General features: G+C 52.8%; 51 protein-coding genes and 2 tRNA genes (1 of these 53 running past the window's edge). 21 read left to right on the top strand and 32 right to left on the bottom strand.

What is annotated here, in order from left to right; all coding sequences use genetic code 11:
- Positions 1-303: the 5' portion of a hybrid sensor histidine kinase/response regulator gene (locus V6U78_RS07695; RefSeq protein WP_405339093.1), read on the bottom strand. It extends 2,160 nt beyond the left edge of the window; only the first 303 of its 2,463 coding nucleotides appear in the window; the start codon lies at positions 301-303; its stop codon lies off the left edge, out of view.
- On the bottom strand, positions 300-1,469 hold the full coding sequence (locus tag V6U78_RS07690) for an FIST signal transduction protein (protein ID WP_405339091.1): 1,170 nt from the start codon (positions 1,467-1,469) through the stop codon (positions 300-302). Before V6U78_RS07690 ends, V6U78_RS07695 begins: the two co-directional genes overlap by 4 nt.
- A gap of 281 nt (positions 1,470-1,750) precedes the next feature.
- On the opposite strand from V6U78_RS07690, the gene V6U78_RS07685 reads away from it, so the two are divergent.
- Entirely contained in the window at positions 1,751-3,814 is a 2,064-nt protein-coding gene (locus V6U78_RS07685; RefSeq protein ID WP_405339089.1) for a putative bifunctional diguanylate cyclase/phosphodiesterase, read from the top strand.
- Here V6U78_RS07685 and V6U78_RS07680 read toward each other — a convergent pair.
- The 3 genes from V6U78_RS07680 to pilB are packed head-to-tail and all read right to left on the bottom strand — an operon-like array spanning position 3,811 to position 7,587.
- Positions 3,811-4,650 carry a prepilin peptidase gene (locus V6U78_RS07680; RefSeq protein WP_405339087.1) on the bottom strand — a complete coding sequence of 280 codons (840 nt, stop codon included), beginning with the start codon at positions 4,648-4,650 and terminating at the stop codon, positions 3,811-3,813. The genes V6U78_RS07685 and V6U78_RS07680 overlap by 4 nt on opposite strands.
- Positions 4,650-5,870, bottom strand: coding sequence for a type II secretion system F family protein (locus tag V6U78_RS07675; protein WP_405339085.1), 1,221 nt, complete (start codon positions 5,868-5,870; stop codon positions 4,650-4,652). Before V6U78_RS07675 ends, V6U78_RS07680 begins: the two co-directional genes overlap by 1 nt.
- 4 nt (positions 5,871-5,874) lie before the next feature.
- The gene (pilB, locus tag V6U78_RS07670; protein WP_405339083.1) at positions 5,875-7,587 is read right to left on the bottom strand and encodes a type IV-A pilus assembly ATPase PilB; all 1,713 of its coding nucleotides are present in this window, start codon (positions 7,585-7,587) and stop codon (positions 5,875-5,877) included.
- 242 nt (positions 7,588-7,829) lie between these two features.
- On the opposite strand from pilB, the gene V6U78_RS07665 reads away from it, so the two are divergent.
- Positions 7,830-8,264, top strand: coding sequence for a pilin (locus V6U78_RS07665; protein WP_405339081.1), 435 nt, complete (start codon positions 7,830-7,832; stop codon positions 8,262-8,264).
- A 191-nt stretch (positions 8,265-8,455) separates the two neighbouring features.
- Complete coding sequence (locus V6U78_RS07660) at positions 8,456-9,139, top strand: DUF5610 domain-containing protein (RefSeq protein WP_405339079.1); 684 nt, start codon at positions 8,456-8,458, stop codon at positions 9,137-9,139.
- Between the two features lie 192 nt (positions 9,140-9,331).
- On the opposite strand, the gene V6U78_RS07655 is transcribed toward V6U78_RS07660, so the two are convergent.
- From V6U78_RS07655 to V6U78_RS07625, 7 genes are all read right to left on the bottom strand, one after another.
- Positions 9,332-10,411, bottom strand: a complete 1,080-nt coding sequence (locus tag V6U78_RS07655) for a 3-deoxy-7-phosphoheptulonate synthase (protein WP_405339077.1) — start codon at positions 10,409-10,411, stop codon at positions 9,332-9,334.
- A gap of 136 nt (positions 10,412-10,547) precedes the next feature.
- Positions 10,548-10,880 (bottom strand): TusE/DsrC/DsvC family sulfur relay protein, encoded by a 333-nt coding sequence (locus V6U78_RS07650; protein ID WP_405339075.1) that lies wholly within the window; start codon positions 10,878-10,880, stop codon positions 10,548-10,550.
- Positions 10,858-11,115, bottom strand: a complete 258-nt coding sequence (locus tag V6U78_RS07645) for a DsrH/TusB family sulfur relay protein (protein WP_405339073.1) — start codon at positions 11,113-11,115, stop codon at positions 10,858-10,860. The genes V6U78_RS07650 and V6U78_RS07645 overlap by 23 nt, the downstream gene beginning before the upstream one ends.
- Before the next feature lie 47 nt (positions 11,116-11,162).
- Complete coding sequence (locus V6U78_RS07640) at positions 11,163-11,540, bottom strand: DsrE family protein (RefSeq protein ID WP_405339071.1); 378 nt, start codon at positions 11,538-11,540, stop codon at positions 11,163-11,165.
- 19 nt (positions 11,541-11,559) lie between these two features.
- Positions 11,560-11,955, bottom strand: coding sequence for a sulfurtransferase complex subunit TusD (gene tusD, locus V6U78_RS07635; protein ID WP_405339069.1), 396 nt, complete (start codon positions 11,953-11,955; stop codon positions 11,560-11,562).
- Between the two features lie 11 nt (positions 11,956-11,966).
- Positions 11,967-12,626: a Bax inhibitor-1/YccA family protein gene (locus V6U78_RS07630; RefSeq protein ID WP_405339067.1), complete on the bottom strand. Its 660-nt coding sequence runs from the start codon at positions 12,624-12,626 to the stop codon at positions 11,967-11,969.
- 252 nt (positions 12,627-12,878) lie between these two features.
- Positions 12,879-13,196: a YkgJ family cysteine cluster protein gene (locus V6U78_RS07625; RefSeq protein ID WP_405339065.1), complete on the bottom strand. Its 318-nt coding sequence runs from the start codon at positions 13,194-13,196 to the stop codon at positions 12,879-12,881.
- A 130-nt stretch (positions 13,197-13,326) separates the two neighbouring features.
- On the opposite strand from V6U78_RS07625, the gene trhP reads away from it, so the two are divergent.
- The 4 genes from trhP to V6U78_RS07605 all read left to right on the top strand — a co-directional run bounded on the left by trhP (position 13,327) and on the right by V6U78_RS07605 (position 16,870).
- Positions 13,327-14,703: a prephenate-dependent tRNA uridine(34) hydroxylase TrhP gene (gene trhP / locus V6U78_RS07620; RefSeq protein WP_405339063.1), complete on the top strand. Its 1,377-nt coding sequence runs from the start codon at positions 13,327-13,329 to the stop codon at positions 14,701-14,703.
- Positions 14,704-14,750: 47 nt separating this feature from the next.
- The gene (menA, locus tag V6U78_RS07615) at positions 14,751-15,671 is read left to right on the top strand and encodes a 1,4-dihydroxy-2-naphthoate octaprenyltransferase (RefSeq protein ID WP_405339061.1); all 921 of its coding nucleotides are present in this window, start codon (positions 14,751-14,753) and stop codon (positions 15,669-15,671) included.
- Positions 15,672-16,469, top strand: a complete 798-nt coding sequence (locus V6U78_RS07610; RefSeq protein WP_405339059.1) for a TatD family hydrolase — start codon at positions 15,672-15,674, stop codon at positions 16,467-16,469.
- Between the two features lie 68 nt (positions 16,470-16,537).
- Complete coding sequence (locus V6U78_RS07605; RefSeq protein ID WP_405339057.1) at positions 16,538-16,870, top strand: hypothetical protein; 333 nt, start codon at positions 16,538-16,540, stop codon at positions 16,868-16,870.
- Here V6U78_RS07605 and V6U78_RS07600 read toward each other — a convergent pair.
- Genes V6U78_RS07600 through V6U78_RS07590 form a run of 3 tightly spaced genes read right to left on the bottom strand, consistent with a single transcriptional unit; the run spans position 16,867 to position 21,867 of the window.
- Entirely contained in the window at positions 16,867-19,533 is a 2,667-nt protein-coding gene (locus V6U78_RS07600) for a hypothetical protein (protein WP_405339055.1), read from the bottom strand. The two genes, V6U78_RS07605 and V6U78_RS07600, sit on opposite strands and share 4 nt — an antisense overlap.
- A gap of 14 nt (positions 19,534-19,547) precedes the next feature.
- On the bottom strand, positions 19,548-20,462 hold the full coding sequence (locus V6U78_RS07595) for a FecR family protein (RefSeq protein ID WP_405339053.1): 915 nt from the start codon (positions 20,460-20,462) through the stop codon (positions 19,548-19,550).
- Positions 20,446-21,867 (bottom strand): tetratricopeptide repeat protein, encoded by a 1,422-nt coding sequence (locus tag V6U78_RS07590; protein WP_405339051.1) that lies wholly within the window; start codon positions 21,865-21,867, stop codon positions 20,446-20,448. Before V6U78_RS07590 ends, V6U78_RS07595 begins: the two co-directional genes overlap by 17 nt.
- Positions 21,868-22,016: 149 nt before the next feature.
- Between V6U78_RS07590 and V6U78_RS07585 the strand changes: the two genes are divergently transcribed.
- Positions 22,017-24,077 carry a S8 family serine peptidase gene (locus tag V6U78_RS07585; RefSeq protein ID WP_405339049.1) on the top strand — a complete coding sequence of 687 codons (2,061 nt, stop codon included), beginning with the start codon at positions 22,017-22,019 and terminating at the stop codon, positions 24,075-24,077.
- An 88-nt stretch (positions 24,078-24,165) separates the two neighbouring features.
- On the opposite strand, the gene ygfZ is transcribed toward V6U78_RS07585, so the two are convergent.
- The 3 genes from ygfZ to V6U78_RS07570 all read right to left on the bottom strand — a co-directional run bounded on the left by ygfZ (position 24,166) and on the right by V6U78_RS07570 (position 28,746).
- Positions 24,166-25,044, bottom strand: a complete 879-nt coding sequence (gene ygfZ, locus V6U78_RS07580; protein WP_405339047.1) for a CAF17-like 4Fe-4S cluster assembly/insertion protein YgfZ — start codon at positions 25,042-25,044, stop codon at positions 24,166-24,168.
- A gap of 294 nt (positions 25,045-25,338) precedes the next feature.
- Complete coding sequence (gene acnB / locus V6U78_RS07575; RefSeq protein ID WP_405339045.1) at positions 25,339-27,939, bottom strand: bifunctional aconitate hydratase 2/2-methylisocitrate dehydratase; 2,601 nt, start codon at positions 27,937-27,939, stop codon at positions 25,339-25,341.
- Positions 27,940-28,254: 315 nt separating this feature from the next.
- Positions 28,255-28,746 carry a DUF1289 domain-containing protein gene (locus V6U78_RS07570; protein WP_405339043.1) on the bottom strand — a complete coding sequence of 164 codons (492 nt, stop codon included), beginning with the start codon at positions 28,744-28,746 and terminating at the stop codon, positions 28,255-28,257.
- A gap of 116 nt (positions 28,747-28,862) precedes the next feature.
- Here V6U78_RS07570 and miaE point away from each other — a divergent pair, with 116 nt between their 5' ends.
- The 4 genes from miaE to V6U78_RS07550 all read left to right on the top strand — a co-directional run bounded on the left by miaE (position 28,863) and on the right by V6U78_RS07550 (position 33,635).
- Entirely contained in the window at positions 28,863-29,489 is a 627-nt protein-coding gene (miaE, locus tag V6U78_RS07565) for a tRNA-(ms[2]io[6]A)-hydroxylase (protein ID WP_405339041.1), read from the top strand.
- Between the two features lie 156 nt (positions 29,490-29,645).
- Positions 29,646-31,343, top strand: coding sequence for a conjugal transfer protein TraF (gene traF, locus V6U78_RS07560; RefSeq protein WP_405339039.1), 1,698 nt, complete (start codon positions 29,646-29,648; stop codon positions 31,341-31,343).
- Positions 31,344-31,497: 154 nt separating this feature from the next.
- A complete protein-coding gene (locus V6U78_RS07555; protein ID WP_405339037.1) occupies positions 31,498-32,667 on the top strand; it encodes a nucleotide sugar dehydrogenase in 1,170 nt (389 codons plus the stop codon).
- Positions 32,664-33,635: an NAD-dependent epimerase gene (locus tag V6U78_RS07550; protein WP_405339035.1), complete on the top strand. Its 972-nt coding sequence runs from the start codon at positions 32,664-32,666 to the stop codon at positions 33,633-33,635. Before V6U78_RS07555 ends, V6U78_RS07550 begins: the two co-directional genes overlap by 4 nt.
- Positions 33,636-33,686: 51 nt before the next feature.
- Here V6U78_RS07550 and putP read toward each other — a convergent pair whose 3' ends face one another.
- A complete protein-coding gene (gene putP / locus V6U78_RS07545; protein ID WP_405339033.1) occupies positions 33,687-35,174 on the bottom strand; it encodes a sodium/proline symporter PutP in 1,488 nt (495 codons plus the stop codon).
- An 89-nt stretch (positions 35,175-35,263) separates the two neighbouring features.
- Positions 35,264-38,512 (bottom strand): bifunctional proline dehydrogenase/L-glutamate gamma-semialdehyde dehydrogenase PutA, encoded by a 3,249-nt coding sequence (gene putA / locus V6U78_RS07540; RefSeq protein ID WP_405339031.1) that lies wholly within the window; start codon positions 38,510-38,512, stop codon positions 35,264-35,266.
- A gap of 125 nt (positions 38,513-38,637) precedes the next feature.
- Between putA and V6U78_RS07535 the strand changes: the two genes are divergently transcribed.
- Together V6U78_RS07535 and V6U78_RS07530 are read left to right on the top strand one after the other, a co-directional pair.
- The gene (locus V6U78_RS07535; RefSeq protein WP_405339029.1) at positions 38,638-39,480 is read left to right on the top strand and encodes a helix-turn-helix domain-containing protein; all 843 of its coding nucleotides are present in this window, start codon (positions 38,638-38,640) and stop codon (positions 39,478-39,480) included.
- A gap of 107 nt (positions 39,481-39,587) precedes the next feature.
- A tRNA-Pro gene (locus V6U78_RS07530) sits at positions 39,588-39,664 on the top strand.
- A gap of 136 nt (positions 39,665-39,800) precedes the next feature.
- Here the strand turns inward: V6U78_RS07530 and V6U78_RS07525 are convergent.
- The 9 genes from V6U78_RS07525 to purM all read right to left on the bottom strand — a co-directional run bounded on the left by V6U78_RS07525 (position 39,801) and on the right by purM (position 49,003).
- Positions 39,801-40,094 carry an integration host factor subunit alpha gene (locus V6U78_RS07525; protein WP_405339027.1) on the bottom strand — a complete coding sequence of 98 codons (294 nt, stop codon included), beginning with the start codon at positions 40,092-40,094 and terminating at the stop codon, positions 39,801-39,803.
- A 133-nt stretch (positions 40,095-40,227) separates the two neighbouring features.
- Positions 40,228-42,612, bottom strand: a complete 2,385-nt coding sequence (pheT, locus tag V6U78_RS07520) for a phenylalanine--tRNA ligase subunit beta (protein WP_405339025.1) — start codon at positions 42,610-42,612, stop codon at positions 40,228-40,230.
- A gap of 29 nt (positions 42,613-42,641) precedes the next feature.
- Complete coding sequence (pheS, locus tag V6U78_RS07515) at positions 42,642-43,655, bottom strand: phenylalanine--tRNA ligase subunit alpha (protein ID WP_405339023.1); 1,014 nt, start codon at positions 43,653-43,655, stop codon at positions 42,642-42,644.
- A gap of 139 nt (positions 43,656-43,794) precedes the next feature.
- A complete protein-coding gene (gene rplT, locus V6U78_RS07510; protein WP_405339021.1) occupies positions 43,795-44,151 on the bottom strand; it encodes a 50S ribosomal protein L20 in 357 nt (118 codons plus the stop codon).
- Between the two features lie 38 nt (positions 44,152-44,189).
- Positions 44,190-44,384: a 50S ribosomal protein L35 gene (gene rpmI, locus V6U78_RS07505; RefSeq protein ID WP_405339019.1), complete on the bottom strand. Its 195-nt coding sequence runs from the start codon at positions 44,382-44,384 to the stop codon at positions 44,190-44,192.
- Positions 44,385-44,513: 129 nt separating this feature from the next.
- On the bottom strand, positions 44,514-45,041 hold the full coding sequence (gene infC, locus V6U78_RS07500) for a translation initiation factor IF-3 (RefSeq protein ID WP_405339017.1): 528 nt from the start codon (positions 45,039-45,041) through the stop codon (positions 44,514-44,516).
- Positions 45,042-45,165: 124 nt separating this feature from the next.
- Complete coding sequence (thrS, locus tag V6U78_RS07495; protein ID WP_405339015.1) at positions 45,166-47,064, bottom strand: threonine--tRNA ligase; 1,899 nt, start codon at positions 47,062-47,064, stop codon at positions 45,166-45,168.
- A 197-nt stretch (positions 47,065-47,261) separates the two neighbouring features.
- Entirely contained in the window at positions 47,262-47,948 is a 687-nt protein-coding gene (gene purN, locus V6U78_RS07490) for a phosphoribosylglycinamide formyltransferase (protein ID WP_405339013.1), read from the bottom strand.
- A complete protein-coding gene (purM, locus tag V6U78_RS07485) occupies positions 47,945-49,003 on the bottom strand; it encodes a phosphoribosylformylglycinamidine cyclo-ligase (RefSeq protein WP_405339011.1) in 1,059 nt (352 codons plus the stop codon). Before purM ends, purN begins: the two co-directional genes overlap by 4 nt.
- Before the next feature lie 167 nt (positions 49,004-49,170).
- Between purM and V6U78_RS07480 the strand changes: the two genes are divergently transcribed.
- The 4 genes from V6U78_RS07480 (at position 49,171) to V6U78_RS07465 (ending at position 53,481) form a co-directional block, all read left to right on the top strand.
- Positions 49,171-50,343, top strand: a complete 1,173-nt coding sequence (locus V6U78_RS07480; protein WP_405339009.1) for a DUF2066 domain-containing protein — start codon at positions 49,171-49,173, stop codon at positions 50,341-50,343.
- A gap of 51 nt (positions 50,344-50,394) precedes the next feature.
- Positions 50,395-51,111 carry a DnaA regulatory inactivator Hda gene (hda, locus tag V6U78_RS07475; RefSeq protein ID WP_405339007.1) on the top strand — a complete coding sequence of 239 codons (717 nt, stop codon included), beginning with the start codon at positions 50,395-50,397 and terminating at the stop codon, positions 51,109-51,111.
- 119 nt (positions 51,112-51,230) lie between these two features.
- Entirely contained in the window at positions 51,231-52,154 is a 924-nt protein-coding gene (locus V6U78_RS07470) for a GGDEF domain-containing protein (protein ID WP_405339005.1), read from the top strand.
- A 172-nt stretch (positions 52,155-52,326) separates the two neighbouring features.
- Complete coding sequence (locus V6U78_RS07465) at positions 52,327-53,481, top strand: carboxylate-amine ligase (RefSeq protein ID WP_405339003.1); 1,155 nt, start codon at positions 52,327-52,329, stop codon at positions 53,479-53,481.
- A 3-nt stretch (positions 53,482-53,484) separates the two neighbouring features.
- Here V6U78_RS07465 and V6U78_RS07460 read toward each other — a convergent pair whose 3' ends face one another.
- The 3 genes from V6U78_RS07460 to V6U78_RS07450 are packed head-to-tail and all read right to left on the bottom strand — an operon-like array spanning position 53,485 to position 54,889.
- Entirely contained in the window at positions 53,485-53,889 is a 405-nt protein-coding gene (locus V6U78_RS07460) for a DUF2069 domain-containing protein (protein WP_405339001.1), read from the bottom strand.
- A 12-nt stretch (positions 53,890-53,901) separates the two neighbouring features.
- On the bottom strand, positions 53,902-54,513 hold the full coding sequence (wrbA, locus tag V6U78_RS07455) for an NAD(P)H:quinone oxidoreductase (protein WP_405338999.1): 612 nt from the start codon (positions 54,511-54,513) through the stop codon (positions 53,902-53,904).
- Between the two features lie 4 nt (positions 54,514-54,517).
- A complete protein-coding gene (locus V6U78_RS07450; protein WP_405338997.1) occupies positions 54,518-54,889 on the bottom strand; it encodes an arsenate reductase family protein in 372 nt (123 codons plus the stop codon).
- An 84-nt stretch (positions 54,890-54,973) separates the two neighbouring features.
- Between V6U78_RS07450 and V6U78_RS07445 the strand changes: the two genes are divergently transcribed.
- From V6U78_RS07445 to V6U78_RS07435, 3 genes are all read left to right on the top strand, one after another.
- Entirely contained in the window at positions 54,974-56,269 is a 1,296-nt protein-coding gene (locus V6U78_RS07445; RefSeq protein WP_405338995.1) for a YihY family inner membrane protein, read from the top strand.
- Positions 56,266-56,469 (top strand): DUF3185 family protein, encoded by a 204-nt coding sequence (locus V6U78_RS07440; RefSeq protein WP_405338993.1) that lies wholly within the window; start codon positions 56,266-56,268, stop codon positions 56,467-56,469. Before V6U78_RS07445 ends, V6U78_RS07440 begins: the two co-directional genes overlap by 4 nt.
- A gap of 48 nt (positions 56,470-56,517) precedes the next feature.
- Positions 56,518-56,593 (top strand) — tRNA-Ala (locus tag V6U78_RS07435).
- Positions 56,594-56,693 lie beyond the last annotated feature (100 nt).

Genomic DNA, 56,693 nt, shown 5'->3' with positions numbered 1-56,693 from the left:
CTGTGAGGCCTGTCGCGGCAGGGTAAAGCCATCCTGAAGTTGCAGATGCAGCTCTGCCGCTGCTTGGTCCTCAAGCTGGCTCAGATTCTTTAAGCTGCGATCCTTCGGTAGTGCCAGTTCATGGGTCCACAGCAGCTGGTTGGTGTCGGCCTGCTGCTGGTAGCTCAGCACGCGGCAGCGCTGTGCATTCAGAACGCGCAATAGGGTTGAGCCGCTTTCTTTCAGTACCTGTTTCAGGTCTAGGCTATTGCCGATAGAGAGGGCGATTTCATACAAGAGCTCAGTCGGATGTGCGTTCTTCACTCAGTCGTTCCTGTCACGCCTTTGTCTTGGCCGAGTAGCCCGACAACGATGGTTTTATTATAAAAAGCGAGATAATCCTGTCCCGCATTGGCGATCTCACCCAGAGACAACACACCGAACTGCGGACGAGCTGTGCCAGTTTGTGCCAGCTCTTGATTGATCTGCTCTCCCATAAACAAGACCCGGGAAATACAGTCTATCACTAGCGTGATCTCGGCATCATGCGTATTTTGTTGCTGCCAAAGGCGCTCAGCATCCAAGGTGGCTTGCCCTGCAGCCTCAATCAAGCTGGCTGGGCTGCCAGTCAGTAGGCGCACCAGCGCCCCTTCGGGTACCTCACCGACACACACCAGCGTGGATTGGTTTTTGACCAGCAGGGGATCACGCACCAGCAGCTCTGCTCCAAGGCGATTGATGCCGAGCGGATAGGATTTCGCAAGATCAAAAAAGCTGTCTGCACTGATCTTTTGGCCGCTATGGGCTTCAATTTCAGTTTGATAGCGTTGAAAAGCAGGCTGCCAATTTAACTGATGCACTTCGTTTTTATGAGCGCGGGTGACTTCCATTGGCAGGCTAATCGGCTGCCAGCCATGGGCAACGCCTAAACTGGCTCGTAGTGGCAGGCGTGCTAATAAAGCCACATCCATCATTAAGCCCTCTGGCGTGATGATACAAGGCTTTTGTTCAAAACTCAGTGAACCGGCACCGCCGCCGATATGGGGATGCGCTAACCCAAACTGATCAAAGACAGATTCAATCAAGGTGGCAATGCGGGTGGCCAAACCATCCACCAGCAGCAGATGCGTGGCCGCCTGTTCCTCGTGATCCGAGGCTTCCCAAGCATCGGCGAGGGCTTCAAGCGGTGCATCAAAATCTTGCTCTGGATCGCTCAACCCAGGGATAACGGCCCAATCAAGAGGTGTGCTTAGCGCCAGTAATACAAAGCCTTGCTCGTAGGCCTGATGCTGGTAGATGATCTGTGGAAAAAGGCCGCCGACCAGTGTCAGGCGTGAGCGGGTCAGCAGCGGATTGAGCTGTTCATCGCTCCAGCCATTGGCATCAGCAGCAAAGACTAGGGCGCTATGAATCTCGTTTTGCGCCTCTAATGCCGTTAAGGCCTGTTTGAGCTGGTCAAAATCCGCAGATGGGCAAAAAGAAAGCTGCATGGTGAGATCCTCTTGAATTGAAGGCATAGCGCTCAGTATATAAAAAAAGAGATGCGGCCACTGAGTTTTGTGGAGCAGGAGATCAGTTAGAAGACCTCTGCTTAACTCTTGCGCTTGGTGATGCGGTGTTGAAATTGGCCTGACCTGCGCTCATGACGTTGATCAGAGGCTCCTTGGTTTATTAAAGCGCCTTTTTGTGTCTTTTTGTATTGAAAAGTGATGCCGTTGGTGGTTTATTGGCAGTCAAAGCGCATAAAAAATGCAATCAACGAGGAGCCTCTGTGAATCCACCTAAGCTATTGCTGGTTGAAGATGCCCCAGAAATCAGGCTGCTGGTCGGGCGCGGCTTAATGCAGGCTGGCTACCAGGTTATCGAGGCCTGCAATGGATTGGAAGCGCTGAAACTCTGGCCGATACATCGACCTGATCTGGTCTTGATGGATGTTTGTATGCCAGAGATGGATGGCTTTACAGCCAGTGCGCGCTTGCGTGAGCTGGATCCAGAGGGTGATTGCCCGATTATGATGTTGACCGGCAGCGATGATCTGGCCTCGATTGAACGCGCCTTTGAGCTGGGCGCCACAGACTTTATCACCAAGCCGATTAATCTCTGTTTGCTCAAACAGCGGGTACGCTATGCCTTGCGAGGCGCTGAAAGAGAGCGGGAGCTGCGTCATGCGCGTTCCTTGCAAGAAAGCGCCCGTCAACTGGCTGGCTTGTGCTACTGGGAATATGATCCCTATGCGCAGCAGGTCAATTGGCTTAATGCGCCAACTTTTTTAGAAGCCTATATTGCCAAGCCGCCGGTGCATTTAGCGGGAGTTATTGAGTGGGTGGTGCCAGAGGAGCGCGCGCGTTTTGAGGCGATCATTGTGGATAGTCTCAAAACAGGCCAGGCTTTTGATCTTGAAGTGCGTTGTGAATCCCAAGGTCGGCCTTGCGTGCTGAAAATGATGGGGCAAAAACACAAGCTAACGCGGCGTTTAATTGGTGCCATTCAAGATTTGACACCCTTGCGCTCGCTTGAATCTCAGGCTGATTATTTAAGCCACCATGATGTATTAACGGGTTTGCCCAATCGCAAGCTTTTTCTGGTTGGTTTAGAGGCCAGTCTTGAGCAGCGCGCGGCCCAGCAACAGCTGTGGGTGCTAGTGATTCAAATTCAGCGTCTGCACCAGATCAGTGATGTGTTGGGTGTCGCCGCGACAGATCAACTGCTGATGCTTTTTGCTCAGCAGCTACAAAAATGCGCCGGTCCATTTGGGCAGGTTGCCCGTTTGGAAGGTTCTTCTTTCGCCTTGTGTTGCACAACGGCTCACCTGAGCGAAGAAGCGGCTAAGCAGCAGCTCAAAGAACAGCTTAAGCCATTGCTGCGTCAGTGGTCGCTGGCTGAGCAGGATTTAATTTTGTCGCTCAAGGTGGGGGCTAGCTGTGCGCCGGATCAGGGCAGTCAAGCTTATGATCTGTTGCGTTTTGCGCAGCGTGCCCTGCGCGCGCAAGAGGCATCCAGCCAGATGACGTTGGCGATCTACCAGCCAGGTGAGATCGATCAGCTGGCGCAGCGTCTGAGCTTAGAAAGCGAGCTGCGTCGTGCCGTTGAGCAAGAGGCCTTTACGCTGGCCTATCAGCCTCAGCTCAATCTAGAGCAGGGGCGAGTGGTGGGGGTTGAATCCTTGTTGCGCTGGCAGCATCCCGAGAAGGGGTGGATCTCGCCTACGGTGTTTATTCCGCTGTTAGAAGAGCTGGGCCTGATCCATCATCTAGGTGAATGGGTGATGCAGCATGCCTGCTGGCAGCTGAGCCAGTGGCAGCAGCAGGGGGTGTGCAGTGCAGATCAGCCACTGAGAATGGGGATCAACCTGTCGCCGATGCAGTTTGCCCAGCCAGATCTCGCTGAGCAGCTGGTGCGTGCGGTGAGCCAGCACCAGATCCAGCCGCGACAGATCAAGCTGGAAATTACTGAAAGTGTCGCGATGCAAGATCCCCAAGCCAGTATTGCCTTGTTGCATCAGCTGCGCGAACTGGGTTTTCAGATTGCGATTGATGACTTTGGTATTGGCTTTTCTTCACTGGAATACCTGCTGCGTTTTCCGCTTGATAGTCTTAAGATCGACCGCGCCTTTGTCAAGGATATTACCCGTGGTCGGCGCGATCGCGCGATTATCAAATCCCTGACCTCCCTCTGCCAAGGCCTGAATATTGCCACCATTGCTGAAGGGGTCGAGAATCAGCGTCAACGGGATTATGTTGACGCGCTCGGTGTGACGGAAATTCAAGGCTATCTGCTCAGCCAGCCGCTATCCGCCGATGATTTTGTCGCCTGGTGGTCGGCCTTTCAGGCTTAAAACGCCCAGCCAGTCAGACGCAACCAATCACCCAGCTGGAGTGCTTCCATCAGTGGCCAGCCGCCGAGCTTCACAGCAAGGGCGGCAAGAATCAGATGTGGTCCAAAAGCCAAGGGTTGATTCTGCCATTGCTTTTTGAGCTTGATCAGCAAGGCCAAGAGCAAGCCTGAAAGCGCTGAGAGCATAATGATTGGCAGTAGCGCTGGTGCTCCCAGCCAAGCCCCCAAGGCAGCGAGGAGCTTAAAATCGCCAAAGCCCATGCCCTCACGCCCGGTCAGCAGTTTGAACAGCCAATACAGGCTCCAGAGGCTAAGATAACCCAGGATGGCACCTAAAAACGCTTGATCAAACTCTAGGTTGCTGCCCGTGAGCCAGTGAAGGATCAATCCTGCCCAGAGTAACGGCAGCGTCAGCACATCCGGCAATAAATACTCTTGCCAGTCAATCATCAGTAGCGTCAGCAGCACCCAGCTCCACGCCACCCAGGCGAAACTGGTCCAGCCCCAACCCAGCTGTGCGACCAGCAGCACCGCCAGCAGGCCCGCGCTGAGTTCAATCAGTGGGTAGCGCAGTGGAATATCAGCGGCACAAAAGCCACAGTGGCCTTTGAGTGTGAGCCAGCTGATCAGCGGCAGATTATGCCACCAGCGCAGGGGGGTCTGACAGCTGGGGCAGTGTGATGCTGGCCAGGCAATATTCATTTCAGGCAGGTCGGTCTCACCCCAGGCGCGGCGCATTTGTAGCGGCAGGCGATAGATCACCACATTTAAAAAACTGCCAATGATGAGCCCGAACAGGAAAAGCCCCATGAGTGGGGCCAAGCTAGAGATCAACATTAGAAGATACTTCCCATCTCGAAAATGGGCAGATAAATCGCGATGACCAAACCACCGACCAGCAGGCCCAGCACCACGATCACCAGAGGCTCAAGGAGACTGGTTAAGCTTTCAACCAGGGTGTTGACCTCTTCTTCATAAAAATCAGCGACCTTGGTCAGCATGGTATCCAAGGCGCCAGACTCCTCACCGATGGCGACCATCTGGTTCACCATCGTGGGAAAGAGGCCGCCATTTTTCAGCGCAAAGTTCAACTGTTGCCCCGTCGCGACATCATCCGCCACTTTGAGCAAGTGACGTTGATAGACGCTGTTATTGGTCGAGGCTGAGGCGGCTTCTAGCGCATCCACTAATGGCACCCCAGCAGCAAAGGCGGTGGCCAGCGTGCGTGAAAAACGCGCCACGGCCGACTGATGAAGCAGCGTGCCAAAAATCGGTGCTTTGAGCGTCATCTGGCTAAAGCGATACTCGAACTTGGGCGAGCGTTTGCGGAAAAATAAAATCAGATAAAAAGCCAAGCCAAGGCCACCAAAGACCAGATACCACCAAGCCTGCATAAAGCGCGACAGGTTGATCACCAGCTGGGTAAAAGCGGGCAGTTCAGCGCCAAAGCTGGCAAACATATTCTCAAACTGGGGCACCACCTTGATTAAGAGCAGGGCGGCCACACCGAGGCCGAGCACCATGACAAAACCTGGATAATAGAGGGCTTTTTTTATCTTGTTCTTTAGGCTTTCCATGCGTTCTTTATAGCTGGCGACCCGCTCAAGCATGGTCTCTAACGAACCAGATTGCTCGCCTGCATCCACCAGGCTACAAAAGAGAGGATCAAAAATCTTGGGGTGGCGGCGCAGAGCTTGGGCCACCGGCGTGCCCGCAGCGACCTGATCACGCAGATCGACCAGCAGGGCGCGCATACTGCTTTTGGTTTGGCCTTCAATCGAGATGCTCATCGCCTGCACGATAGGGACGCCGGCCTTCATCATCGTGGCCAGCTGGCGCGCAAAAAGAGTGATATCGCGCGCGGTAATGCCCTGACCAAGCTTGATTTGTGCCAGAGCTGATTTTTTATGGACTTTTTTGGGTTGGATACCCTGTTCGCGCAGCTTGGCCCGTACGAGATTGATATCCTCGGACTCCATCTCGCCCTTGACTTTACGATTGCGGCTATCCGTGCCTTGCCAGACATAGATTGCGGTTTTATTGCCCTTCTTGGCCATGCCTTTACTCCATCGTCACGCGTGCAAGTTCATCGACACTGGTCAGGCCCTGCAAGACCTTCACTCGTGCCGATTGACGCAAATCATGAAAACCCTGGCGTCGTGCCAGACGGTCAAAATCCAGTACCGAGCCGCCGGTTAGGATCAGCTCAGCCAGCTCAGGTGTCATTTTGACTGTCTCATATATCCCCACTCGGCCCTTGTAGCCTAGATTGCATTGCGGGCAACCCTTGGGTTGATAGAGGGTGTGGGTCTCGAGTTCTTCGCTGGTAAAACCTAAATCCAGTAAGGCTTGATGTGGCTTGGTTTCAGGTGTACGGCAGTGACGACACAAGCGTCGCGCCAAGCGCTGGGCAATAATCAGCTGCAAAGAAGAAGCGAGGTTATAGGTGGGGATGCCCATATTCATCAAGCGGCTCAGGGTGGCAGCAGCCGAGTTGGTGTGCAAGGTAGAAAGCACCAAATGGCCTGTCTGCGCAGCTTTAATCGCCACCTCTGCGGTTTCAAGATCACGGATCTCACCGACCATGACCACATCGGGATCCTGACGCAAGAAGGCGCGCAAGGCCGTGGCAAAATCCAGCCCCACCTTGGTGTTTACATGCACCTGATTAACGCCTTCCATATTGATCTCAACCGGATCTTCGGCGGTAGCAATATTGCGTTCAGGCGTATTCAGACGATGCAGCCCCGAATAGAGGGTCACGGTTTTCCCACTGCCCGTTGGCCCTGTCACCAAAATCATGCCTTGGGGCTTCTCAAGCGCCTCTTCAAACAAGGCGCGCTGTTCTGGCTCAAAGCCCAGCTGTTCGATGCCCATCTTGGCGCTTTCGGCATCCAAGATCCGCAGTACGATCTTCTCGCCCCAGAGGGTGGGGAGCGTGTTCACACGAAAATCCACCGTCCGGGTCGCCGACAAGCGCATTTTGATCGCGCCATCTTGTGGAATACGTCGCTCAGAAATATTCATCCGTGCCATGACTTTGAGACGCGCGGCCAGACGGCTGCGCAGTGACAGGGGCGGACGGGTGATTTCTTGTAAGATGCCATCCATACGAAAGCGTACGCGATAGCTCTGCTCATAGGGCTCAAAGTGAATATCCGAAGCCTGACGGCGGATGGCATCCAGCAGCACCTTGTTGACGAACTTGACGATGGGGGCATCATCCGCGCCGCCGACCTGATGCTCTAAAGCGCCGGTCAGCGTGCCCTCTGTGGCTTCCATCTGCTCGAGTTCAGTCAGATCCAGATTGCCAAGGCCACCCATATCGATTTCAAGGCTGGATTCAAGTAGCTGCACGATTTGGTTTTCAGCAGCAATAATCGGGTTGACCGTCATCCCGGTTTGAAACTGGATTTCATCCACCGCCGCCATATTGCTTGGGGTGCACAGGGCCAGCGTCAGCTGATTGCCACGCCGATAAACCGGCACCACCTGATGTTTACGCAGCAGCTGCTCATCAACCACCTTTTTGGGGAGCAGAGCTGGGTCGAGCAGGCTCAGGTTGAGATAGGGCAGGCCAAATTCTTCTGCGATCAGGCTGGCCAGCACTTCACTATCGACCAAGCCATGTGCAGTCAGATACTGGCTAAAAGAAATCTGCTCATCCTTGGCCTTGTGTTGCGCACTCAGGGCATTGGCTTCATCCATCAAGCCTTCGCGAATCAAGCGCTTCGCCAAAGGGCTGAGCGTCTGTGGGTTGGAGACATCGACCATAGATCAACCGCCTTGTATAGCTAAAAGTAAAAATGGAGGGGCGGAATGCAAGTGAAAGGTTGCAAAACGTAACAGAATATTACATAGTTGGCGCATCAGCTCAACCAAATGGCTATTGAGCCTGAAATCAATCTTGCCTGATCTGAGCTAGATCAACAAGATGTTGCTTTAAAGCTGACATAATGCGCTGATTGCAAATGATTGCAATCTGTGTGAAAAAGAAACATTTAAGGAGAAGTGTAATGAAAGCCAACCAACAAGGTTTTACCCTAATCGAACTGCTGGTGGTGATTGCCATTATTGGTATCTTGGCAGCTGTAGCGGTACCTCAGTATCAGAAATATATTAAGCGTGCCGAAGCTGCGGGAGCCTATGCTTCAATGAGTTCACTTCGCACTGCCATTGATGCTGAGCTATTTGACAAGCCCGCTAGTACGCAAGCAAACCTAATAAGCGCAATTCCGGCGTTAGTTGCTGCAGATCCAGAGCAGCATGAGGTTCAGATTGCCGGTGGTGGTGACGCTGAAACAATTGTACTTACAAAACCAATAGCTCAGTTTGCTGCCAATGCGACATTGACTTTGACTAGAACAAATGCGACGGGTGTTTGGGCGTGTGCCAGTACTAACGTTGTTGAAGCTGATCGGCCGCAGCTTCCTGCAGCGTGTCGTCCCTAATACATAGGGACCAGATCTATTTAACCTACTTAAAGTAAGCCGCCCCATTAAGGGCGGTTTTTGCTTTTATGCGCCTAGGATCACCCATCGGCAAACGAAAGACTGGCGTGTGATCCTTGACCTATGCCTCTTGAATTTTCTGCACCTTGGCCGATAGTCCCTTTAGGGTTCCTTCACCAACGAGGTGTATTATGTCTTCTTTCTCTGTTCCTTCGTCTCCTTCCTCTCCTTCTTCGAGCAAGCCTACAGCAGGTCAGGCACGGGCTGAGCAGGCGCGTGCGCAATCAGCGGCGGCGGCATCGGGCGAGGCCAAAAAGTCCAACCCAGCGATGGCTGATCAGAAAACGGATTGGGCCAAGATGCAGGCTGAGTCGCGTTTAGAGGTCAACCAAGGATTGGTGCAGGCGATGTTTGGTAAGCTGGATCAACGCGATGCCAAGGCGATGCAGATCTTCTATCAAGAAGTCGTGACTGAGCTTGAAGCTGTGTTGCGTGAGCAGCTGGATGATCCTGAGTTTAGCTTTGAAAAGCTGGCCGCCAAAACTTCAGGTGTGGAGGGGCAGGAAGACTACTGGTCACCTGAGAAGACCGCTGAGCGCATCGTGACGGGGGCGACGGGCTTTTTTAGTACCTTTCAAAAGCAAAACCCGCATCTGAGCGAAGAAGAGCAGGTCGATAAGTTTTTGAGCATCATTACCCCTGCGGTGGATAAAGGCATCGGCCAGGCGATTGAGATTCTCGAAGGTTTTTCTGTGTTTGATGGCAGTATTAAAGAGAATGCGCTTTCAACGCAAGAGCAGGTGCATCAGCAGTTAGCGGCATGGCGCGAGCGGATGCTGCCAGCCAAGCAAGATGAGGCGTCTGCCTCCGAGTAGGAGCAGGGTCGATATCGATTGCGCGAGACTTTTGCAGCGCTGTTTTTGCGGCAGTGTTTTGGCCGCAGTGTTTTGGCTGCAGTGCTTTGCACACTAGGCTGTGATCGTATGACATCTGTGCCACTTAAGAATCAGGCCCCTCGCGAGGGGCCTTTTTGTTGCTTCTTTTTTGTTTCTTGATCGCTGCAGGTTTTAGCCTTGGCGGCGCTGCGCCAGTACGGGGCGCAGTTTTTCGGCCATATCGAGCAGCGCTTTTTCTGTGGTGTCCCAATCAATGCAGGCATCCGTGACCGAAACGCCATACTGGAGTTGGCTCTTGTCTTTAGGAATTGATTGGTTGCCCCAACCCAGGTTGGATTCGACCATCAGGCCTACGATGGATTCATTGCCATCGAGAATCTGGTGGGTCACATTATCCATCACCAGAGGCTGCAGGCCAGGGTCTTTATTCGAGTTGGCATGACTGCAATCGACCATGATATTGAGCGGCAAGCCTGCTTTGTGCAAATCCTGCTCGCAGAGTTTCACGCTGACTGAATCATAGTTGGGCTTACCATTACCACCACGCAGCACGACATGGCCATACTGGTTGCCCTTGGTGCGAATAATGGCTACCTGTCCTTCGGTGTTGATACCAAGGAAGTTATGTGGATGCGCCATGGATTTGAGGGCGTTGATGGCGACTTCCATACTGCCATCGGTGCCGTTTTTAAAGCCGACAGGAGAAGACAGGCCGCTCGACATTTCACGATGGGTCTGGGATTCCGTGGTGCGCGCACCGATAGCGCTCCAAGCAATGCAGTCAGCTAGATACTGAGGCGAGATGGGATCGAGCGCTTCGGTGGCGAGGGGGAGGCCCATTTCTGATAGATCGACCAGCAGCTTACGGCCGATATGCAGACCTTCTTCGATGGCGAAGGAATCATCCATATGGGGATCATTGATCAAGCCCTTCCAGCCAACCGTGGTGCGGGGCTTTTCAAAGTAGACACGCATCACCAGATAGAGGCTGTCGCTGACCTGTTCGGCCAGTTTCTTCAAGCGTTGGGCGTATTCTTTGGCAGCATCAATATCGTGGATCGAGCAGGGGCCCACCACCACAAACAGGCGAGGGTCTTTGCGATCCAGAATATTTTGAATCACCTGACGGCCGTTGCAGACGGTTTCTTCTGCTGCGGGCGTCAGGGGTAGCTTGTCTTTCAGACGATCAGGGGTAATCAGGATCTCCTGGGAAGCGACGTTGAGGTCGTCCACTCTTTTGTTTTCAGTCATAGCCAGCCTTTTGCGTTATCTGAGGTGCGATAGTCATCATCATTGTAGGGGAAATGTCGTCCCATTACATCGCACAAAAGGCTAAAAAAATCAAGTTATTGGCAAAAAGTGATCGAAAAGAGTCCAGTGAGCCCGTCTAGAGGCAGTTATCCGGTTTGGGTAGCCCAGCCAGCTTGGCCGCCATCTTGGCTGGGCTGCTGCCAAAGAGCTGCATCAGGTGGATGCTGGTGGTTTTTTCGGCTGGCAGATGCTGGCGCAGGTAGCGTGTGAGTGGGCGCATGGCCGGTGCCAGCTCAAAGGTGTGATAAAAATCACGCAGGCGATACAAAATGGTCCAGTGATCATCGCTGAGCTGGATGCCCTCTTGCTCGGCCAGCCATTGTGCTACTTCAGGGTTCCAGTCCGTTAGCTGACACAGATAGCCTTCTGGGTCCAGCTCGGGTCGTTTACCAGCTACAGACACGGTCATACTCCAGTGTGAGGGCGACCCATTGCGCGTGATCAATCAGCGTGCAGGTGGCGTGGGGCGTGATCGCGCGTGCTTGGCAGTCCTTCTTGAGGGCATAGAGCGGCTGGGTCAGCTGGATGGGCTGTTGCAGCAGATTCACGCCTTGCTCGACTAGCACAATGGCATCTTCGGCTTGCATCAAGGGCAGGGCTTGAGCCAGCTTGTGGGGGTGGTTGATCTGATGAAGACTGGGCATAGGCGATGGCAGACCTGAGTAAAAAGCGAGATAAGTGAAGAATCGCGTTAGTGAAAGGCTGGACTGATAAACACCTGACGACTGCGGCTTAGAAGCTCTTGTGCTTGGGTGGTATCCAGCACCTTGGGGGTGAGCAGCAGTTGATCAGCCTGCAGCTGATAACGCGCTAGGTCTTCTTCAAGGCAGTAGATGGCCTCGATTCCGTATAAAGCCAGCGCGGGCAGCATGGCTTGGACGCCTTTCATCCCGATCAGCTTGGGTGTTTGATGAGGCAGTAGGTGGAGCAGACCTTCACCCTGAAAAAACAAAGCCGTCGCCTGATCAAAGGTGGCGCTGACCAGTGCAATATCCAAGGCTTCTTTGCTCTGTTGGCCGCGCAAAGGCGCGTGCTGGATCAGAAGGCATAAATCAAAATCAGCGAGCATGGTGGGGTGTCTTGGCCTGTTAAGCGTGAAAGTGAACAGCGCGATCAGCTTGATGCCAAGCCTCAATCAGCTGCCCTAGGCCAGTCAGTACAAAGCCACTGGCAAGATTGGCATGTGGGCGACCATGGCGGGCGGCTTCACTGTCATTGATAATGCCGCGCTTAAGCGCCGCCGCGATACAGACTTGGAGTTCGATCTGGTGTTGCTGGGCAAAGTCTTGCCAAGCTTGGGTGAGATCTGTTTCATCCTGAGGCGTACAGCGCAGTTGACTGGCCAGTAGTACCGCATCTTGATAAAAGAAGACACAACACAGCTGATGCCCCTCGGCCACCAGCTGGCGTGCAAAATCCAGTGCCGTGTGAGCCGCCAGACTGGTGTCTGGCGATCCACTGAGGCTTAAAGCAAAACGAGCCATAGTGCAGGGGCTTAGTCGTTGCTCAGGCCGAGCAAGGAGAGCAGGCTGAGGAAGAGGTTATAGATAGAGACAAACAGCGTCACTGTGGCGCGAATATAGTTGGTCTCGCCGCCGTGCACGATCTCGCTGGTCTGCCACAGAATCAGTGCAGAAGAGAAGATCACAAAGCCAGCGCTGATGGCCAGCTGCAGACCTTGCAAGCCAAGGAGCAGGTTGGCAATGACACCGGCGATCAGCACTAGGCCGCCGACCATCAAGAACTTGCCCATAAAGCTAAAGTCTTTTTTGGTGGTCAGTGCAAAGGCAGACAAGCCGAAGAACACCAGCGCGGTCATGCCCAAGGCTGACATCACAACATGCCCCATGCCTGCGCCCAGATAGGCATTCAAAATCGGCCCTAAGGATAGGCCCATAAAACCAGTGAAGCCGAAGGTGGTCAGCAGACCCCAAGGAGAATCGGCCAGCTTGTGTGTCAAGAACATTAGGCCATAGGCACCGATGAAAAAGACGAAAATATTCAAGCGCAAGCCAGTCGCCATAGAGAAGAAGGCGGCCAGCGCACTAAACGCCAGAGTCATACCCAGCAGCATGTAGGTATTGCGCAGGACCTTATGCGCCTGAGCACTCAGTGCTTGTGACTGAGCGGTTGAAGAGGTGAGATGGTCATGCATGGTCTTACTCCTGATGATCAATCCAAGGGTGGCCAGATCAGCGCCCAAAGTGCGCGACTGCATCCAAGGTGAAGCAATTTACCGTAATTTTCTAGCTGAGGCAAAACTCTTGTCGCAGAGGCAAAAGCTGAGCCACGATTTTTAGAACCTGCATCGGCGCGAGAGTTTCCTAGGGATAGACTGATCAATGTCATCAGCGCAGTATCACCAAGCGCAATAAGTGAAATAGCGCAATAGTGAATCAGAGGCGTCCTAGCCAGCGGCATCCAGACGCGTAGAGTCTTCTAACCACAGGAGCTGCTCAAGGGCTTGTTCGCGTTTCTCGCCGCAAAGGGTGGCATCAAATTGAAAATCAAGGCAGACCGCAGGCCGCTCTGGCAGACCAAAGAGTTCGCACAGGTTGTTGATATCAAGATGGGCGCAGCGCACACCCGCTGGCTTGCCTTGCGGCATCTTGGGGAGAGGGCTCGAGATCGAAGGCGCGATACAGCAGGCTCCGCATCCAGCGCGACAGTTGAGAGAAGTCGGTGTTTCGGCAGGTTGGGGTGTGTTTTTCTGTAGGGTAATCATGCTAGAATATTGCTTAACCTAGTTAAATACTCGGGTAATTCTTTAAGCGGCGCGGCCAAGCCTTTTCTCGGCTTTGAGTCGGTGCCAGCTGTTCTCAACGGCGCTTCTACTTTACAGGTTTTCTCAATTCATGAAAGCACCCGAACTTCTTTCTCCTGCCGGTACCTTCCGTAATATGCAGTATGCCTTCGCCTATGGTGCGGATGCGGTTTATGCCGGTCAGCCACGCTATAGCCTGCGTGTGCGCAATAACGATTTTAAACTCGATAAGCTTGGCGAGGGTATTCAGTACGCACATGATCGCGGCAAGCTGTTTTTTGTGGCGAGCAATATCGCGCCACACAATGCGAAGGTCAAGACCTACCTGCAAGATATGGCGCCAGTGATTGAGATGCAGCCAGATGCGCTGATCATGTCTGATCCTGGGTTGATCATGATGGTGCGCGAGAAGTGGCCAGATCAGGTCATCCATCTTTCAGTGCAGGCCAACGTGGTCAACTTTGCGGCGGTCAAGTTCTGGGCCAAGATGGGGGTCAAGCGCATCATTCTGTCGCGTGAGCTGTCGCTTGAAGAAATTGAAGAAATTCGTCAAGAGTGCCCAGAAACCGAGCTGGAAACCTTTGTTCATGGCGCTTTGTGTATTGCCTACTCAGGCCGCTGCCTGCTCTCGGGTTATTTTAACCATCGTGACCCCAATCAGGGCACCTGCACCAATGCCTGTCGTTGGAAGTACAACACGGTGAATACCACCACCAATGATTCGGGCGATCTGATCCCTCTGGCTGAGGCAGAAAAACAGGGCATCTGGACACCGGATCAAGGCCCTAGTGCCGGAAGCAAAACCGCTGGCGGCAGCGAGGGGCAGCAAGAACTCTCCGCGCTGATTGAAGAAGCCAACCGTCCTGGTGAGTTTATGCCCATCTATGAAGATGAGCATGGCACCTATATTATGAACTCCAAAGATCTGCGTGCAGTGCAGCACGTCGAGCGTCTTGCTAAAATGGGCGTCGATTCGCTCAAAATTGAAGGTCGCACCAAGAGCCACTATTATGTGGCGCGAACAGCACAGGTTTATCGTCGTGCGATTGATGATGCTGTTGCTGGGCGTCCCTTTAATATGGATTTAATGGATGCACTGGAGAATATGGCGCATCGTGGCTATACCGAAGGCTTCTATCGCCGCCATGTGCACGATGAGTATCAGAATTATGAAACCGGCAATTCCGTCGGCCAAAATCAGCAGTTCGTTGCCCAGGTGCTGGGCCAAAGTCGTGAAGGCTGGGTCGATGTAGAGGTGAAGAATAAATTTGAACGCGGTGATACGCTCGAATTGATGACACCCTCGGGTAACCGCCGTTTCCAGCTTGATGGCTTAGAAAACAGTAAAAATGGTCAAGCACTTGAGACCGCACCAGGGACAGGCTACTTTGTGCGTCTGCCACTGCCTGGTGAGGCATTGAGTGATCATGATCTGCAATATGCGCTGATTATGCGTGATTTAGCCTAAACTGGACGCACGGTCTCTCTGGCGTCCATCAGTCAACAGGAGTTCCAGTGAGTCGCGTGCATTCAGCCCAAGCCTTCCATCAGCTCTGGTCAGTGAGCAAATATCGTTTCCTAGGGGCCTTGCGCCCCTTTTCCTTGGTGGTAGCCAGTATGAGCAGCAGTCTGGGTCTGGCGCTTGGCTGGTCGGCCGCCAGTTCGCCTTGGCTGCTTGCTGCCCTGACTTTAGCGGCTAGCTTGTTGCTTCAAGCCGGTGTCAATCTGATCAATGATTATGGCGATCGTGAACTGGTGGCCGAGCGCTATGGTCATCTGACACCCGAGCAGCAGCACAAAATCAGTCGCAGTATTGCGCTGAATTTTAACTATGGCTTGGTGGCGATTGTGCTGGGCGTGCTGCTTGGCTTGATCCTGGTCTTCCTCTCTGGTCCGCTACTGATTTGGATCGGTGTGATCGGTGTGATTGGCGTCTTCTCCTATGCTCAGCCTCCCTTGGATTTTAAGCGTCGTGGCCTTGGGGCCGTGGCGGTTTTTTTCCTGATGGGGGTGCTGATGGTGCAAGGGGCCTACTATGTGATGGCCGGTACGCTGAGCTGGCAGGTGCTGTGGCTGTCCTTACCGATCAGCACGCTGGTGTCTCTGCTGTTACTGGCCAATGAACTGCGTGATTATCATCTTGATCAGCAAGAAGGGCAGCGCACATTGGCCGTTCGGCTGGGTTTTACTCCCGTCTGTTATTTATACCGTTTTCTTATGGCGCTGGCGTTTCTTCTGCCACTGCTCTTTTTCCTGCTTGGCTGGGGCTGGCCGCAGTTGCTGCCTTGGTTGGCGCTACCGCTGGCGCTGCGTCCCTTACAGCTATTAAAAGCGGACGCCCAAGCCCGCCTTGCGCTTCCCCCGTTGACGGGCCGCTTAATGGCGGGCTTTGGCCTGTTGCAGCTGGTCGGCTGGCTATTGATTGGAGGGCAATAGATGGGGCTTTGCATCACCGATGCCCATTGCCACCTCGACTTCCCTATTTTTGATGCAGAGCGGGCGCTGTTATTGGATCAAGCACGTGCGCTCGGAGTGAGGCGCTTTATTCTGCCTGCCACGCAGGCCATCTATTGGCCGCGTCTGCTTGATCTCGCGCAGCAGCACCAAGATTGCTGGGTCTGCTTGGGTCTGCACCCTTATTGGGTGGCGACACATCAGCAATCGGATTTGCAGGCTCTCGATCAGTTGATTCAGGCGCAAAAAGCGCGCACACCAGCGACGCGCTTGGTCGCGATTGGTGAGATAGGGATTGATCTCTCAACGCCAGCACTCCAAGCTCAAGAAGCGCGCCAGTGGTCTTTTTTGGATGCGCAGCTGGCGTTAGCCAAGCGCTATGATCTTCCCGTGGTGCTTCATGTGCGCCAGGCACTGGATCGTGTGATTCAGCGTTTGCGCCGCGCTGCCTTACCGCGTGCGGGGCTGATTCATGCTTTTAGTGGCAGTGTGCAGCAGGCGCAACAGCTGGTGGATCTAGGCTTTTCGCTCGGCTTGGGCGGCGCCCTGACCTATCCGCGCGCGCAAAAACTACGCCGTGTGGCCACCACCTTGCCCGCCAGTGCCTTTCTGCTCGAAACCGATAGCCCAGATATGCCGCTATGTGGCTTTCAGGGTCAGATCAATACCCCCGCGCAGCTGGTGCGGGTTCTGGATTGCTGGGCTGCTTTGCGTTCTGAGCCAGCTTCCGTTTTGGCCGCATTGGTCGAGCAGAAGGTGGATCAACTCTTCTTCGACTAGACACTCCCACCTCTGTTGGTCACAATCCTGCTTTTGTTTGTGCTTGGATCAGAAGGATCAATGCCACTATGTCAGAACAATCAGGCTATACCCCCACTTTTACTTCCTCCGGCTCGGCTTTACGCACTTTGCGTACGGGTAAACGCAATCCTAACTGGAAGGCCGCCGCTGAATATTTAATCGAACGTGCTGCGCCTGATGTGAAGCTGTTAATCGAAGCGGCCACGCAAATCGAGATGGAAAAAGAAGGCCTGCGCACCGATAAACGCGAGGTGGTGGTTCGCACGGCTACTGGTTTTTCGTGGGATTGGCTCAAATGGGTGGCACTGGGTGCAGCAGGGCTAGGTTTGCTGGCCCTGCTGATTTGGATCCTTGATAACGCCGCTTTAAGGGCGTGTTAAAGTGGGTTGCAGCTCCAGCTTAATGCTGGTGGATTAGCATCAAATTGGCTGTTCAGTGCATCCCAATCGCTCGAGAGCTGACAGTTTTGCAATCCGTTCTCCGTGATGAGATGCCCTTGTATCTGGATGATATCGCCGCTGCTGAGGGTGACCTCCATCCAGGTTTTTTCTGCGCCTTCCACGCTGACTTGGCCTGATTCTGGCCTGAAAGGAGCGGGCTCGTTACCCATAAAAGGCGCAAGCGTCGTGACAGCGAAGGCGCCGCCATGCTCGGCAAGTGGCTGGTTGCGGCCTAAATAATACCTTGGTCGACGTGGATGCAAGCTTCCCATTGTCACTGTTTCACTTAGGTCCCAGTGAAAATGCTGCCAGCTTTGCCACATGGGCTGTTGAGCGTTTAAGAGCCGCATGCTGAAATAGGCACCACTGAGATAGCTGAGTGTGGGTTCACCAGCTTGGTGCGTCGCTTCAAAGCGCCCTTGCAATTGGGTGCGAGCGTTATCTGGTGCTGTTTGAGTGAGATCTAGGCTTTCGATGCGCATGAGAACAGGTTCGGGTTCGGGGTTGCTCGGCCACGCGGCAGCCCGTACACGTATCTCACCATCAAGCTGGTTATTGGACCAAGGTCCGCCAAAGTCAGGCTTTAAAATACAGGCATTAAACTGAATACGGCGAAGCAGTTCTTGTGAGCCGAGAGACTCCATCACTGTCTGACCTGAGCTGCAAATATCTTCTTCCATGACAAATAGAATCAGCTCGGCAAGGGTATGAAAGGTTTTTAGGTTGTCACCATTAACATCGATCACCTCAAAAGCAAGCTGCGCCGCAGTATCTTGCGTGATAGGCGCGATGTCTGTCGCCAAAGGTTGGATCATCCCAATAGGTGAACTAAGAGGTGTCGCAGTCAGCGTAAAGGGATGGAGGCACACGCGTCCCGCTTCTGTTTCATAGGCATCAGGAGGCAGACTGCTGATGTGTGTTTCATCAATCTGCTCACTGCCATCTGCTTCCCAGCGCTGGGTGTCTGGGTTGATCCCATAGTTCTGCTCGATCCTGATTCTGCGGTCATAGTAGGTATAACAGCCGCTGCTGCTCATTTGGCTGGCTGCAACGATTTCACCTGGGCGAGCTTGGCCGCTAAGATGACGAAGTACACGCTGCTGAATGGAGTCGCGTTCTGTCCCTGTATGGTCAGGCGCGAGCGTCGCGAAGCTAGGGAAGGCTACACCAAGGTACTCTGATAAAGGGTCGGCTTCAGAATCACGAAAATGAACAAACTCAACCAAGGTGCCGTGGATCGTATTGGCATTGATCATCTGTGTCAGGGGTGGCTGCCCTGGTGGAAACTCAGGATCAATAAACAGTTCTTCTAGGCGGACATCGAGGTTAAGTCTGCTGATGCCACTGCCTAAGTCTTCTTCATCTTGCTGTTGAAAAACATAGCCTCCATCAGCGGTGATGATTTCTCCTGAATCACCAGCCAGCGCGCGCAAAGAAAGACTGCCTAAGGTTTCAGGAGTTAAAAAGAAGATGCCAGCTTGATATCCTCGAGACTCAGAGTTGGGTGTTTTTTGCACAACCAGCTCACCTAAACTGAGGTGAGTTTGATTCAGCCCTTGAGTATAGGCTTGCCTTAACTGACTAGGGGATCTGACCCCCATCTGGCCATGAAAAGGACCCTCGAACTCCTCTATTCTCTGCCAGTGATGATGGAAGTAGAAGGGCGTGCCATTTTGCTGGGTCTCAAAGGTGATGGCTGAAGGTGTATTGAGTCGCCAGGTTAATAGGTTTGCTGGCAGGCTCTCGCCTGTATTGCTGCCATAGTAAAGGCTCAGCTCATCTTCACTTTGCGTGCCCATGACCAGTTGCTGCCAGCCTTGTAAACCTTGCTCACCCGTTAGGTGTAATGCATGAAGCTTCACTGGGTTAAAGCTAAAATTAACATCATCGATGGCCAGCCCTAGCGCAACGGCAGCAGTCGTTGGTGGGTGCGATTCCGCATACTCGGAACGTGAGTCGAGTATCCAAGTGAGCTCGCTTGTCCAGCTTGTATAGCTACTTAAGCCTGGGCGATTGCTTTCAGCACCTGGAAAATACTCTGTGAGCAGATCAAAAGGCCGCCCTTGGCCCAGTAGCTGGAGTTCGATCGGCGTTGCAAACTGCCAGCGCCCAGCAGTGAGATTGATCACCACATTGTTTTGGCCCGCAGCGAGATTGAGCAGGCTGGTGGTGACAGAAAAGCGAGAAGATGGGTTGTTGGCTTCTGCAAGCTGTTGAACCTGAAGAAGATAAGTGCCTGTGTCTAGGTCGATTGACCAGTTGTTTTGGTGTGTTGTGAGCTGCACGGATGCCAGTAGATCACCAGGTTTGAGTGAGCAGTTTTGGCTATCTGATAGTTCAGCTAAGCAGGTCTGGAAAAGGTTGATCTGTTCTGTGTCCGTGATAATGCTTTCATAGGGTGCGTGAGGCCAGGGATAAAGCTCGATGATCATCGCTTCGGCGCGAGGATCAATAAAGGCAGGACTGATTTGATTGCTCGGGAAATCGACCCTGAGATGAAAATAAGCGCGTTCAGGCGAAGAGCCGTGATGATCGTCTGAGAAGTCACAGGCTGTTAGCAGAATAAGGGCACAGCATGCTATGGCATTAGGTAGCTTGAGCATATCACAGGCCTCACTTATTGGATGATGACACGTAAAATGGCCCGGGTGGGGTCAGGCTCTGGCAAGATAGGTTCTGGTTCAGGAATGGGTTCAGGCTCTGGCTCTGGTTCAGGAATGGGTTCAGGCTCTGGCTCTGGCTCAGGAATGGGCTCAGGTTCTGGCTCTGGCGGAGGAAGAGGCTCAGGCTGTGCAGGAGGAGGCAAAAGAGATGCGCTGGGTTCTGCTTGAGGAGGGGTTGCAGGTGTTGGCATCTGCATCTCTTCTGGTTGAGATTGATGGATGACTTCCAAGAGTGTATCGGCCTCTGTGTCTTCTAATAACAGTATCTGGGGAGGTAAAGCATCAATGATTTGTGGCGGTTGCCCGGCGCTGGCTTGCGCGATTTGACCAGCGGAGACAAAAAGCTGGCTTTGTGCTGCAGTGATGATTCCAACGCCTGAATTGACGCGTAGAAATGCTTGCATAGTTTCTACTGATTGATTCGTTAAAAAAATATCTAGATCTGTGCCACGTATACCCATGATGGCAACAGGTGTGGTGATCTGTATTTGTTCTGGTTGTGTGCGCCCAATAGTGCCTGTGACTGTACGCAAGCTTCCGCGCGCGAGATCAAGGTGGTTGCGGTCTTCTCCCTCCTGCTCAAAACGGTAGCTGCTGATGCTGATTTCACTCCTTGGTCTTATGGCAACTAAACTGCCATCTGTCATACGTAGCTGAGCACTGCTTGCTGCTTCGGTACGGATGATGTCATGGACTTGTATTTCCATGCTTCTGCGGGCAATCAGTTGTTCGTTTTGGCGCTGAATAGAGACCTGACCATGAACAAATTGTAGGTGTCCTGCGAGGTGATCGGCATAGGCTTGGTTGCCGAAACAGAGCAGCAAAAGTGCAGCCAAATAAATAGAGCGATGGTTAGTGAGGAAAGTCATAGCGTAAGCTCACTTTTGCCGAGAGGCGTCGATAATCAAACGGGGCCTCATTGCTTGTCTGATGAGTCCAGCTCAATTGCGGGATCAGTGCCAGCTGGGGCTTTAATTGGTAGCGTCCACTGAAAGTGGTTTGCGAATAGAAATCGCGGCGTTGAGGGTTGCAGCTGAAATCTTGCTGGGCTGCAAGCTGTTGCTGTTGCGCTGAGCAAGAAAAATCACGATATAGGCCAGAGTATGCAGCGGTGTAAACCCAGCGTGTTGAGTAGCTCCAAGCCGCATTAAAGTTTGCACCAAGACCTAGGTAGTCGCCACGTGGATGGGTATCTTGGTCTGCTTGCATGGCATAACCCATCAGGGTAACTCGCAGAGGCTGTGTTGGTGTCAATCTGTAGACGTGTGACCAGCCACCACCCGCTAGTCGTAAGTAAGCCGTATTTTGCTCCCAGGGTTCCTGGTAGCTGAGTTGGGACCACTGACCAAAGAGGAGCCAGGTCATATTGTGCGATGCCTGATATTGGGCTTGTCCACCCAGGGTAGAATCACGGTATTCATATTGCCCGTCCTTCCAGCTCCAAGTGAGCTGCGGGGTGAGGCTCCATTGCCAGCGATGCTGTACCTTGTGAGTGCCAAGAAACAGGCGCAAATGCTGACGTGTAAAATCCTGTTCCTGATAAGGGCGAAAGTCACGCAATTGATAGCCGGCTTCTATACGGATTGAGTCTTGGGCTTTCCAAGACAAGCGTTGCATTAACCTTAACTCACTTATTAATGAAGGTGTTTCTTCTCCTAGCCTTTGATTCAGTTCAAAGCGGTAGCCGGGCGCGGTAGAAACATTAGAGTCATAGCCTAAGCCGAGCTCGATTCTGGTGAGAAGCTGGAAAGCAGGTTGAGCTTCTTGGTTGCTTTGCTCAACAGCTTGGAGTAACAGTACATCAAGAGATTCAGCTTGATCTGAGCGCAGCTCTACGAGCTGTTGAGCGCGTTCTAATTGCAGTATGGCTAACTGTGGACGTCCCAGCGTTAAATGGGCTTGTGCAAGCAGAAGTCTGTATTCTGCGTTGGTTGGCGCTGATGCAACCAGTCGCTCCAGTGGCCACAGGGCCTCAGCAGGGTGACCGCTGAGTAGGGCTGTACGTGCATAAAGGTGATCGTATTCTGCTTGTCCTGCGAACCAGTATTCAAGAGCCTGGAGTTCATTAAAAACCGCAGATGCATCTTGCGTAGGCTGTGAAGGATCTATTGACTCAGTGGTAAGCCGTGCCTCCAATGTTTCTATGTGAGGTAAATCTACGGCATAAGCAGGAGCAAAGGCCAAGCTTAGTGATATCGCAAGCCAGCAAGAATAATAATGGAGCGTTGTCATCATATTCAGTGTGTAGCTGGACTGAAAGTGAGGATAAGACATAGATCAATCCTGTAAAGGGTAGATGGCCTCAAAAAAAGCCTGAGAACAGGCTTGGCAGGATGGTCTCTAGACTTGTATTGAAAATGAATGCTAGATAATAGGTTTAGTTTTCGCAAGTGTTCTATCTTGGATCAACTTCGGAGCAAAAAATGAACTTAGCTCGCTGCGCCATCTTGAAGTGGATCGTATCAATTATGCTCCTTGGCTGGAGTCTTTCTAGCTGGGCTCTTCTCGTTGCCTGGCAACCAGGGGCTGGCTACACCGAACTGCAAACGATCACTTCAAATGAGCCTCCTATTGAAGGGCGTAGTATCAGTGAGGCTTCTTATCATCTGATGCACTATCCAATAGATGATATGGACGAGAAGTTAGTGCAACTGGCGCATTTACGCCATCATCCAGATGTAGTCTTTGCTGAATTGAATACGAGGTTGCTTGTGCCTGCTTCGGTGCACTCGGCAAGATTGAGTGCGACTCCCGCAGGCTTGCCTTATTTTTGGCCGTGGATGGGACTCGATCTTGTCCAGCAATGGCCTTGTGATGCTATTACCCTAGCGATTATTGACTCTGGAGTCGATATTGATCATCCAGACCTCTTGTCTGAACATTTTTTGCCTTCTTTGCGAACAGATCAGCAGCCAGTGATCCCTGCCGATGCTATAGGCCATGGTACACATATCGCGGGTTTGATAGCAGGACGGCCCAATACTCAACAAGGAACACTTGGGTTATGTTCGTCTGCTCGCCTTTGGTCCATTGGGGTCTTGAGTCCGTTTGGGGGCAATCTTGCCGATGCGATTACAGCGATAGATCAGGCGCGTTTAGGACAGGCGCAGATCATCAACGCCTCTTGGGGGACGACGCGCTTCTCTCAGGCTCTTTTTGATGCGCTTCAACGCGCTGAGCAGGCAGGGATGCTGATTGTTGCTGCTGCGGGTAATGATCGTCAGGCATTGCATCACCGTCCTTATTATCCTGCACAGTGGAGCGGCCACATCGCTAGTCTGATCAGTGTTGCCAATGCAGACCAGCCTCAGCGCCTATATGCTGGTCCTAGCGGTAGTAACTTCAGTCGTTACTATGTTGATTTAGCGGCGCCAGGAACCAGTATCCGGAGTACTTGGCTGAACCAAGATTATCGCGCTCAGACAGGCACATCGATGTCCGCCCCCTTTGTTTCTGCAGCCGCTGCGGCTTTATGGCATGACCAGCCTGATCTCAGCGCGACGGCCGTGAAAGCCGCTGTGCTGAATAGTGTGCGATATACGCCTGCTTTGGTGGATGATGTGCGCTATCCAGGGCTGTTGCAGATAGATCGTCTGCTGCTTGGGCCAGTTGAGCAGGTTATCAGACCGGCCTGGTTTAGTTATCAATGGTTGTCAGAAGGAGAGCGGCTTCTTATCCGTGGCCATGCGTTGGACCAGGTGGTGCGCGCTGAGTGGCATGAAAATGCTGAACAAAAGCTGCTGCCTTTTGTTGAAGTTCAGCAAGGACTGGAGTTGCGCTTGCCGACTGAGTGGCAGACAGGTGTACTGCATTTATATGATCTGAGCGGTCCTTTAATGCCACTTGAGTTACAGCGAGCTGAGCATCATATTCCCCACTCCTGGTGTGAGGCAGGGCGATGCCGCTTGCCTTGGCAAAGGCATCAGATTGAAATAGAGCGTTTGGGTGGGCGAGGTCACTGGACAGCGCATCTTGAAAAAGATGGGGCATCACTGGCTTTGCGTGGTGAAGATCTGCGTGGAGATTGGCAATTTATCCTCGATACACAGCAGCATTGGCGGTGGAGTGCTTTGGAAATCTGGGATCCACACGTCCAGCGTTGGCAAAGATTGGAGTCTCGGCATGGGCTGGATCAGCCGCATCCAGGTCTGCTGCGCTGGGCCTTGGCCGATGCCAGTCCTTGGCTTCAAACTGGTAACACTTGGCAGACCCTGCATCTGCGTCCCGTCTTATCACCAGGCTTGAGCGGAGGCGAGGGCTGCTATATTGCAACGCTGGTTTATGGCGATGCTGAGGCTGAGCAGGTGCAGCAGCTGCGTGCATTTCGAGACCAGCAGCTGATGCACTCAGCGACAGGACGTTGGCTGGTGCATCAGTATTATCGCTGGTCGCCTTGGCTCGTCGAGACGCTGGCACCCTATCCGCGACTGCAATCCATCGTTCGGTTTTTGCTGGATTTACTAGTCGACTGGTTAAGGCGTTAAGCCTGCCTGCCCTTGTATTTTGGCTCGGAACCTCTGATCAACGCCATGAGCGCAGCATCACCAAGCGCAATAGTTGATCAGAGTCTTTCTAGGCTTCACCGCCGTGCCAGGCATGACGAGCATGGGGGTCATAGGGCAATTCGAGTAAAGAGACAGGGGCTGAACCCTGGCTGAAGAGTGCCTCTTCGGTCGCTTGGGTTTTGATCACCGCAAGCGCTTGATCTTTCACTTGGCTCACAAGCTGTCCAACTTCCTGTCCCTGCGCATTGAAAATGCCCAGTTCGCTGAGTGGCGTCGTGTCGGCGAGCTGCAGGCGATAGAGGCGTTTTTTGACCTGTCCGCGAAACTGCGCGCGTGCCACAATTTCTTGTCCTGTATAGCAGCCTTTTTTGAAACTCACCGCACCGAGCGCTTGGAAGTTCAGCATTTGCGGCAGAAATTGGGCTTGGTGTTGCGCTTCAATCCACAGCCAGCCGGATTCGATCTCCGCTTGTTGCCAAGCCGCCTGTTGCTCGGGAGTGGCAGGTGTTGTGGTTGTTTGGGCGTGCAGGTGCAATTGTGCTGGGCTTTGATAAGGCAGATGAAGCGCGATGCTGTTGGTCTCTTGCTCCGTTGTGAAGCCTGCGCTGGGAGCTGGAGTGGGTGTGAGGCTGCCCATTACTGTCCAGTCATTCAATACTTGTAACTGGGTGCGAAAGAAAGGCAGATAAGGTTGCAGTTGTTGCGTCAAGCTCTCTAGTGTCGAACGTGGCAACGCCAGCAGCACATCATCCTCGGCACGCTCAATAACAATAAAACTGGCCATGACACGGCCCTTAAGATCGCACAGCAAACCGGGCAGCGCTTGAGCTGGGGATAGCAAGCGCAGGTCACAGGTGGTTTGTCCCTGGAGAAGCTTCTTAGGTTGGCCGCCAGTGAGGGCAAGAACGGCCCAGTGAGGAAGAGGAAAAAGATCGGGAGTGGACATAAAACACCTCAGGCGCTCAATCAGAGTAAAAACAATCTGCTAGTTTAACGGATCTCTTTGATTGATATCATCCACAAAAAAACCCTGCCTATTGAGGCAGGGTTGGTTGTTCAACTGGCTGAGTACGGGCCCAGCCAGTGTCAGCAGCGTCTTAGGAAGTCTCTGATTAACTATTGCGCTTGGTGATGCTGCGTTGAAATTGACCTCAAAATGCTCATTGACTCAGTGTCAACTCCGCTTTTTCGATCAGTTTGCCTAGCCTGACCTGCGCTCATGACGTTGATCAGAGATTCCTTAGGCTTCCTGAGCCACAGGAATCACAGAAGAAGCCGCTTTTTGGTACTCAGCAATCTGATCAAAGTTCAGGTAGCGATACACATCGCTGGCCATGGTGTTGATCGTCGCAGCGTATTCCATGTACTCAGCTGTTGTGGGCAGGCGACCAAGAATCGAAGCCACGGCAGCCAATTCAGCAGAAGCCAGGAAGACGTCTGCGCCATCACCTAAGCGGTTAGGGAAGTTACGCGTTGAAGTAGAAACCGCCGTTGATTTTGCCGCGATCCGCGCTTGGTTACCCATGCACAGTGAGCAGCCTGGCATTTCCATCCGCGCGCCCGCTTTGCCATAGATGCCGTAGTAGCCTTCTTCAGTCAGCTGATACTGGTCCATCTTGGTAGGAGGAGACAGCCATAGACGCGTGGGCAGCTCGCCCTTGTGCTTCTCAAGCAGCTTACCAGCGGCACGGAAGTGACCAATGTTGGTCATACAAGAACCGATAAAGACTTCATCAATCTTGCGGCCTTGGACTTCAGACAGGGTACGTGCATCGTCTGGATCGTTTGGTGCACACAGGATCGGTTCTTTGATCTCGTTCAGATCAATTTCGATCACTGCAGCATACTCTGCATCCGCATCTGCGCGCATCAGCTGTGGGTTGGCCAGCCAGTCTTCCATTGCCTTCGCACGACGCTCCAGAGTACGTGGATCGCCATAGCCATTGCTGATCATCCAGCGCAGCAGGGTGATGTTAGACTTGAGGTATTCCGCTACTGATTCTTCAGACAGGGTGATGGTACAACCTGCTGCAGAGCGCTCAGCCGAGGCATCAGACAACTCAAAAGCCTGTTCAGCGGTCAGGTGCTCCAGACCTTCGATTTCCAGAACGCGACCAGAGAAGATGTTCTTCTTGCCTTTCTTCTCCACGGTCAGCAGACCTTCTTTGATGGCTTGGTGAGGAATCGCATGCACCAGATCACGCAGGGTGATACCCGGCTGCATTTCACCTTTAAAGCGCACCAGAACCGATTCAGGCATATCCAAAGGCATCACGCCTGTGGCGGCAGCAAAGGCCACCAAGCCAGAACCTGCAGGGAAGGAGATACCCAGAGGGAAGCGGGTGTGCGAGTCACCACCGGTACCGACAGTGTCAGGCAGCAGCATACGGTTCAGCCAAGAGTGGATGATACCGTCACCAGGGCGCAGAGAAACACCGCCACGGTTCATAATGAAATCAGGGAGGGTGTGGTGGGTGGTGACGTCAACGGGCTTAGGATAGGCCGCTGTGTGACAGAAAGACTGCATCACCAGATCCGCAGAGAAGCCCAAGCAAGCCAAGTCTTTCAGCTCGTCGCGCGTCATGGGGCCAGTGGTATCCTGTGAGCCAACCGTGGTCATCTTAGGCTCGCAGTAGGTGCCAGGACGAACGCCATCAACGCCACACGCCTTGCCAACCATCTTCTGTGCCAGCGTAAAGCCCTTGCCAGTATCGACAGGCTGCTCAGGCTTTTTGAAGATGTCTGATGGACCCATGCCGAGGTGGGCGCGCGCCTTTTCAGTCAAACCGCGACCAATGATCAGCGGGATACGGCCGCCGGCGCGAACTTCATCTAGCAGGACAGGTGTTTTCAGCTCAAAAGTGGACAGCACTTCATCTGTACCGTGCTTGCACACCTTGCCTTCGTAGGGGTAAACGTCAATCACGTCGCCCATATTCAGCTGCTCAACATCCATCTCGATCGGCAGAGCACCGGCATCTTCCATCGTGTTGTAGAAGATAGGCGCAATTTTAGAGCCAAAGCAGAAGCCGCCAGCGCGCTTGTTAGGCACATTGGGGATGTCATCACCAAAGAACCAGAGTACCGAGTTGGTAGCTGATTTGCGTGAAGAACCTGTGCCCACAACGTCACCAACATAGGCGACAGGGAAGCCCTTGGCTTTGACTTCTTCGATCTGCTTCAGCGGACCCAGTACGCCTGGCTCGATTGGCTCGATGCCTTCGCGCGCCATTTTGAGCATGGCATTAGCGTGCACAGGAATATCAGGGCGTGACCAAGCATCTGGTGCTGGAGACAGGTCATCGGTGTTGGTTTCGCCAGGGACTTTAAAGACCGCCAGAGAGATTTTTTCTGCCAGAGCGGGCTTGTTCAGGAACCATTCCGCCTCGGCCCAAGACTTTAAGACGGCCTTGGCATTGTCATTGCCTTCATCGGCTTTATCAGCCACATCGTGGAAGGCATCAAACATCAGCAGGGTGGATTTCAGTTGCTCAGCGGCCAGGCTGCCCAGATCATCGCTATCGAGCAGATCAACCAGTGTGACGATGTTGTAGCCACCTTGCATGGTGCCGAGCAGCTCAACAGCCTTCTCAGCAGAAATTAAAGGAGAAGAGGTCTCGCCTTTAGCCAGTGCGGCGAGGAAACCGGCTTTGACATAAGCGGCTTCATCCACACCAGGGGGAATACGGTTAGAAATCAGATCGAGCAGAAACTCTTCTTCGCCAGCAGGTGGGTTTTTGATCAGATCAACCAACGCAGCGGTTTGATCTGCATCCAGTGGCTTGGGTGGCACGCCTTCTTGAGCGCGTTCTTCGACATGTTTGCGGTAAGCTTCTAGCACGGTTTATACCCTCATCTGTTAGCGCTTCGATCGACAGCGAATCCTGTTTAAAGCACCCCGTGAGTATCACCTCATTGAGCCCAGACAGGCCAGAGGCTACTGAACGGGGTTGCTGTTGAAGCAATCGACCTCTGAGAAGAAAGAGCCCGATCATATCGCGATGGCGACCGATTCTTTATGGATCCATTCTTTTCAAGGCGTTGGCATTGTAGAGTAAATTGTCAACAAAGTTAAGTTGTGCTGGGTCGCCACGGCTTCAACTTTGGTCGCTGTTGGTTGATTACTTTTGATCAGCGGCCCCGTGTGTGCGCTGCTTTAACGCGCTGTGGCTGGGGCGGCCAGTGCATGCTGGTACCAGGCTTGATTGATCTGCTGCCAGAGATCAGGCAGGTTCAGCGCCTGATGCTGCACCTGCACACGCAGCCCATAGGCGCTGAGATCACGGATGTGTAAATGCCCTACACGTAACAAATCCAGTACCCAAGCACTGGCTGGCGCTTCAGGATGATGGCGAATCTGCAGGCGTTGGAGCTGATGGCGTAGCTTTTGCGTGTCTTCGATCACCAGCCAATCGGGGATGAGCTGCTCAGCCTGCTGCCAAAGGCGCTCCCACACCACCTTTTGCTGCGCCCTGCTGAGGTGATTCCATTGATCGACTTCAGCGCTGCGCCTTTTACAGCCACGACAGACAGGATCACCAAAGGTTGTCGAGCAAAACCCCACGCAAGGCGAAGGTGGCGTTTTCGGAGCTGAATCTGTTTTGTGGGGCTCTTGCTGAGGCCCGGTTGGGGGGATCCATTCAGACATCACATTCTCACGCATGAAGATAAAAGGGCGGATTTCTCATCCTAGAACTGATTTTTGGTTAAAATAGCCGCTGATTTTTTTTAACCTTTATAGTTTACCTGATCTTGAGAAGAGCCATGAACGAAGCCATCACGCCGCCTGATATTAGTGACATCCAAGCCTTTTTAGCCTGCGCAACGCCTCAGGCTTGGGTCGAGGTGGCGCTACAGAATCTCCCCCTGCTGTTGATTGATCATGCCCAGTGCGAGAAAAAAGCCGCCGCTGCGGCGATGAGTCTGATGCACAAGCATGTTGATCGTCCTGAATTGCTTAAAAAAATGTCTCAGCTGGCGCGTGAAGAACTGCTGCACTTTGAGCAGGTCATTAACCTGCTGTATGAGCGAGGCATTGCCTATGAGAATATTTCACCCTCACGCTATGCCGAAGCGCTGCGCAAGCAAATGCGCACCAGTGAGCAGGGGCGTTTTATCGATCTGCTGATTATTGGCGCTTTGATAGAGGCGCGCTCCTGTGAACGCTTTGTGGCTTTAATTCCGCACCTTGACCCTGCTCTCGCCAAATACTATCGCTCTTTGGTGAAATCTGAGGCGCGCCATTTTATCGATTATCTGGATTTAGCGCGTCTTTACGCGGATGGCCCGATTGATGCGCGGATCGCTGAGCTGGTCGCGGCTGAGCGTGAATTGATTGAAAGCCCTGATCCTCAGTTTCGCTTTCACTCAGGTGTGCCTGAGGCCGCCTAAGGAGCGGTTGGCCAAATGGGGAATAAATTGACAAAAGTGGTATCAAAAATATGGGTTTGTGATGGATTTGGCTTGACTCATTATCCAGTGAAGTTAAGCTTCACTCTATACCGGCTATAAAAAAACAGTGATTCAAAATCATCACGAGGAAAGATTATGTCTCAGCTATTCAAACCCACACGTTGCGCACTTGCGGTTGCGCTACTTAGCCTGCCTGCCCTGGCCAGTGCGAACCAATCACTGGTCGCGCCAGGTTTTTCGCTCACCACTGGTGGTGTGACCAGTCAGCGCAGCGTCCACACCAGTGCCAATAATCCCGCCAGCACCAATTTAATTGTGCGTGATGGCGAGCGTTTTCGTTTTGGTTACTTTGCCAATCTTGGCGGTTATATTGAAATTGGTGAGGTCGATGATCTGGATCTAAAACTCGATGATCTGGTCGATGATCTGGATGCTTTGGATACGTTAGATAGCTGGTCGAGTGCGAACCTAGGTGATCGCCAGTCAGCTGCCAGCCATTTAAGTCGCTATGGCGCTGGCTGTAATGTCGATCCCAGTTCAGGTTCCATTGATGGCAATACGCTGGCAGCTTGCTACCAAGCGATCGCCGATAATATTAATGGTGAGTTGTTAGAAGCACTGGAGCAGGGTGGGCAAATTCGCGCGGGCTTTCATGCCTCAGCACCCTTGATGCCCTTTGTTTTCTCCTCACAGCGTGATTGGTCTTTAGGCTTTAATGTGTCGGCCAGTGGTCAAATGCGTGGTGCGTTTATTGGGGATCGTTTTGGTGTCAGAACCAATGTGCGTGGTGGATCCAACCAGAACCTGGGCAGTGTGCAGATCGATGCAGGGCAGATCGGTGATGCTTATGTTGGCATTAATGCTATTCTCGATAATGACGGTTTAACAGAGCAGCAGCAGCTAGAGCAGATCCGTGATTATCTGCAGAACAACAACATTGTGGCTGTTGAAGATTTGGCGGATATTAACCAAGTTATTGCCGACCTTGATAGCGGCGCATTGAATCCGAATGACATCGAACTCGAAGCTGAACTGACTACCGATTCTTCTTTTGACGTGCGTGCTGCCGGCGTGGCGCAGCTGTCAATCAGCTATGCGCATAACCTGACCAGCGCTTTTGAGCTGAATCCAACCTACGGCACCCTCGAAGCCGGCGCACGTTTAAACTACTACCATGCTGAGATGTTCCGTAATTTGGTCTCCTTCCGTGGCATCGCCAATGACGATGATGATAGCGATGACGATGCGCTGGATACGGCACTCGATGATTTTCGAGACCAAAGCACTACATCGGGAGCCTTAGGCTTGGATGTGGGTCTGTTGTGGCATGCCGACAACTACCAGCTGGGTTTGACTCTGTATAACCTCAATGAGCCAGAGTTTGACTATCCTGATTTAGGCAGCTTTTTGGATAGCAGAGAAGATGATTTTGAGGCTGCACAAAATCTGCAGCGCAATGGCCGTCTTAGTCTGGCAGAAAGCGTGACCTTGACGCGTCATGCGGTGGTTGAAGGGGCCTACTTCTCACAGAGCCGTAACTGGGTTGTACAAGGCTATTATACTCTTGGTACAGCCACTAACTTTGTCGGCGATGAATTCCAGAATATGGGGGTGTCAGCCGGGTACTTTACCAATAGCTGGTGGTTGCCTGGTGTGCGCGCAGGTTACAACAAAAACCTCACTGGTACTGAGCTCAGCACGGTTCACTTTGGCACGACACTCTTTGGTATTTTCAACCTTGATGCGGCGATGAGTACGCAAACCTCGAGTTTTGATGGCAATGATATCCCGCGTTACCTGGCGTTCAGTATCGGTTTTGAGGAGAAGTTTTAATTTTCTTCATCTAGAAAAGCCAATCTCTGCACCTCTTCGTAAAGAAGAGGTGTTTTTTTTATCTAGGTGGTGGTTTTTTCTATTTTTGTTAAAGGTTTATAATGCCACTTAAATTCAGCATGCATGCTGACCCACAGAAGGTATAGGAAAAAAAATGAAAATTGCCATTGCCGGCACAGGCTATGTTGGACTCTCTAATGCCATGCTCTTGGCACAAAATCATGAAGTCGTTGCGGTGGATATCCTGCCGCACAAGGTGGAGCTGCTCAATCAGCGCCAATCCCCAATTGAGGACGAGCAGATTCAAGCCTTCTTGCGTGATAAGCCGCTGAACTTTCGTGCCACGCTTGATCCAGCCGAAGCCTATCGGGATGCTGAGTTTGTCATCATCGCGACACCAACTGACTATGATCCCGAGACTAACTATTTTAATACGAAGAGTATTGAGGCCGTGATTCGCTTGGTGATGGAACACAACCCCGATGCGGTGATGGTGATCAAATCCACCGTGCCGGTTGGCTATACCGCTAAGGTGCGTCAGCAGCTGGGCACAGAACAGGTGATCTTCTCGCCAGAGTTCTTGCGTGAGGGCCAGGCCCTGCAGGATAACCTCTACCCATCGCGGATTATTGTCGGCGAGCGTTCCGCCCGAGCTGAACGCTTTGCGGCCTTGCTACAAGAAGGGGCGATCAAAAAAGACGCACCGCTGCTCTTTACGGATTCCACCGAGGCCGAGGCGATCAAGCTCTTTGCCAATACCTACCTGGCAATGCGTGTGGCCTATTTTAACGAGCTGGATACCTATGCTCAGACACATGGCTTGAATACACGACAGATTATCGAAGGCGTAGGGTTAGATCCGCGCATCGGCAGCCACTACAATAACCCCAGTTTTGGCTATGGCGGCTATTGTCTGCCTAAGGATACCAAGCAGCTGTTGGCTAACTATGATCAGGTGCCCAGCAACTTGATTAAAGCGATTGTGGAATCCAACACCACGCGTAAAGATTTTATTGCGGATTCGATTCTGGCGCGCCAACCCCAGGTGGTGGGGGTCTATCGGCTGATTATGAAGGCCGGTTCAGATAACTTTCGTGCCTCAGCGATGCAGGGCGTGATGAAACGCCTCAAAGCCAAGGGTATTGAGGTGATCGTCTATGAGCCAGTGCTTGAAGAAGATACCTTCTTTCACTCACGGGTGGTGCGTGATCTGGCTGAGTTTAAGCAGCTCAGTGATGTGATTATCGCCAATCGTCAAGCCGATGAACTCAGCGATGTGCAAGACAAGGTCTACACGCGCGATTTATTCGGAAGCGATGCATGAAGTTTCTCGTCACCGGAGCCGCAGGCTTTATCGGCATGCATACCTGTCTGCGTTTGCTTGAGCAGGGGCATGAAGTGGTCGGGCTGGATAGCCTCAATGCCTACTATGATCCGCGGCTCAAACACTATCGTCTAGCCCAACTGCGCCCCTATGCGCAGTTCCGTTTTGTACAGCAAGACTTGGCTGATCGTGAGGCCATGGCGGCGCTTTTTCGTGCAGAAGGCTTCCAGCGCGTCATTCATCTGGCCGCGCAAGCGGGAGTGCGCTACTCGCTTGAAGCGCCCTTTGATTATGTCGATAGCAACCTCGTGGGGATGATGTCGATTCTTGAAGGTTGTCGTCACACCCGCGTTGAGCATCTGGTGTATGCCTCTTCGAGCTCAGTGTATGGCATGAATAAAAAAGTGCCTTTTAGCGAGAGCGATCCGGTGGATCATCCTATATCGCTTTATGCGGCCAGCAAAAAAGCCAATGAGCTGATGGCGCACTCCTATGCGCATCTCTATCAACTGCCGACGACGGGCCTACGCTTTTTTACTGTCTATGGCCCAGCAGGTCGGCCAGATATGGCCCCTTGGTTGTTCACTGAGGCCATCCTCAAAGGCGAGCCCATTAAGGTCTTTAATCACGGCAAGATGCAGCGTGATTTTACTTATATAGATGATATCGTCGAAGGTGTGATGCGCATTCAAGCCGTCCTGCCCAAGGCTGAGCCTACGCCCTATGCGCTCTACAATATTGGCAATCACCAGCCCATCGAGCTGATGCGCTTTATTCAAGCCATAGAAAGTGCCTGTGGTCGCCAAGCTGAGCAGATCCATCTGCCGATGCAGCCAGGCGATGTGCCGATCACCTATGCGGATACCCAGCGTTTGCAGGCGGCGGTAGGCTATCAGCCCAGCACCAGTATTGAAGAAGGGGTGCAAAAATTCGTGGATTGGTATCGGCAGGATTATCATCCTGCCTGATCCATTCAAGGGAGCTGATGCTCCCTTGAATCTGTTTCTGATCTTCCTTGCTTAGCCTTGTTTGACTTCTTGTTGCACGGCATCAAACTCATCCAGAATTTCTTGCTCTGGCTCAGGGCTGATCAAGCTCATGCCAATCATCGCCAAGCCCGCCAGCACAAAACCGGGCAGGATTTCGTAGAGTTCAAAAATACCGCCACTCATATTGGCCCACACCACAACGGTCACACCACCCACCACAATACCGGCCATGGCACCCAGCGCAGTAGAGCGACGCCAGAACAAGGACAGCAGCAATACAGGGCCAAAGGTCGCGCCAAAGCCTGCCCAAGCATAGGAGACCAGATCGAGTACTGTGCTGTCATCATCAAAGGCAAGCAGCATCGCGGCCAGCGCAATCAGAATCACGGCAATACGGCCAATGCGCACTAGCTCTTCTTGAGTGGCATCTTTGCGGAAAATCGACTTGTAAAAGTCTTCTGTCAGCGCTGAAGAAGACACCAACAGCTGAGAGTCTGCAGTTGACATCACGGCGGCCAGAATCGCGGCAAGTAAAATACCGGCAATCACTGGGTGGAAAAGGGCGTTCACCATCACCATAAAGACGGTCTCGCCATCACCAAGGCCATCGCCGAGATAAACAATACCCACCAGGCCAATCAGCATGGCGCAAAAGAGAGTCAGTGCTGTCCAGGATACGGCAATGCGGCGTGCAGCTGGGATCTGTTTGGCAGAGTCGATCGCCGCAAAGCGCGCCAAAATATGGGGCTGACCAAAATAACCCAGACCCCAGGCAACAGAGCTGAGAATACCGATGATGGTTAATGACGCCCCCGTATTGTCACTGAACCAGGTCAGCAGGTGTGGGTTGAGTTCTTCAAGGCTAGTGAAGGTGGCATTGATGCCGCCCAGTTCACCCATAGCCCATAAGGGGACCAGCGCTAAAGCGGCCGCCATCATCAGACCTTGCAGTAGATCTGTCCAGGATACCGCGAGGAAGCCGCCAAACATGGTGTAGGAAACAACCGCAAGTGTGCCGAGAATGACCGCATACTGGTAGTCCACACCAAAGACCGTCTCAAACAGTTTGCCGCCTGCAACAAGACCAGAAGAAGTGTAGAAAAGGAAAAACAGCAGAATAAACAGCGCCGACACCACGCGCAGCATATTGGTTTTATCGCGAAAGCGCTGCTCTAAAAACTCAGGGAGCGTCAAAGAGTCATTGGCTTTAAAGGTATAAACCCGCAGGCGAGGGGCCATCAATAACCAGTTCAGCCAGGTACCCACCAAGAGACCCAGTGCAATCCAGCCTGCACTGAGGCCAACGGCAAAGGCCGCACCAGGCAAGCCCAGTAGGAGCCAGCCAGACATGTCGGATGCCCCGGCAGAAAGCGCGGAACTCCACGGTCCCAGCCTGCGCCCACCGAGAATATAGTCGGAGAGGTTTTGTGTTCTTTGATAGGCCACCCAGCCTATCCCCATGATTACCGTCAGATAGACGACGAAGGTCCAGCCCACTGCTGTACTCGTTTCAATCATCTTAATTCACCTTTTGAGGTTGTTGTTGTTGAGTTATGGTGCGGCTTGCGGCCAGCTCGCCTGATGAGCCAGCTGGCCAGTGCTCTGTTTTAGAGAGAGGCTTGGCCCTCCTCTTGTGTTTCTTCTGCCTGAGCCAAGAGGCTGGCATTGCCACCTATGGCGGCGGTGTTGATCGTACGAGTTCTTTCTGTCACAAAACGCAGCAGATAGTGTGGCCCGCCTGCCTTGGGGCCTGTTCCTGATAAGCCCATGCCGCCAAAAGGCTGCACACCAACAACCGCACCAATCATATTGCGATTGATGTAGACATTACCGACGCGGATGCGCTGATCGATATAAGCGGCAAAGCTTTCATTGCGACTTTGGATGCCAAAAGTCAGGCCGTAGCCACAGCGATTAATGCTTTCAATCACTTGATCGATTTCAGTCGCACGGTAGCGCAGGATATGCAGAATCGGCCCAAAGCGCTCAGTTTCAAGCTCGTCAAGGCTATTCAGTCGAATGGCCACAGGCGCAATAAACTGTCCTTTTTGCTGCCAGGCTTCAGGCAGCTGGGTTTCTGCGATCACGCGTCCTTGCTGACGAAAGTGCTCGATATGCTCCTGAAGCTGAGTGCGAGCGGCTTGATCAATGACAGGGCCGACATCCGTGGCCAAGTCTCGTGGATCACCTATTTGCAGCTCTTGCATCGCACCAGCAAGCAAGTCTTCGACTTTATCAGCAATATCTTCTTGTAAAAACAAGACTCGCAGGGCTGAACATCTTTGACCTGCACTGGCAAAAGCAGATTCTACTACATCTGCAACGACCTGTTCAGGTAGCGCGGTCGAATCAACCAACATGGCATTTTGTCCGCCAGTTTCCGCGACCAAGGCCGCTAAAGGTGCATTGTGGCGTTGTGCCAGGCTCAGGTTGATGTTTTGCGCTGTGGCGGTGGAGCCAGTAAAGGCGACGCCTGTTACCCGTGGATCACTGGTTAAAACCGGGCCGATTTCGCGTCCTAGCCCAGGTAAGAGCTGGACAACATCACGAGGTACACCGGCTTGATACAGCAGCTCCACACAGCGGTAAGCGACCAGAGAGGTTTGCTCCGCTGGCTTAGCGATCACGGTGTTTCCTGCGACCAGCGCCGCGACCACCTGACCTAAGAAGATCGCTACAGGGAAATTCCATGGGCTGATGGCGACAAAAACGCCCTTGCCGGTTAAATAAAGTTCGTTAGATTCACCAGTAGGCCCTGGTAGCACTCTTGCCTGCCCCATCTGCTCTTCGGCTTGGTTGGCATAGTAGCGGCAGAAATCCACGGCCTCACGAATTTCGGCTACACCATCCTTGAGCTGCTTGCCTGCCTCACGCGCGCACAGTGCCATCAACTCGGCAAAGTGCTCTTCAAGCAGATCAGCGACATGGCGCAATAGGGCGGCACGCTGTGCAACAGGTTGTGCATTCCAGCGCGGGAAGGCCAGTGCGGCCGCGTCCAGCGCAGCTTGAGCCTGTTCTGCTGTTGCCCATTGAATCTGTCCAACCTGCTGGCTGGCATCAAAAGGGCTGGTGACGGCCTGTTGGCGCTGTAGATCTGGCGTCACGGCCTGTGCAAGCAGAGGGCCACCCTGCCATAGGTGTTGATCCCAAGGCTTTAATGCATCTAAAAGTGGTTCAACCTGGCTGTTAATCATTAAATTGATTCCCTTAGCATTGGGGCGCTGCGGCCCATAAAGATGATGAGGCAGTGGAATAGCTGTATTGCGATAGCTGGTGAGTGATTGCAGGCTCTCAAGTGGATGGCGGCATAGGCGCTCAACCGGCACGCGCTCATCGACCAGCTGATGCACAAAAGACGAGTTGGCTCCATTTTCTAATAAGCGGCGTACCAGATAGGGCAAGAGATCCTTGTGTGCACCGACTGGAGCGTAGATGCGGCAGTAGGTGCCTGCTGGAGCCAGTTTCAGTGCTTGTTTATAAAGCGCCTCACCCATACCGTGCAGCCGCTGAAACTCGACTGGGCGTGATCCGGCCATGTCGAGCAGGCAGATCAGCGTGTGGGCATTGTGGGTGGCAAACTGGGGGAAGAGGCGTCCACGCGTGAGGTCAGAGAGTAAATAGCGGGCGCAGGCCAGATAAGCGATATCTGTATTGGCTTTACGCGTATAAACAGGGTAGCACGCCAAGCCTTCAATTTGTGCTAGTTTGATTTCGGTATCCCAGTAGGCACCCTTGACCAGACGTACTGGGATTTCATCTCCCTGTTCTGCTGCCAGGCGTGTCAGCCAGTGCAAGACAGGCAGCGCACGCTTGGAATAGGCCTGTACCACCAGACCAAGCTTGCCCCAGCCCTTGGCTTCTTGGCGATAGACGCGCTCCAGCACCTCAAGAGAGAGTTCGAGGCGATCTGCCTCTTCGGCATCAAGGGTGATCGCGACATCGAGTTCGCGCGCTCGGACCACCAATTGTGCCAGTGAAGCACTCAGCTCACGCAGGACGCGGGCTCTTTGGCTGGCTTCATAGCGTGGATGGATAGCTGAGAGTTTTATTGAAATGGAAGGGGCTGGCGCCGAGGCGGTGATCTTGGTGTCCGCCTGACCAACGCGCTCAATCGCATCGAGATAAGCATCAAAATAACGCTGGGCGTCTTTTTGCGTCCGCGCGGCTTCACCGAGCATATCAAAAGAGTAGGTGTAGCCTTGTTTGAAAAAGGGCTTGCCGTTTTTCAGCGCCTCGGGCAGGGTGCGGCCAAGGACAAACTGGTGACCCATCAACTTCATCGCATGTGACATGACTTGGCGCACCACTGGCTCGCCTAAGCGGCTGACCAAACGATTCAAAACAGGCACGGGTTGGTGATCGCGTGGGTCCATCTTGACCAGTCGGCCGGTCAGCATCAGCCCCCAGGTTGAGGCATTGACTAGCAGAGAATCGCTTTGTCCCAGGTGGCTCTTCCAATCCGCCACCGAGAGTTTGTCGCGAATCAGGGCTTCGGCAGTGCGTGAATCAGGAATGCGTAATAAGGCCTCAGCCAGGCACATCAGCAGTACACCTTCATGGGTGTCGAGGCTGTATTCTTGCAGTAGTTGATCGAGACTGTCGATGGCATCACCCTGCGCACGTACCGCTTGTACAAGCTGTGCCGTTCGCTGGTTGAGCGTTTTAATCTGCTCTGGCGTGTGGTTCAGTAGGGTGATTAGCTCGGGGAGTAGCTTGTTCTCATCAATCATGTAATGCTGGCTGATCTGGGTGGCCAGTTGCTGAAGACTCAGCTGGTCTAGATCAGGTCGCAACAAATCTGCCGCGAGGGCATGCTGCTGCGTGTTCTGATCGTAAAGTGGGTGATGTGATGACATGGTGAACCCTCGTTATTTTTTTGATCTCGATCACGAGTGTCGCGTTAATCAACACTTCTTGTCTTGATTGAAACTCAGCAGTTTTTGTTTCACACTCAGAAAATGACGCTGAAAGGAGCTTAGCTATGCTGGCTAGAATACGCAGTTGTGCCTTGCCGACACGCTGTTTGCACCATGATCATCCTTATCACCAGCTGGTGATTGGGCTCTCCGGCCATGCCGAGTTTGAAGTGGCGGGTTATGGCGGTCGTGTAGATGCGATGCATGGTTGCCTGGTACCTGCGGGTGAGGTCCATTTTTACGAGGGGAAAGGCGATAATCGCCATGCCGTCATCGATTTCCCTTGTCTAGGCAAGCCTGCTGCGGCTTGGTCGAGAGAGGCCGACTGGAGAGATGATTCCTCTGCATTGGCCGCTGATCCGGTGAATCAGTCCATTGAGCAGCTGTTTGATCACCCACGCTATTTTACTGCGGATGCGAATCTGCGCCTGCTATTGAGCTTTATTGATCGTGAATCTCATCTGTGGCCAGCTTCTTCTGCTGCCGTTGAGGGGGTGGCTCAGGTTTTGGTCGCCAGCTTATATCAGCGGCTTTTTGATCATCAGCCACGCTTGCCGACTGGACAAAAGCGCCTTGATCTGGTGCAGCTTGAGGTGTATATCCAGCAGCACCTTGCAGAACCTATGACAGTCAGTCAACTCGCGCAGGTCGCCTGCGTCAGTGCAGGGCATTTTCATCAGCTTTTTAAGCAGGCCACTGGCAAAACCCCTGCACGTTATTTACTGGAAGCTCGCTTAGAAAGGGCGCGCGAACTCTTGCTGGCGACACGGATGGATCTTGCGACGATTGCTGAGCAGGTTGGCTTCTCAAGCCAAAGCGCACTGACCCATGCTTTTCGCCGCCATTGGGCGCAGACACCTGGTCAGATTCGTCGTGGTGGGCTGCAAAAGATTGAGCTAAGAAACTGATAGAAAAAGAATTTTCAAAAAAGGCTTTGCGTTTTTAGTGAATGTCTCTATAATACGCAGCGTCTTAAGGCACTTCCCCAGCCTCTAGATAGTAAAGTAAAGTTGAACGGAGTGTGGCGCAGCTTGGTAGCGCACTTGCATGGGGTGCAAGGGGTCGCAGGTTCGAATCCTGTCACTCCGACCAATAAAATCAAGGGTTTAGCTCAAAAAGCTAAGCCCTTTTTTTGTGCTTGTTGTACCGAAGGTGTGGCAAAAAGCTCTATGAGCCTTCTCACTCAAAAATAGCATCAGATCCAATGGTAGTGAGCTTGATGCTTACGCTAGCGAGAACACTGCTCAACCAATCCTTTCAGTTTTTGTCCTGCCTTAAAAGTGACCACGCGCCGAGCTGAAATCGGGATTTCTTCACCTGTTTTGGGGTTGCGGCCTGGGCGCTCGCTCTTATCACGCAGATCAAAGTTACCAAAACCAGAGAGCTTCACCTGCTCGTTATCCTTTAAAGCCTCGCGGATCTCACTAAAAAAATGCTCGACCATTTCTTTGGCATCGTTTTTGGTGAATCCGAGTTCGCTAATCAGTCTTTCAGTCAGTTCTGCTTTGGTGAGTGCGCCCATACGATGCTCCTTTCAGTGTGGCGAGGCAATACACCCAACATTGCAGTGAGATCAAGGACTTGTCAAGTTTTGTCTGTACAAAAAAGCCCCAGCTCAATCTTGAGTCTGGGGCTTTTACTAGCTGTGCTGTAGGTTAGCGCAGCGTGGCTGCAAAGCGTTGCTGCAGCATCGCCAGTAGCTGTTCAAGCTGAGCGTTGATCTCTTCATCCGTCAGCGTGCGTTCTGGATGCTGCCAAGTCAGACCCAGCGCGAGGCTCTTTTTGCCTTCTGCAAGGTTTTGGCCTTGGTAGACATCAAACAGGTGAACGCGTTTTAAGCTGGTCTCTGCTTCCTGCTCGATGGCGTGCACCAGTTCGCCAACCTGCTGGTGTTGATCAACAACCAGTGCGAGATCACGACGCATTTCAGGGAAGCGTGAGAGGCCGGCAAAACGGGCAACCTGGCCTTGCATCAAGCTTGTGAGCTGGATTTCAAAAACAAAGGCGCTGCCTTTGAGATCAAAATGGGCCGCCACCTGAGGATGGAGCGCGCCAATCCAGCCGGCTTCTTGCCAGCCTTGCGGCGTGAGGCGACTGATTTTGGCGCTTTGGCCTGGATGCAGTGCTGGGTGCTGGGCGGCCTCAAAGCGCCACTCTTTGGCTTGACCGCCAAGTTGCAGCAGGGCCTCAAGATCACCTTTTAAATCAAAGAAATCCACCTTGTCTTGGCTATCACACCAGGTTTCAGCATGTCGAGGGCCTGCAATCAAGCCTGCCAGCATCGGCTCTTGTTCTAGCTGTTCGCCACGAGGGACAAAGCGTAAGCCAGTTTCAAAAAGGCGTACACGGGCTTGCTGGCGCTTTTGATTGTGGGCGAGGGTTTTGGCCAGTCCAGGAATCAAGCTGGTGCGCATCACGGCCAAATCACTCGAGATCGGGTTGCTCAGCGCTAAAGGCGGATGCGCTGGATCACAGATCTGCGCAGAAGCCGTATCAATAAAGCTATAGGTGATGGCTTCTTGATAGTCGCGGGCAACCAGAGCCTGACGCAAGCGGCGTAGGCTGACTTGGGATTCAGGCGTACTCTGAATCAACAGGGGTGCTGTCGGCGCTGTAGTGGGCAGGCGATCATAGCCATAGACGCGGGCAATCTCTTCGATCAGATCGACTTCAATACTGAGATCAAAACGGAAGCTGGGAGCCAGAGCGCGCCAACCTTCACTGATTTCCTGCACTTGCAAACCAAGGCGTTGCAGGATGTCGGTCACTTCTGCTGTCGGTAGCTGGCAGGCCAAGAGTTGATCAAGACGTGGGCGGCGCAGCAGGATTTCAGCGCGTTCAGGCAGGTGAGCCTGGCTGGTGTGATCGACCACAGGGCCAGCCTGACCGCCACTGATTTCGAGAATCAGCTGGGTGGCCCTTTCCATCGCGCGTTCTTGCAGAGCAAAATCAACGCCGCGCTCAAAGCGGTGCGAAGAGTCCGTATGCAGGCCGTAGCGGCGCGCCTGACCGGCGAGGGCGAGTGGATCAAAGTAGGCGACTTCGAGCAGGATTGCCTGCGTTGAGTCTGAGCAACCGCTCCCTTCACCCCCCATAATGCCAGCCAAGGCAAGGGCTTTACTGTGATCCGCGATGACGAGGCTAGAAGGATCGAGATCAATTTCTTGACCATCGAGCAGGGTCAGCTTCTCTTGTGGCTCTGCAAAGCGCACTCGAATGCCTTGATCGATCTGCGCTAAATCAAAGGCATGCAGGGGCTGGCCAAGTTCAAGCATCACATAGTTGGTCACATCGACGAGTGGATCAATGCTGCGAATACCGCTGCGACGCAGACGCTCTTGCATCCATAAGGGTGTGCTGGCTTGCGGGTTGACGCCGCGAATAATGCGGCCCAAATAGCGCGGGCAAGCCTCAGGGGCCAGCACTTCAATGCTGGGTGTCTCTTCTAGGCTGACTTCGGTGGTGTTGCGCACAGGTGGTGTGACGCTGATGCGATTGAGTACGCCCACTTCACGCGCTAAGCCAGCAATCGAGAGGCAATCGCTGCGATTGGGGGTCAGATCAACATCAAAGAGATAATCATCGAGCTGTAGATAGGCGCGCAGATCGGCGCCAACAGGGGCGTCCGCGGCCAGCTCCATGATGCCATCATGGGATTCAGAAAGGCCGAGTTCCTGCTCAGAAGAGAGCATGCCGTGAGATTCGACTTGGCGCAGCTTGGCCTTTTTGATTTTGAAATCGCCGGGTAAAACGGCACCGATCTGCGCAAAGGCGGTTTTGAGGCCAGCACGCGCATTGGGGGCACCACAAACGACTTGATGGGTGTTCTGGCCATCGCTGACCTGGCAGACCTGGAGCTTGTCAGCATTGGGGTGAGGCTCGGCGCTGATGATTTCACCCACGATCACACCTGAGAAGACGCCAGCAGCGGGTTCTAAACTATCGACTTCCAAGCCAGCCAGCGAGAGCTGGGATTCAAGTTCTGCGGTGGTGACAGCTGGGTTCACCCATTCACGCAGCCAGAGTTCACTGAATTTCATGATGTTTTTCCTTATCAGGCAAGATGCGCTTAACGCAGCTGGCTCAAGAATTTGATGTCGTTATCGAAGAACAGGCGGAGGTCGTCCACGCCATAGCGCAGCATGGCGAGGCGCTCGACACCCATGCCAAAAGCAAAGCCAGTAAAGCGCTCAGGATCAATGTTGGACATGGCCAGCACCTTAGGATGCACCATGCCGCAGCCGAGAACTTCGAGCCAGCGACCATCGCCTCGATCCACATCCACCTCGATCGAAGGCTCAGTGAAGGGGAAGTAAGAAGGGCGGAAGCGTACGCGCAGATCCTGCTCAAAAAAGGCCTGTAAGAACTGGTGCAGGATGCCTTTAAGATCAGCAAAGCTGATATTTTCGTCGATAAATAACCCCTCGACCTGATGGAACATCGGTGAGTGAGTCATATCGGAATCGCAGCGATAGACACGACCAGGGCAAAGAATGCGCATGGGAGGTTGCTGGCTTTCCATGCTGCGCACTTGGACCGGTGACGTATGGGTGCGCAGGAGGGTATGAGCGTCAAAATAGAAGGTATCGTGCATCGCGCGCGCTGGGTGATGCGCTGGAATATTCAGCGCTTCGAAGTTGTGGTAATCATCTTCAACTTCAGGGCCTTCGGCGACGGTAAAGCCGATGCTGGCAAAAAAATCTTCAATACGCTGAATCGTCTTGGTGACGGGGTGGAGACCGCCCAGTTGTGCTTGGCGTCCTGGTAGCGTGATGTCGATCTGCTCTGCGGCCAGTTTGGCGCTCAGAGCGGCGCTTTCGAGCGCTTCTTTGCGTGTTTGTAGGGCTTGTTGTACCTGCTGCTTGGCCTGGTTGATAATGTCGCCGGCCTTGGGGCGATCTTCTGGCGCGAGCTGCCCGAGTCCTTTAAGCAGGCTGGTCAGCTCTCCTTTTTTGCCCAGAAACTGGACACGAAGGGCTTCCAGTGTCGCGATATCTTGAGCCTGGGTGATCTGCTCGAGGGCACGGCTAACCTGTTCTTGAAGGTTGAGACCTTCGATCGACAGGGGGGAGAGGTTTTCCATCTGCACAGCTCCAGTGAAAGGTGTAAGGAGATCGTTAAAATCAGCACGTAAAAAAGGGGAAGAGCCAAGCCCTTCCCCTGATCACAACTTTTAATCTTGCGGATTAAAAGCGAGCTTTTGCAAGCTGAATGCTAAAAAATCAGGCTAAGGCCGCTTTTGATTTTTCAACAATAGCTGCAAAAGTGGCTTGATCGTGAACAGCGATATCGGCCAGAACCTTACGGTCGATAGCGATATCTGCCTTCTTCAAGCCAGAGATGAAACGGCTGTAAGACATGCCGTTCATACGTGTGGCAGCGTTGATACGCGCAATCCACAGCGCACGGAACTGACGCTTACGTACACGACGGTCGCGGTAGGCGTACTGGCCAGCTTTGATAACAGCTTGCTTAGCAACGCGGAATACACGACTACGGGCACCGTAGTAGCCTTTTGCGAGCTTAAGGATTTTTTTGTGGCGACGACGCGCCTGAACACCACGTTTTACACGGGCCATAACAACAGACTCCTGACAAAAATAAGAAAGAAAAAGGCTTAAACGCTAGGCAGCATACGCTTGATTAATGGCAGGTCAGCAGCAGAAATCTGCTTCATGCCACGCAGCTGGCGCTTACGCTTAGGGCTTTTCTTGGTCAGGATGTGGCTACGGAAAGATTGCTTGTGCTTGAAGCCTTTTGCAGTTGGCTTGAAGCGCTTGCGCGCACCACTGTTCGATTTAATCTTTGGCATTACGTTTAACTCCACAAGTGCATTCTAAGAATGCGTTTCAAGGGATGGGGCATGATCCAAGCCCATAAATAGACACTCTCCTGCCAAGCTGTGGGCATCATCGATGCCTGAACTCAGCAGGAGAGGGGATCATTTCTTCTTGGGTGCAATCATCATGACCATTTGACGGCCCTCTAAGCGAGGACGCGATTCAACGACCACTGTATCACCCAGTTCTTCTTCGATTCGTTGATAGAGACGCAGACCGATATCTTGGTGTGCCATCTCACGTCCGCGGAAGCGAAGTGTGATTTTAACCTTATCGCCTTCTTCAAGGAAGCGTTTTACGTTACGGAACTTGATCTGGTAGTCACCTTCTTCAGTTCCGGGACGGAATTTCACTTCTTTGATCTGGATTTGTTTCTGTTTTTTCTTCTGAGCATTTTTGGCTTTCTTTTGCTCAAACAGATACTTGCCATAATCCATGATCTTACAGACGATGGGATCGGCTTCTGAAATCTTGACCAGATCCAATCCGGCTTCTGCGGCTTTATCCAAGGCCTCTTGTAAAGGAACAACGCCGATCTGCTCGCCTTCATGGCCGATCAGACGGACTTCAGTGGCTTGGATATTCTCATTGATTGGGGGCAGATTTTTCTTAGGATCCCGCCCTCTCATTGGATTAGCGCGCTTGATTGTTGTATCTCCATTTTGTTTGGTTGATCAGCAAGCTGGTTTGCGCTTTTCGAGCCATCTCGTATCGATCATTGATCACACAAGATGACCCGAAAAATAAGCTCTTTTAGAAGTTGCGTTCCAAGAGCTTGGCTTGCAGTGTTGCTAAATCATAATTGCCTAGGTTTTCACCGTGACGGGTTCTCACCGAGACAGTGCGCGATTCCACTTCTTTGTCACCAACAACAAGCAAGTAAGGAACCTTCGCTAGGGTATGCTCTCTGATTTTAAAGCCTATCTTCTCATTTCTCAAGTCGGTTTCGATGCGAATGCCTTGAGCATGGCAGATTTGTGCTAATTCTTGTGCGTAATCAGCCTGCTTGTTGGTAATATTCATCACCACAGCTTGGACAGGTGCCAGCCAGGTTGGTAGATCACCCGCATAGTGCTCGATCAAAATGCCGATAAAGCGCTCGAAAGAACCGAGAATCGCGCGATGCAGCATTACTGGGTTCTTACGCTGACCATCTTCTGCAACATATTGAGACCCGAGGCGACCTGGTAAGACGAAATCAAGCTGTAAGGTACCGCACTGCCAGACGCGGCCGAGGCAGTCACGCAGCGAGAACTCGATTTTAGGCCCGTAGAAGGCTCCTTCGCCAGGCTGTAAATCCCAAGGTTTGCCGATTTTGTTCAGCGCGTGCTCTAAAGCATGTTCGGCTTTATCCCACAGGCTGTCATCGCCAATCCGGCCTTCAGGGCGCGTGGATAGTTTGAGCTCAACATCGGTAAAGCCAAAGTCGCGGTAGACATCGAGCGTCAGCTGGATAAAGCGTGCGGCCTCGTCTTCCATCTGCTCTTCTGTACAGAAGATATGGGCATCGTCTTGAGTAAAGCCACGTACGCGCATTAAGCCATGCAGTGAACCTGAAGGCTCGTTGCGGTGGCAGGAGCCAAATTCAGCCATACGCAGGGGGAGATCACGGTAGCTTTTCAGGCCTTGATTAAAGATCTGCAGGTGGCAAGGGCAGTTCATCGGCTTGATGGCGTAATCCCGATGCTCAGAAACCGTAGTGAACATATTGGACTGGTAGTGTTCCCAGTGGCCGGAACGTTCCCAGAGTACCTTATCGACAACCTGGGGTGTCTTGACCTCTTGGTAGCCATTGTTGCGCAGAATGCCGCGCATATAGGTTTCCAGGGTTTGGTAGAGGGTCCAGCCATTGGCATGCCAGAACACCATGCCGGGCGCTTCGTCTTGGATGTGGAAGAGATCCATGCGTTTTGCCAGTTTGCGGTGATCTCGCTTTTCGGCTTCTTCCAGACGATGTAGATAGGCTTTGAGTTCTTTTTTATCACCCCAGCAGGTGCCGTAAATGCGCTGGAGCATCTTGTTTTTCGAATCACCGCGCCAGTAGGCACCCGAGACGCGCATGAGTTTAAAGGCCTTGATCTTGCCTGTGCTGGGCACATGTGGGCCGCGACATAGATCAGTAAAATCTCCTTGACGATAGAGAGAAAGGATCTCGTGCGCAGGGATATCGCGAATGATTTCGGCTTTATAGTGCTCGCCTTGCTCTTCAAAGAAGTGGATGGCTTCATCGCGCGTTAACGTGAAGCGCTCGACCTGAATGTCTTCCTGGACCAGTTCAGCCATTTTTTTCTCAATGGCGAGCAGGTCTTCAGGCGTAAAGGCTTCTTCGCTATCAAAGTCATAATAGAAGCCATCTTCAATGACGGGACCAATGGTGACTTGAACCTGAGGGAAGAGCTTTTTCACCGCCATCGCCATCAGGTGGGCGCAGGAGTGGCGCAGGACCTCAAGGCCCTCTGCATCCTTGGCAGTGATGATCGATAACTGGGTGTCTTCTTCAATCAAAAAACTGGTGTCGACAGCTTGGTCTTGGATCTTGCCGGCCAGTGCGGCCTTGGCAAGGCCAGCACCGATGGATTCGGCGACCTGTGCGACAGTAACGGGGTGTTCGAAAGGACGTTGGCTTCCGTCTGGAAGAGTGATAACAGGCATGATTTTTCCTGAGCAGTGGTGTCCCTTACGAGAGGACACTTGTGTTTTAAAAGACGCTTTTTCTCCACGTTTGGCGCCCCTCAAACGAAGAGGAGACTTTCCCAAGGCGGTGCATAAGCGGCGAAGCAAGTAGATGAAAAACAGCGACTTGGTGTATCCAAGCCGCTGAAAATGATGACAGGCTGATCTGAGTCTGTCTAGTTGCTGTGTGTTTCTTCTTGATAGAGCAAGCCTTGTTGAGGCAGGGGGTGACCATCAAACTCAGGCTGGTTGCCTTTGAGTTGGAGTCGACCTTGCAGAAACCAGCGCGTGACGAGCGGGTAGAGCAGGTGTTCTTGAACCTGCACCTTGCGCGCCAGCGAGCTTTCGTCATCTTCGAGATCAATCGGCACCTTGGCTTGTACTATCAGCGGCCCGCCATCCAGTTCTTCAGTCACGAAGTGGATGCTGACGCCGTGTTCGTTATCGCCAGCCTCAAGTGCGCGCCGGTGGGTGTGCAGCCCTTTATATTTGGGCAGCAGCGAGGGGTGGATGTTGAGCAGGCGGCCAAAGTAGCGCAGCACAAAGGCAGAAGATAGAATCCGCATGAATCCGGCGAGCAAGATCAAATCGGGTTGAAATTGATCAATTTCACGAATCAGCTGTTGATCATAGTCTTCACGGCTGGAGAAGTTCTTCGGGCTGATGCACAGCGTGGAGATGCCTGCTTGTTTGGCGCGTTCAAGTCCGTAGGCGTCAGGTTGATCGCTGATCACCGCGCAGATTTCACCGCCGAGGCCTTCTTCTGTCTGCTGTGCATCGATCAAGGCTTGCAAGTTGCTGCCACTGCCGGAGATCAGCACAACCACCCGCCGAGCTGCAGCGGGTTCACTCGAAAACATCATGCGTTGATACCCTTGATCTGGACCTGCTCTTCTTGACCTTCACGTGGGGCGATCTGGCCCAGAGCGAAAACGGTTTCTCCGGCTTCAGTCAGGGCTTGGGTGATGGCGTCTGCCTGATCTGCTGCGACAGCCAGCACCATACCGATACCGCAGTTCAGGGTGCGGTACATTTCTTTTTCGGGCACATTGCCGGCTTTTTGCATCCAGTTGAACACGGCTGGGCGCTGGTAGTGGGTCAGATCCAGCTGCGCGGTGCAGTCTTGCGGCAAAACGCGAGGAATGTTCTCGTAGAGGCCGCCGCCAGTGATGTGAGATAAAGCGTGAATGCCGACTTTGTTTTTGAGCAGTGGCAGCAAGGAGCGAATATAGATACGAGTCGGCTCCATCAAGGCATCGCGCAGGCGCTGGCCATCTTCCAACACCAAATCCAGATCATCACCGCTGACCTCGATCAATTTGCGAATTAAAGAGTAGCCGTTGGAGTGCGGGCCAGAAGAAGCCAGACCGAGTAGCAAGTCGCCCGCTTTGACTTGGCTGCCATCAATCACTTCTGATTTTTCTACAATCCCGACACAGAAGCCAGCGAGGTCATAATCACTGCCTTCATACATGCCGGGCATTTCTGCCGTTTCACCACCGACCAAGGCGCAGCCGGCTTGTTCGCAGCCAGTGCCGATGCCGGTGACAACATCAGCAGCAATATCAACGTCTAGCTTGCCAGTGGCGTAGTAATCAAGGAAGAACAGTGGTTCGGCGCCGCAAACGAGCAGGTCATTCACACACATGGCCACCAGATCGATGCCGATCGTGCTGTGCTGGTTCAAATCCATCGCTAAGCGCAGCTTGGTGCCGACACCATCGGTGCCCGAGACCAATAGAGGCTCCTTGTAGCCAGCAGGGATTTGACACAAGGCACCAAAACCACCGAGTCCGCCCAGCACTTCAGGACGGGCTGTACGACGGGCAACGCCCTTGATGCGTTCAACCAGCGCATTACCGGCATCAATATCAACGCCAGCATCTTTATAAGTGATGGGGGTTTTGCTTGAACTCATGAAGAACCTTCGTAAAGTATCTAAGGATGGGTGAAAGGCAAAGCGAAAACAGGCCAGGCCAAAAAATCGAGCCTATTCTAACACTCTCCGCTTCCATTGCTCTACGCGACTGGGTAAATTGAGGTAAGATTTATCTTTCGTTGCTTTTTTATAGGTGGATTTCTGCTGTGTCTTTAACTTCTCTGTACGCTCGTCTTGGATGGCATCGGTCTTTATTGGGGTTCGTGTTGCTTTTGTGGATCGCTAGTTCAGCTCAGGCCGCTCACCTCTATCAGATCAGCATTCCTGTGACCGATACCACTGCAGCAACACGGGCCGAAGCAGCGAACCAAGTGCTGAGCCGTCTGTTGGTGCGTTTGACAGGTGAGGCGGCCATTGCTGCTGCCTTTCCTCCTGAAGACTTTGCAGCAGAGCCTGAGCTTTATCAGGAAGATCCAGCCTTTGATTTATGGCAGAGTTTGAGTGAAGCCCAGCAATGGGTCGCCGAATTTAGCTATCAATCGACAGCGGTGCGTCTCACGGATGAGCAGGGCAGGCCGGTACCGACACAGCTGCTGGTGCTGACTTTTGATGAGCAGGGCATTAGGCAATTGATACGCCGAATGGGCTATCGCGTCTGGGATTCTACGCGGCCGCGTTCTTTGATGTGGATCTTGCTGGATGGGCGTCAGGGGCGTTATCTGGTGAACCCGAGCACCAATGCAGCGCTGGCTGAAGTGGTTGAGCAGCAGGCTCAGGAGCGGGGGATTCCTGTTACTTTTGCCGATCTGACACGCCATGAGCAGGAGCCGAGTCTGCTTTCGGATTTATGGGGCGGCTTTGCCCAGCAGATCCTGCGCGCCTCGCAGGTGTATGAGGCTGATCATATCGTGGTTGCGCGTATCAGTAGTGATGGCCAGCGTTGGGTGCTGCTATTAAGCCAGCCCGGCCTGAGCGGTGTGCGCGAGCAGCGGTTGACCGATACCACCTTGGGTGGTGTGCTGCGACAGGCGGTGAATGCGACCAGCGAAACCCTGGCCCAGCATTATGGCGGTACGAGTCAGCAGCATGTTTCAGGTCAGTTGCGAGTACGTGTTACAGGGATCGAAACCGCACAAGATCTGGCACAGGTCTTACAGCGTTTACAGCGCCTGTCTGTCGTCGAGAGCCTGCGCTTGCATCAGGCGCAGGCACAGATGATTGAGCTGGATCTCAACTTGAATGGGAATCAGCAGGTTTTGCGTGCTAATCTTGCGCTAGATAGCGGGTTGGTTGAAGTCAATCCGTTGCCTTGGCAATTGAGCCTCGAAGATCAGTCAGAGCTGGCGCCAGTGGATTTGATTCTGCGTTGGCAAAGATAAGAAGGAAGGTGGCTTTGCTCAATATCAAGCAATCAAGGTAGGCAAGGAGATATGGTCAGTCAGCTTTCCCTCGGTGTGAACCTGCAGGATACGGCCAGATTTGATAACTTTTTGGTTGGTCATAACGCGGCCTTACTGGCGCAGCTTGAGCAGTTGGTCGAAGCCAAGAGTTTCCAGTTTATTTATCTTTATGGTCGAGCCGATGCAGGTAAAACCCATTTGCTGCGAGCTTGTGAGTATGCTGCTCAGCAGCGATCTCGACCCCAGCTGTACTGCTCCCTTGCTGAACAGCAGCGTCATGCCGCATTTTTGGATCAGCTCGCTCAAGTCAATCAAGGTCTTGTGTGCCTGGATGATGTGCATCAGGTTTTGGGCGATCCCGTGTGGGAAGAGTCCCTGTTCCACCTTTTTAATCGCTTACGTGAGCAGGGAGGGCAGTTGTTGATCAGTGCTGATGTGGCGCCTGCTTATCTTCCTGTCAAGCTGGCTGATTTGGCTTCTCGTTTGGCCTGGGGATTGACCTATCAGGTGCAGCCTCTTGAGGATCAAGCTCAATTTGATGCTCTGGTGCTCAGGGCGCGTCAGCGTGGTTTGGCCTTGCCTGATGAGGTGGCGCGTTATTTGCTCACACGCAGTCCTCGTCGTTTGAGTGGCTTGTTTGCCCTATTGGATGTGCTGGATGAGGCGAGTTTAAAAGAGCAGCGTAAGCTCACTATTCCCTTTGTGCGCAGTGCGCTGGGGTGGGCGCATCATCGTGAAGATGATTAAGTTTTTATGCTTTAACTTGCAGTCTGATGGGGATTCATCTATAAATTGTGGACATAGCTTTTTTAGGGGCTGCCGGTTGAATCCAGCAGGAAATATTCAGCGTCAGAAGGAATACCACCTTGGCACTTATTCCCGAACAGGATCTTGCTAAAATTGTTCAGCAGTCGCTGGATTTGGTTGTGGTTCTTGATCCCGAAGATCGAACCTTGGCCTTTATTAACGAATTTGGTGCAAATTGGCTGGGGCTGGATCTTGACCAACTGCTGGGCAAATCACCGACCGACTTTCTGCCTGAGCTCACTGATGCTGAGCTAGAGTGTATCGTTGATAACCTACGTACATTGGAATCCTATGAAGGTTCAACCTTAGTGACGCCAGTGAAGCGCCGCATTGGTACAGATCATGACTTTGAGTTTCGCTTGCAGCTGATCGAACTCAATGACCGAGAGTATATACTGGCAACAGGTCGTGATATTGCAGAACGCGTTGCAGTCACAGATTCAGTGCATACTATGTTGGCCGTGGCTCAGGAAGAATCCAAGCAAGATAAGACCACCTCTTTGTTGCAGCGTGATGCTTTCTTGCAAGTGTTCCGTGAGCTGGTTGAGCAGGTTGGCTCACATGGTTTACGCCTGACTTTGGTTGTCATTGATTTGAAAAATCTGCATGAAATCAATGATCAGTTTGGACAGAGTATAGGCGATCGCATCCTAAAAAATATGGGTGGTTTGATGCATAAATGCTCAAAAGATGCCGATATTTGTGCGCGCTATAGTGGTCGTAAGCTCTGTATCCTCATGCCCGAGCAAGGTCAGCAGGATGGTTTAGGTGTAGCCGAGAAGGTGAATCAGGCTTTAGCCAAAGTGCAATTCAAAGAGTTTCCAACCTTGCGGATTCATTCCAGTATCGCGGTAGCTGAGCTGCCTGAACCAGGTGAGCCGGCTTTGTTGCTCGATAAGGTGATTACGCGACTGCGCGAGATGCGTACGCCCGAGCCTCATGAAGTACATCGTCTCGGACTGTTGAGCCTCCGCATCAGCTAGTCTGGATGTTGCAATAAAAAGCCTCAGAGCCTTTTGTGCTACTGGGGCTTTTTTGTATCTGTTGATCCAATACAGAGCGGGTTGATTGCATACCAGCTCAAGGTGTCATGTCTTTGGGGCTTGGCATCTGCGCTTAAGTGGCTAAAATGAGCGCAAATTCGTGAGGGATGCTATGTTCCATAGTCAGGTGATACGTCAAAGAAAAACACCGCAATTTGCAGTGGCGGTGCAAGAAGAATTTTTGTTGGTTGATCGAGAAAGCTTAGATGTCATCGTTGAGCAGCCGCCAGCTTTAATCCAGTCGCTTAAGGACCACCTGGGAGAGAAAATTCGGCCTGAATTTTTGGGTGCCCAGATCCGCACTGCGACAGGTTTTCATGAGGATACTGAGCAGCTAGCGGATGAAGCTTATCAGTTACGCATGCAGTTGAAAGATCTGGCTGCTGAATTTGGGCTTGCCCCGATGGCGGCGGGCACCCATCCTTTTGCAGACTGGCATCGTCAGCGTCAGACGCGGGATGGCCAGCAGCATGCGATGGCGCTTGAGCTGCGGGACTTATCACGCCGTCTATTAACGTGCGGCATGCAAACCAAGGTGCTGATTGAAGACCCGGATCTGCGCATCGATTTGATGAACCAGGTTTCTTATTTTGTGCCACACATTCTTGCACTCTCAACCAGCTCGCCTTTCTGGCTGGGGGCTGCTACGGGCCTGAAAAGCTATCGGATTAGTGCCTTCTCTGAATTACCTCGAACGGGCTTACCCGATCTTTTTGACTCCTGGGCTGATTTTGAGGCGCATACTGGCGTTTTGATTAACTCAGGAATGATCGAGGACATTTCGCGTTTGTGGTGGGATTTACGCCCTTCAAGTCGCCATGAGGCGCTTGAAATGCGTGTAGCGGATGCCTGTACGCGCATTGAGGATGCGATTGCTATCGCCTCTTTATACCGTTGTCTTCTAAGGTATCTCTACCGACTCAAGCTCAAGAACCAACGCTGGCGGAGCTATGCGCGGATGTTGATTAACGAAAATCGCTGGCGCGCGCAGTGCTATGGTATCGATGCAGGTTTGATCGATCTGGGGACAGGTGAGATTCGCCCTTATAAGCAGCTGATGGTAGAGCTTGTTGAGATGCTGCAAGAGGACGCACAGGCACTGGGCTGCACCTTGCAGCTAGAGCACTGTATTACCATCTTGAATCGAGGGACCAGTGCTCATTTGCAGATTGGAACCTACAAGTCGGCTGTTCGTGCAGGAAAAACCGAACAGCAGGCGTGGGAGGATGTCGTGCGCCTGCTGCTGGATATGACGGTTCAGGGCTAGAGGCTAGTCCTCAAGGATCGCGCCGCGTAGCTGCATGCCTCGCCAGCGACCATAAAACATCGCTGCACTAAAGAGGGTGAAGCTCAATAAGGCGAGGAGGGCGCCTAATCCGGCCTTACCTGGCAAGATAAAGGTGGTCACGCCATGCATAAAGTAAACTAGGCTGACAAAGCACAGCCAAGCGTGAACACGGGGATTTTTGCTGAGTAGGCCGGGCAAAAAGCCGAGTAAAGGCAGCCATAGCACAGCAAGAATCACCCAAAGGCGGCTTTCCTCTGGCAGAGGGAAAATCGTAATGCTGGCGAGCAGCGCGGCAAGTAAACCGAAATAGCTGCCTAGTGTGAGCCAGCGGCTGATTAAAAGTTTGGTTTCAAGTTCTTTTCTAGGTAAAGCGGCTGCGGGTTTCATCGAGAGTACGACCTATTTTTTGGACGAGTGAAGTGGCAATAGCTGTAAAGCCAGCTCGGCAATGCGTCGTCCTTGCGCTTTGCATAAGACGGCTTCGTCGGGGGAGAGTTCGTTGCCCTGCTCTTGATGAGCCCAGTGACTTGCGCCATAGGGTGTACCGCCTTGCTGAGTGCGGGACAGGGCTTCTAGGCTGTAAGGCAAGCCAGCAAAGACCATGCCGTGATGCAGTAGTGGCAACGCCATGGTCAGTAGTGTGCTCTCTTGGCCGCCGTGGAGGCTGCTGCTTGAGGTGAAAACGCCGGCTGGCTTATTGATCAATGCGCCAGACATCCACAGTGCGCTGGTTGAATCGATAAAGTACTTCATCGGTGCCGCCATATTGCCAAAGCGGGTCGGGCTGCCTAACACTAGGCCGGCACAATGGCGCAGATCTTCTTCGCTGCAATAGAGGCTACCTTCTTCGGGAATACTTGGCAGCGTGGCTTCACAGGCGCTGGAGACAGGCGGAACGCAACGCAGACGCGCCTCTATCCCCTTCACTTCTTCGACGCCCTGCGCAATCAGGCGTGCCGTATTGGCGACACTGCCGTGGCGTGAGTAGTAGAGCACGAGAATATAAGGCATAGTGCTATCCTTGTGTGGCTGTTGGCAGCAGTGAGAGGAGATCCTCGGGCGGACGTCCAATTTTGGCTTGGTTCTCGATGATCAAGACTGGACGCTGCATCAATTGTGGATGCTCGCTGAGCAGGGAGATGATCTCCTGATGGCTGAGATCTTCTGCTGATCGCCCCAGCGCTTGAAACGCAGCATCGCCAGTGCGGACCAGTGCGCTGGGTGGATCGATCAGCTGCGCCAAGAGGGTTGAAAGCTCTTCGGCTGACAGAGGCTGCTGCTGATAAAGGCGCAGGTGAAGCGCTAGCTGAGGCTCGGCTTCGAGTAAAGCGAGCGCTTGCCGTGATTTAGAGCACTGAGGGTGATGAAGCAGTGTTGCAGATACCATAGAATCAACCTGAATCATGAAGGTGAATTGAATCTCAAGCTATGTGTGTTGCATAGTTTACCAGTCTCTCGTCGGGAATGAAGAATGATGCGTCGTTTGTGGGCAAAAATACAGCAGCAAGAATGGGTTCGTAGGCCCTGGCAGATGCTAGAAGGGGCTTTCCTTCTGCCGTTGCGTCAGATCGTTGGACGCTTTATACAGGATGAAGGGCCGCGTAATGCCGCAGCTTTAACCTACACTTCCTTGTTTGCTGTCGTTCCTTTGCTGACGGTGATCTATTCCATGTTGGCAGCTTTGCCTGCCTTTCGTGGTGTGGGTGAAGAGTTGCAAGAGATGCTGTTTGATCATTTTGTGCCCGCGACGGGTGCGGTGATGCAAGATTATATGGGAAGCTTTGCCGATCAAGCGCGCCAGTTGACTCTTGTTGGGGTGGCGGTGTTGATCCTGACGGCAGGCATGATGATCGTCAATATTGAGAAGGCGTTTAATGGTATCTGGCGGGTTGAAAAGCCACGCCGTGGTGTGCAGGCCTTTCTGCTCTACTGGACAGTGTTGACGCTGGGCCCGCTCTTGTTGGGGGCAGGGATGGTGCTCAGCTCTTATCTTGCTTCTATGCCCTTGTTGGAGCAGCTCACCGGAGCGGTGGGTGGGCGAGCGACAGTGCTGGGTTATTTACCTTTTGTTTTTAGTATGACAGCCTTCACTCTGTTGTATTGGGCTGTGCCGCACTGCCGTGTCAGGTTACGCGATGCAGCATTGGGTGGGTTGGCGATGGCCTTGCTGTTTGAAATCGCTAAAAAAGTCTTTACCTGGTTTGTGACTCATTTTCCAAGCTACGAATTGGTTTATGGTGCCTTTGCGGCCGTGCCTGTGTTTCTTTTATGGGTTTATGTGTCTTGGTTGTTGATTTTGTTATGCGCACAATGGGTGGCCTATCGAGGCCTTCCTCAAGCCAGTGAGCAGCAGGGCCACTATCCGCCAGCCATTACTCAGCTATTGATACTGAAAGGCGTATGGGAGGCTTTTGATCAGGGTGTGGGCGTCAAGGATGTGCCGCTGCGTCGTGAGGCGGGTGATCCGCCTTTACTGATCTGGCAAGAAACGATGCAGGCTTTGCAGAGCCAGCACTGGGTGGTTTTTGATGAAGAGCATCAGGAGTGGCTGCCGGGTCAGAATTTGATGTGTATTACATTGGATGCCTGGTTGCAGAGCTTACCTTGGAGCTTGCCGCCACGAGATCAGTGGCCGCCGGCTTTGGCATCCTGGTCATTATTGAATCACCAGATGGCTGAGCTTGAAGCCTATCGTCAGCAGCTTTTCGCTCGGCCTTTGCCTGAGTATTGGCAACAAGCAACAGCGCAACAGGAGAATAAAATATGAGGCGTGCTTTAGGCGTGCTGCTGATTCTGGTCGGCAGTCTGCTGCTGTATTGGGCTTATGATGGTGCGCAAGCCTTGCGCGCGGGGATCAGCTATGCCGAGTTGGGATGGTCGCCAGAGAGTCTATGGCAGTATGCTGTAACAGGTGTGGTTGCCTGGATCTTTGGTGGATTGATCCTTTGGCGCATGTGGCGCTCTTGATAAAGCTTGACACGAGAAAAAGCAGCCTTATAATACGCATCCATTGAAGGGGCTATAGCTCAGCTGGGAGAGCGCTTGCATGGCATGCAAGAGGTCAGCGGTTCGATCCCGCTTAGCTCCACCAATTTTATGCTTGCTGCCACAAGCGCAAAAAACCGATGAATCCTTAGGATTGATCGGTTTTTTTGTGCGCGCTTTTCTCGCTTGCGGCCTCCTTGCCGCAT

Source organism: Marinospirillum alkalitolerans, assembly GCF_045055655.1.
Classification (GTDB): domain Bacteria; phylum Pseudomonadota; class Gammaproteobacteria; order Pseudomonadales; family Halomonadaceae; genus Marinospirillum; species Marinospirillum alkalitolerans.
Note: the sequence above shows the minus strand (reverse complement) of the source record. Positions and strands in the feature narration are given on the sequence as shown.

Excerpts from the sequence above, each read along its gene's own strand:
- V6U78_RS07690 (WP_405339091.1), bottom strand. The coding sequence starts at position 1,469 with ATGCAGCTTTCTTTTTGCCCATCTGCGGATTTTGACCAGCTCAAACAG.
- V6U78_RS07680 (WP_405339087.1), bottom strand. The coding sequence starts at position 4,650 with ATGTTGATCTCTAGCTTGGCCCCACTCATGGGGCTTTTCCTGTTCGGG.
- V6U78_RS07675 (WP_405339085.1), bottom strand. The coding sequence starts at position 5,870 with ATGGCCAAGAAGGGCAATAAAACCGCAATCTATGTCTGGCAAGGCACG.
- pilB (WP_405339083.1), bottom strand. The coding sequence starts at position 7,587 with ATGGTCGATGTCTCCAACCCACAGACGCTCAGCCCTTTGGCGAAGCGC.
- V6U78_RS07665 (WP_405339081.1), top strand. The coding sequence starts at position 7,830 with ATGAAAGCCAACCAACAAGGTTTTACCCTAATCGAACTGCTGGTGGTG.
- V6U78_RS07660 (WP_405339079.1), top strand. The coding sequence starts at position 8,456 with ATGTCTTCTTTCTCTGTTCCTTCGTCTCCTTCCTCTCCTTCTTCGAGC.
- V6U78_RS07655 (WP_405339077.1), bottom strand. The coding sequence starts at position 10,411 with ATGACTGAAAACAAAAGAGTGGACGACCTCAACGTCGCTTCCCAGGAG.
- V6U78_RS07650 (WP_405339075.1), bottom strand. The coding sequence starts at position 10,880 with ATGACCGTGTCTGTAGCTGGTAAACGACCCGAGCTGGACCCAGAAGGC.
- V6U78_RS07645 (WP_405339073.1), bottom strand. The coding sequence starts at position 11,115 with ATGCCCAGTCTTCATCAGATCAACCACCCCCACAAGCTGGCTCAAGCC.
- V6U78_RS07640 (WP_405339071.1), bottom strand. The coding sequence starts at position 11,540 with ATGCTCGCTGATTTTGATTTATGCCTTCTGATCCAGCACGCGCCTTTG.
- tusD (WP_405339069.1), bottom strand. The coding sequence starts at position 11,955 with ATGGCTCGTTTTGCTTTAAGCCTCAGTGGATCGCCAGACACCAGTCTG.
- V6U78_RS07630 (WP_405339067.1), bottom strand. The coding sequence starts at position 12,626 with ATGCATGACCATCTCACCTCTTCAACCGCTCAGTCACAAGCACTGAGT.
- V6U78_RS07625 (WP_405339065.1), bottom strand. The coding sequence starts at position 13,196 with ATGATTACCCTACAGAAAAACACACCCCAACCTGCCGAAACACCGACT.
- trhP (WP_405339063.1), top strand. The coding sequence starts at position 13,327 with ATGAAAGCACCCGAACTTCTTTCTCCTGCCGGTACCTTCCGTAATATG.
- V6U78_RS07610 (WP_405339059.1), top strand. The coding sequence starts at position 15,672 with ATGGGGCTTTGCATCACCGATGCCCATTGCCACCTCGACTTCCCTATT.
- V6U78_RS07605 (WP_405339057.1), top strand. The coding sequence starts at position 16,538 with ATGTCAGAACAATCAGGCTATACCCCCACTTTTACTTCCTCCGGCTCG.
- V6U78_RS07600 (WP_405339055.1), bottom strand. The coding sequence starts at position 19,533 with ATGCTCAAGCTACCTAATGCCATAGCATGCTGTGCCCTTATTCTGCTA.
- V6U78_RS07595 (WP_405339053.1), bottom strand. The coding sequence starts at position 20,462 with ATGACTTTCCTCACTAACCATCGCTCTATTTATTTGGCTGCACTTTTG.
- V6U78_RS07590 (WP_405339051.1), bottom strand. The coding sequence starts at position 21,867 with ATGTCTTATCCTCACTTTCAGTCCAGCTACACACTGAATATGATGACA.
- V6U78_RS07585 (WP_405339049.1), top strand. The coding sequence starts at position 22,017 with ATGAACTTAGCTCGCTGCGCCATCTTGAAGTGGATCGTATCAATTATG.
- ygfZ (WP_405339047.1), bottom strand. The coding sequence starts at position 25,044 with ATGTCCACTCCCGATCTTTTTCCTCTTCCTCACTGGGCCGTTCTTGCC.
- V6U78_RS07570 (WP_405339043.1), bottom strand. The coding sequence starts at position 28,746 with ATGTCTGAATGGATCCCCCCAACCGGGCCTCAGCAAGAGCCCCACAAA.
- miaE (WP_405339041.1), top strand. The coding sequence starts at position 28,863 with ATGAACGAAGCCATCACGCCGCCTGATATTAGTGACATCCAAGCCTTT.
- traF (WP_405339039.1), top strand. The coding sequence starts at position 29,646 with ATGTCTCAGCTATTCAAACCCACACGTTGCGCACTTGCGGTTGCGCTA.
- V6U78_RS07555 (WP_405339037.1), top strand. The coding sequence starts at position 31,498 with ATGAAAATTGCCATTGCCGGCACAGGCTATGTTGGACTCTCTAATGCC.
- V6U78_RS07550 (WP_405339035.1), top strand. The coding sequence starts at position 32,664 with ATGAAGTTTCTCGTCACCGGAGCCGCAGGCTTTATCGGCATGCATACC.
- putP (WP_405339033.1), bottom strand. The coding sequence starts at position 35,174 with ATGATTGAAACGAGTACAGCAGTGGGCTGGACCTTCGTCGTCTATCTG.
- putA (WP_405339031.1), bottom strand. The coding sequence starts at position 38,512 with ATGTCATCACATCACCCACTTTACGATCAGAACACGCAGCAGCATGCC.
- V6U78_RS07535 (WP_405339029.1), top strand. The coding sequence starts at position 38,638 with ATGCTGGCTAGAATACGCAGTTGTGCCTTGCCGACACGCTGTTTGCAC.
- V6U78_RS07525 (WP_405339027.1), bottom strand. The coding sequence starts at position 40,094 with ATGGGCGCACTCACCAAAGCAGAACTGACTGAAAGACTGATTAGCGAA.
- pheT (WP_405339025.1), bottom strand. The coding sequence starts at position 42,612 with ATGAAATTCAGTGAACTCTGGCTGCGTGAATGGGTGAACCCAGCTGTC.
- pheS (WP_405339023.1), bottom strand. The coding sequence starts at position 43,655 with ATGGAAAACCTCTCCCCCCTGTCGATCGAAGGTCTCAACCTTCAAGAA.
- rplT (WP_405339021.1), bottom strand. The coding sequence starts at position 44,151 with ATGGCCCGTGTAAAACGTGGTGTTCAGGCGCGTCGTCGCCACAAAAAA.
- rpmI (WP_405339019.1), bottom strand. The coding sequence starts at position 44,384 with ATGCCAAAGATTAAATCGAACAGTGGTGCGCGCAAGCGCTTCAAGCCA.
- infC (WP_405339017.1), bottom strand. The coding sequence starts at position 45,041 with ATGAGAGGGCGGGATCCTAAGAAAAATCTGCCCCCAATCAATGAGAAT.
- thrS (WP_405339015.1), bottom strand. The coding sequence starts at position 47,064 with ATGCCTGTTATCACTCTTCCAGACGGAAGCCAACGTCCTTTCGAACAC.
- purN (WP_405339013.1), bottom strand. The coding sequence starts at position 47,948 with ATGATGTTTTCGAGTGAACCCGCTGCAGCTCGGCGGGTGGTTGTGCTG.
- purM (WP_405339011.1), bottom strand. The coding sequence starts at position 49,003 with ATGAGTTCAAGCAAAACCCCCATCACTTATAAAGATGCTGGCGTTGAT.
- hda (WP_405339007.1), top strand. The coding sequence starts at position 50,395 with ATGGTCAGTCAGCTTTCCCTCGGTGTGAACCTGCAGGATACGGCCAGA.
- V6U78_RS07465 (WP_405339003.1), top strand. The coding sequence starts at position 52,327 with ATGTTCCATAGTCAGGTGATACGTCAAAGAAAAACACCGCAATTTGCA.
- V6U78_RS07460 (WP_405339001.1), bottom strand. The coding sequence starts at position 53,889 with ATGAAACCCGCAGCCGCTTTACCTAGAAAAGAACTTGAAACCAAACTT.
- wrbA (WP_405338999.1), bottom strand. The coding sequence starts at position 54,513 with ATGCCTTATATTCTCGTGCTCTACTACTCACGCCACGGCAGTGTCGCC.
- V6U78_RS07450 (WP_405338997.1), bottom strand. The coding sequence starts at position 54,889 with ATGGTATCTGCAACACTGCTTCATCACCCTCAGTGCTCTAAATCACGG.
- V6U78_RS07445 (WP_405338995.1), top strand. The coding sequence starts at position 54,974 with ATGATGCGTCGTTTGTGGGCAAAAATACAGCAGCAAGAATGGGTTCGT.
- V6U78_RS07440 (WP_405338993.1), top strand. The coding sequence starts at position 56,266 with ATGAGGCGTGCTTTAGGCGTGCTGCTGATTCTGGTCGGCAGTCTGCTG.